The organism is Actinomycetospora straminea, from assembly GCF_028737255.1.
Lineage (GTDB): Bacteria > Actinomycetota > Actinomycetes > Mycobacteriales > Pseudonocardiaceae > Actinomycetospora > Actinomycetospora straminea.
In genome coordinates this window covers 112028-168170 of sequence record NZ_JAQZAN010000008.1, presented here as the reverse complement: position 1 = coordinate 168170, position 56143 = coordinate 112028, and the positions used below count along the sequence as shown (strand labels likewise).

Annotated in this window: 59 protein-coding genes and 3 pseudogenes (2 of these 62 cut by a window edge); 34 read left to right on the top strand and 28 right to left on the bottom strand. The window is 74.8% G+C overall.

All coding sequences use genetic code 11. From position 1 onward, the window contains the following. The 5 genes from PH190_RS13585 to PH190_RS13565 form a co-directional block, all read right to left on the bottom strand. On the bottom strand, positions 1 to 112 hold the 5' portion of the coding sequence (locus PH190_RS13585; protein ID WP_274232049.1) for an NtaA/DmoA family FMN-dependent monooxygenase. Its footprint begins 1271 nt before the window's first position; the window shows 112 of its 1383 coding nt (coding positions 1-112); the start codon lies at positions 110 to 112; its stop codon lies beyond the left edge, outside the window. An 11-nt stretch (positions 113 to 123) separates the two neighbouring features. Then, positions 124 to 1275, bottom strand: a complete 1152-nt coding sequence (locus PH190_RS13580; protein WP_274232048.1) for an LLM class flavin-dependent oxidoreductase — start codon at positions 1273 to 1275, stop codon at positions 124 to 126. Positions 1276 to 1289: 14 nt separating this feature from the next. Then, positions 1290 to 1991 (bottom strand): GNAT family N-acetyltransferase, encoded by a 702-nt coding sequence (locus PH190_RS13575; protein ID WP_274232047.1) that lies wholly within the window; start codon positions 1989 to 1991, stop codon positions 1290 to 1292. A gap of 117 nt (positions 1992 to 2108) precedes the next feature. Then, the gene (locus tag PH190_RS13570) at positions 2109 to 2426 is read right to left on the bottom strand and encodes a hypothetical protein (protein ID WP_274232046.1); all 318 of its coding nucleotides are present in this window, start codon (positions 2424 to 2426) and stop codon (positions 2109 to 2111) included. A gap of 129 nt (positions 2427 to 2555) precedes the next feature. Beyond that, positions 2556 to 2918 carry a cupin domain-containing protein gene (locus tag PH190_RS13565; RefSeq protein WP_274232045.1) on the bottom strand — a complete coding sequence of 121 codons (363 nt, stop codon included), beginning with the start codon at positions 2916 to 2918 and terminating at the stop codon, positions 2556 to 2558. 177 nt (positions 2919 to 3095) lie between these two features. On the opposite strand from PH190_RS13565, the gene PH190_RS13560 reads away from it, so the two are divergent. Then, positions 3096 to 3749, top strand: coding sequence for a nitroreductase family protein (locus tag PH190_RS13560; RefSeq protein WP_274232044.1), 654 nt, complete (start codon positions 3096 to 3098; stop codon positions 3747 to 3749). A gap of 102 nt (positions 3750 to 3851) precedes the next feature. Here PH190_RS13560 and PH190_RS13555 read toward each other — a convergent pair whose 3' ends face one another. After that, positions 3852 to 4448, bottom strand: a complete 597-nt coding sequence (locus PH190_RS13555) for a TetR/AcrR family transcriptional regulator (RefSeq protein ID WP_274232043.1) — start codon at positions 4446 to 4448, stop codon at positions 3852 to 3854. A 103-nt stretch (positions 4449 to 4551) separates the two neighbouring features. On the opposite strand from PH190_RS13555, the gene PH190_RS13550 reads away from it, so the two are divergent. The 4 genes from PH190_RS13550 (at position 4552) to PH190_RS13535 (ending at position 8068) form a co-directional block, all read left to right on the top strand. Further along, positions 4552 to 5742, top strand: coding sequence for a cytochrome P450 (locus tag PH190_RS13550; protein ID WP_274232042.1), 1191 nt, complete (start codon positions 4552 to 4554; stop codon positions 5740 to 5742). Beyond that, positions 5742 to 6686 carry an MBL fold metallo-hydrolase gene (locus tag PH190_RS13545; protein WP_274232041.1) on the top strand — a complete coding sequence of 315 codons (945 nt, stop codon included), beginning with the start codon at positions 5742 to 5744 and terminating at the stop codon, positions 6684 to 6686. Before PH190_RS13550 ends, PH190_RS13545 begins: the two co-directional genes overlap by 1 nt. Then, positions 6683 to 7645, top strand: a complete 963-nt coding sequence (locus tag PH190_RS13540) for a fumarylacetoacetate hydrolase family protein (RefSeq protein ID WP_274232040.1) — start codon at positions 6683 to 6685, stop codon at positions 7643 to 7645. The genes PH190_RS13545 and PH190_RS13540 overlap by 4 nt, the downstream gene beginning before the upstream one ends. A gap of 81 nt (positions 7646 to 7726) precedes the next feature. Next, complete coding sequence (locus PH190_RS13535) at positions 7727 to 8068, top strand: cupin domain-containing protein (protein ID WP_274232039.1); 342 nt, start codon at positions 7727 to 7729, stop codon at positions 8066 to 8068. Positions 8069 to 8105: 37 nt separating this feature from the next. Here PH190_RS13535 and PH190_RS13530 read toward each other — a convergent pair whose 3' ends face one another. The 3 genes from PH190_RS13530 to PH190_RS13520 are packed head-to-tail and all read right to left on the bottom strand — an operon-like array spanning position 8106 to position 11990. Next, positions 8106 to 9302 carry an acyl-CoA dehydrogenase family protein gene (locus tag PH190_RS13530; RefSeq protein ID WP_274232038.1) on the bottom strand — a complete coding sequence of 399 codons (1197 nt, stop codon included), beginning with the start codon at positions 9300 to 9302 and terminating at the stop codon, positions 8106 to 8108. Continuing rightward, a complete protein-coding gene (locus PH190_RS13525; RefSeq protein ID WP_274232037.1) occupies positions 9299 to 10681 on the bottom strand; it encodes an LLM class flavin-dependent oxidoreductase in 1383 nt (460 codons plus the stop codon). Before PH190_RS13525 ends, PH190_RS13530 begins: the two co-directional genes overlap by 4 nt. A 10-nt stretch (positions 10682 to 10691) precedes the next feature. Beyond that, a complete protein-coding gene (locus PH190_RS13520) occupies positions 10692 to 11990 on the bottom strand; it encodes an MFS transporter (protein ID WP_274232036.1) in 1299 nt (432 codons plus the stop codon). A gap of 565 nt (positions 11991 to 12555) precedes the next feature. Between PH190_RS13520 and PH190_RS13515 the strand changes: the two genes are divergently transcribed. Continuing rightward, a complete protein-coding gene (locus PH190_RS13515; RefSeq protein WP_274232035.1) occupies positions 12556 to 13044 on the top strand; it encodes a beta-class carbonic anhydrase in 489 nt (162 codons plus the stop codon). 79 nt (positions 13045 to 13123) lie between these two features. Here the strand turns inward: PH190_RS13515 and PH190_RS13510 are convergent, their stop codons facing one another. The 9 genes from PH190_RS13510 to PH190_RS30780 all read right to left on the bottom strand — a co-directional run bounded on the left by PH190_RS13510 (position 13124) and on the right by PH190_RS30780 (position 20889). Next, positions 13124 to 14398, bottom strand: coding sequence for a sulfate adenylyltransferase subunit 1 (locus tag PH190_RS13510; RefSeq protein WP_274232034.1), 1275 nt, complete (start codon positions 14396 to 14398; stop codon positions 13124 to 13126). Then, positions 14398 to 15357, bottom strand: coding sequence for a sulfate adenylyltransferase subunit CysD (gene cysD, locus PH190_RS13505; protein ID WP_274232033.1), 960 nt, complete (start codon positions 15355 to 15357; stop codon positions 14398 to 14400). The genes PH190_RS13510 and cysD overlap by 1 nt, the downstream gene beginning before the upstream one ends. Continuing rightward, a complete protein-coding gene (locus tag PH190_RS13500; RefSeq protein ID WP_274232032.1) occupies positions 15354 to 16112 on the bottom strand; it encodes a phosphoadenylyl-sulfate reductase in 759 nt (252 codons plus the stop codon). Before PH190_RS13500 ends, cysD begins: the two co-directional genes overlap by 4 nt. Beyond that, complete coding sequence (locus PH190_RS13495; protein ID WP_274232031.1) at positions 16109 to 16249, bottom strand: Insertion element protein; 141 nt, start codon at positions 16247 to 16249, stop codon at positions 16109 to 16111. The genes PH190_RS13500 and PH190_RS13495 overlap by 4 nt, the downstream gene beginning before the upstream one ends. Beyond that, positions 16246 to 18027 (bottom strand): nitrite/sulfite reductase, encoded by a 1782-nt coding sequence (locus tag PH190_RS13490; protein WP_274232030.1) that lies wholly within the window; start codon positions 18025 to 18027, stop codon positions 16246 to 16248. The genes PH190_RS13495 and PH190_RS13490 overlap by 4 nt, the downstream gene beginning before the upstream one ends. 100 nt (positions 18028 to 18127) lie before the next feature. Further along, a complete protein-coding gene (locus PH190_RS30785; RefSeq protein ID WP_420791652.1) occupies positions 18128 to 18208 on the bottom strand; it encodes a putative leader peptide in 81 nt (26 codons plus the stop codon). Positions 18209 to 18306: 98 nt separating this feature from the next. Beyond that, positions 18307 to 19458 carry an LLM class flavin-dependent oxidoreductase gene (locus PH190_RS13485; RefSeq protein WP_274232029.1) on the bottom strand — a complete coding sequence of 384 codons (1152 nt, stop codon included), beginning with the start codon at positions 19456 to 19458 and terminating at the stop codon, positions 18307 to 18309. A 7-nt stretch (positions 19459 to 19465) separates the two neighbouring features. After that, a complete protein-coding gene (locus PH190_RS13480; RefSeq protein WP_274232028.1) occupies positions 19466 to 20770 on the bottom strand; it encodes an MFS transporter in 1305 nt (434 codons plus the stop codon). A gap of 35 nt (positions 20771 to 20805) precedes the next feature. Further along, on the bottom strand, positions 20806 to 20889 hold the full coding sequence (locus PH190_RS30780) for a putative leader peptide (RefSeq protein WP_420791651.1): 84 nt from the start codon (positions 20887 to 20889) through the stop codon (positions 20806 to 20808). Positions 20890 to 21022: 133 nt separating this feature from the next. On the opposite strand from PH190_RS30780, the gene hemW reads away from it, so the two are divergent. Continuing rightward, positions 21023 to 22258, top strand: coding sequence for a radical SAM family heme chaperone HemW (gene hemW, locus PH190_RS13475; protein WP_274232027.1), 1236 nt, complete (start codon positions 21023 to 21025; stop codon positions 22256 to 22258). 257 nt (positions 22259 to 22515) lie between these two features. Here hemW and PH190_RS13470 read toward each other — a convergent pair whose 3' ends face one another. Both PH190_RS13470 and PH190_RS13465 read right to left on the bottom strand, forming a co-directional pair. Then, positions 22516 to 22779 carry a hypothetical protein gene (locus tag PH190_RS13470; protein WP_274232026.1) on the bottom strand — a complete coding sequence of 88 codons (264 nt, stop codon included), beginning with the start codon at positions 22777 to 22779 and terminating at the stop codon, positions 22516 to 22518. Beyond that, positions 22776 to 23651: a hypothetical protein gene (locus PH190_RS13465; RefSeq protein ID WP_274232025.1), complete on the bottom strand. Its 876-nt coding sequence runs from the start codon at positions 23649 to 23651 to the stop codon at positions 22776 to 22778. Before PH190_RS13465 ends, PH190_RS13470 begins: the two co-directional genes overlap by 4 nt. A gap of 184 nt (positions 23652 to 23835) precedes the next feature. Between PH190_RS13465 and PH190_RS13460 the strand changes: the two genes are divergently transcribed. From PH190_RS13460 to era, 13 genes and pseudogenes are all read left to right on the top strand, one after another. After that, entirely contained in the window at positions 23836 to 25380 is a 1545-nt protein-coding gene (locus tag PH190_RS13460) for a dynamin family protein (RefSeq protein WP_274232024.1), read from the top strand. Between the two features lie 110 nt (positions 25381 to 25490). Beyond that, on the top strand, positions 25491 to 26510 hold the full coding sequence (gene hrcA / locus PH190_RS13455; protein ID WP_274232023.1) for a heat-inducible transcriptional repressor HrcA: 1020 nt from the start codon (positions 25491 to 25493) through the stop codon (positions 26508 to 26510). Positions 26511 to 26564: 54 nt separating this feature from the next. Continuing rightward, positions 26565 to 27722, top strand: a complete 1158-nt coding sequence (gene dnaJ / locus PH190_RS13450; protein WP_274232022.1) for a molecular chaperone DnaJ — start codon at positions 26565 to 26567, stop codon at positions 27720 to 27722. After that, a complete protein-coding gene (locus PH190_RS13445) occupies positions 27719 to 28468 on the top strand; it encodes a 16S rRNA (uracil(1498)-N(3))-methyltransferase (protein WP_274232021.1) in 750 nt (249 codons plus the stop codon). The genes dnaJ and PH190_RS13445 overlap by 4 nt, the downstream gene beginning before the upstream one ends. A gap of 16 nt (positions 28469 to 28484) precedes the next feature. Continuing rightward, positions 28485 to 29390 carry an alpha/beta hydrolase gene (locus tag PH190_RS13440; RefSeq protein WP_274232020.1) on the top strand — a complete coding sequence of 302 codons (906 nt, stop codon included), beginning with the start codon at positions 28485 to 28487 and terminating at the stop codon, positions 29388 to 29390. A gap of 78 nt (positions 29391 to 29468) precedes the next feature. Continuing rightward, positions 29469 to 30155, top strand: a pseudogene (locus tag PH190_RS30610) (PhoH family protein); the annotation flags it as partial. Beyond that, a pseudogene (locus PH190_RS13435) lies at positions 30144 to 30959 on the top strand (LAGLIDADG family homing endonuclease); the annotation flags it as partial. The pseudogenes PH190_RS30610 and PH190_RS13435, both read left to right, overlap by 12 nt. Before the next feature lie 273 nt (positions 30960 to 31232). Further along, positions 31233 to 31601, top strand: a pseudogene (locus PH190_RS13430) (PhoH family protein); the annotation flags it as partial. A 23-nt stretch (positions 31602 to 31624) separates the two neighbouring features. After that, positions 31625 to 32203 (top strand): rRNA maturation RNase YbeY, encoded by a 579-nt coding sequence (gene ybeY / locus PH190_RS13425; protein WP_274232019.1) that lies wholly within the window; start codon positions 31625 to 31627, stop codon positions 32201 to 32203. Further along, complete coding sequence (locus PH190_RS13420; RefSeq protein ID WP_274232018.1) at positions 32200 to 33714, top strand: hemolysin family protein; 1515 nt, start codon at positions 32200 to 32202, stop codon at positions 33712 to 33714. Before ybeY ends, PH190_RS13420 begins: the two co-directional genes overlap by 4 nt. Continuing rightward, positions 33707 to 34090, top strand: a complete 384-nt coding sequence (locus PH190_RS13415; RefSeq protein WP_274232017.1) for a cytidine deaminase — start codon at positions 33707 to 33709, stop codon at positions 34088 to 34090. The genes PH190_RS13420 and PH190_RS13415 overlap by 8 nt, the downstream gene beginning before the upstream one ends. After that, a complete protein-coding gene (gene lhgO / locus PH190_RS13410; protein ID WP_274232016.1) occupies positions 34087 to 35370 on the top strand; it encodes an L-2-hydroxyglutarate oxidase in 1284 nt (427 codons plus the stop codon). The genes PH190_RS13415 and lhgO overlap by 4 nt, the downstream gene beginning before the upstream one ends. Further along, on the top strand, positions 35357 to 36274 hold the full coding sequence (gene era, locus PH190_RS13405) for a GTPase Era (RefSeq protein WP_274232015.1): 918 nt from the start codon (positions 35357 to 35359) through the stop codon (positions 36272 to 36274). The genes lhgO and era overlap by 14 nt, the downstream gene beginning before the upstream one ends. 71 nt (positions 36275 to 36345) lie before the next feature. On the opposite strand, the gene PH190_RS13400 is transcribed toward era, so the two are convergent. Beyond that, complete coding sequence (locus tag PH190_RS13400) at positions 36346 to 36708, bottom strand: nuclear transport factor 2 family protein (protein ID WP_274232014.1); 363 nt, start codon at positions 36706 to 36708, stop codon at positions 36346 to 36348. Between the two features lie 144 nt (positions 36709 to 36852). Here PH190_RS13400 and recO point away from each other — a divergent pair, with 144 nt between their 5' ends. The 6 genes from recO to PH190_RS13370 all read left to right on the top strand — a co-directional run bounded on the left by recO (position 36853) and on the right by PH190_RS13370 (position 42992). Beyond that, positions 36853 to 37743, top strand: a complete 891-nt coding sequence (gene recO, locus PH190_RS13395) for a DNA repair protein RecO (protein ID WP_274232013.1) — start codon at positions 36853 to 36855, stop codon at positions 37741 to 37743. 68 nt (positions 37744 to 37811) lie between these two features. Beyond that, a complete protein-coding gene (locus PH190_RS13390; RefSeq protein WP_274232101.1) occupies positions 37812 to 38591 on the top strand; it encodes an isoprenyl transferase in 780 nt (259 codons plus the stop codon). Continuing rightward, positions 38588 to 38998: a hypothetical protein gene (locus PH190_RS13385; protein ID WP_274232012.1), complete on the top strand. Its 411-nt coding sequence runs from the start codon at positions 38588 to 38590 to the stop codon at positions 38996 to 38998. The genes PH190_RS13390 and PH190_RS13385 overlap by 4 nt, the downstream gene beginning before the upstream one ends. 144 nt (positions 38999 to 39142) lie before the next feature. Continuing rightward, positions 39143 to 40150: a permease gene (locus tag PH190_RS13380; protein WP_274232011.1), complete on the top strand. Its 1008-nt coding sequence runs from the start codon at positions 39143 to 39145 to the stop codon at positions 40148 to 40150. Next, entirely contained in the window at positions 40147 to 40926 is a 780-nt protein-coding gene (locus PH190_RS13375) for a TIGR03943 family putative permease subunit (protein WP_274232010.1), read from the top strand. The genes PH190_RS13380 and PH190_RS13375 overlap by 4 nt, the downstream gene beginning before the upstream one ends. A 131-nt stretch (positions 40927 to 41057) precedes the next feature. Continuing rightward, positions 41058 to 42992 carry a BCCT family transporter gene (locus tag PH190_RS13370; RefSeq protein WP_274232009.1) on the top strand — a complete coding sequence of 645 codons (1935 nt, stop codon included), beginning with the start codon at positions 41058 to 41060 and terminating at the stop codon, positions 42990 to 42992. A 431-nt stretch (positions 42993 to 43423) separates the two neighbouring features. Here the strand turns inward: PH190_RS13370 and PH190_RS13365 are convergent, their stop codons facing one another. Genes PH190_RS13365 through PH190_RS13355 form a run of 3 tightly spaced genes read right to left on the bottom strand, consistent with a single transcriptional unit; the run spans position 43424 to position 44528 of the window. Then, a complete protein-coding gene (locus PH190_RS13365; protein ID WP_274232008.1) occupies positions 43424 to 43846 on the bottom strand; it encodes a Fur family transcriptional regulator in 423 nt (140 codons plus the stop codon). Further along, positions 43843 to 44226, bottom strand: coding sequence for an ArsR/SmtB family transcription factor (locus tag PH190_RS13360; RefSeq protein WP_420791646.1), 384 nt, complete (start codon positions 44224 to 44226; stop codon positions 43843 to 43845). Before PH190_RS13360 ends, PH190_RS13365 begins: the two co-directional genes overlap by 4 nt. Then, complete coding sequence (locus tag PH190_RS13355; RefSeq protein ID WP_274232007.1) at positions 44223 to 44528, bottom strand: hypothetical protein; 306 nt, start codon at positions 44526 to 44528, stop codon at positions 44223 to 44225. The genes PH190_RS13360 and PH190_RS13355 overlap by 4 nt, the downstream gene beginning before the upstream one ends. A 100-nt stretch (positions 44529 to 44628) precedes the next feature. Here PH190_RS13355 and PH190_RS13350 point away from each other — a divergent pair, with 100 nt between their 5' ends. The 6 genes from PH190_RS13350 (at position 44629) to PH190_RS13325 (ending at position 50116) form a co-directional block, all read left to right on the top strand. Continuing rightward, a complete protein-coding gene (locus PH190_RS13350) occupies positions 44629 to 44961 on the top strand; it encodes an antibiotic biosynthesis monooxygenase family protein (RefSeq protein WP_274232006.1) in 333 nt (110 codons plus the stop codon). A gap of 130 nt (positions 44962 to 45091) precedes the next feature. Next, complete coding sequence (locus PH190_RS13345) at positions 45092 to 46519, top strand: glycine--tRNA ligase (protein WP_274232005.1); 1428 nt, start codon at positions 45092 to 45094, stop codon at positions 46517 to 46519. Between the two features lie 25 nt (positions 46520 to 46544). Next, positions 46545 to 47540 carry an XdhC family protein gene (locus tag PH190_RS13340; protein ID WP_274232004.1) on the top strand — a complete coding sequence of 332 codons (996 nt, stop codon included), beginning with the start codon at positions 46545 to 46547 and terminating at the stop codon, positions 47538 to 47540. Beyond that, on the top strand, positions 47537 to 48214 hold the full coding sequence (locus PH190_RS13335; protein ID WP_274232003.1) for a YdcF family protein: 678 nt from the start codon (positions 47537 to 47539) through the stop codon (positions 48212 to 48214). Before PH190_RS13340 ends, PH190_RS13335 begins: the two co-directional genes overlap by 4 nt. A gap of 2 nt (positions 48215 to 48216) precedes the next feature. After that, entirely contained in the window at positions 48217 to 49476 is a 1260-nt protein-coding gene (locus tag PH190_RS13330) for a deoxyguanosinetriphosphate triphosphohydrolase (RefSeq protein WP_420791645.1), read from the top strand. A gap of 124 nt (positions 49477 to 49600) precedes the next feature. Continuing rightward, on the top strand, positions 49601 to 50116 hold the full coding sequence (locus PH190_RS13325; RefSeq protein ID WP_274232002.1) for a gamma carbonic anhydrase family protein: 516 nt from the start codon (positions 49601 to 49603) through the stop codon (positions 50114 to 50116). A gap of 12 nt (positions 50117 to 50128) precedes the next feature. Here PH190_RS13325 and PH190_RS13320 read toward each other — a convergent pair whose 3' ends face one another. The 4 genes from PH190_RS13320 to PH190_RS13305 all read right to left on the bottom strand — a co-directional run bounded on the left by PH190_RS13320 (position 50129) and on the right by PH190_RS13305 (position 53633). Beyond that, positions 50129 to 51589, bottom strand: a complete 1461-nt coding sequence (locus tag PH190_RS13320; protein ID WP_274232001.1) for an FAD-dependent monooxygenase — start codon at positions 51587 to 51589, stop codon at positions 50129 to 50131. A 13-nt stretch (positions 51590 to 51602) separates the two neighbouring features. Next, a complete protein-coding gene (locus PH190_RS13315) occupies positions 51603 to 52085 on the bottom strand; it encodes an anthrone oxygenase family protein (RefSeq protein ID WP_274232000.1) in 483 nt (160 codons plus the stop codon). Then, positions 52085 to 52864, bottom strand: coding sequence for a CPBP family intramembrane glutamic endopeptidase (locus PH190_RS13310; protein ID WP_274231999.1), 780 nt, complete (start codon positions 52862 to 52864; stop codon positions 52085 to 52087). Before PH190_RS13310 ends, PH190_RS13315 begins: the two co-directional genes overlap by 1 nt. Before the next feature lie 91 nt (positions 52865 to 52955). Next, positions 52956 to 53633: a GntR family transcriptional regulator gene (locus tag PH190_RS13305; protein ID WP_274231998.1), complete on the bottom strand. Its 678-nt coding sequence runs from the start codon at positions 53631 to 53633 to the stop codon at positions 52956 to 52958. Between the two features lie 287 nt (positions 53634 to 53920). On the opposite strand from PH190_RS13305, the gene PH190_RS13300 reads away from it, so the two are divergent. After that, positions 53921 to 55690 carry a thiamine pyrophosphate-binding protein gene (locus PH190_RS13300; protein ID WP_274231997.1) on the top strand — a complete coding sequence of 590 codons (1770 nt, stop codon included), beginning with the start codon at positions 53921 to 53923 and terminating at the stop codon, positions 55688 to 55690. 5 nt (positions 55691 to 55695) lie between these two features. Beyond that, a protein-coding gene (locus tag PH190_RS13295) for a phenylacetate--CoA ligase family protein (RefSeq protein WP_274232098.1) crosses the window boundary here: on the top strand, positions 55696 to 56143 show its 5' portion. Its footprint extends 941 nt past the window's final position; 448 of the gene's 1389 nt are visible here — the first part of the coding sequence; the start codon lies at positions 55696 to 55698; the stop codon falls past the right edge of the window.

Here is a 56143-nt window from a genome sequence, read left to right as displayed (position 1 = left end):
CGAAGCGGCGGAACGACTCGAACTCGATGTGGCTGCCCGACGCCGGGTCGCTCCAGACCGTCGTGTTGTTGACGCCGGGGAAGTGGGCGGCGAGGTGGATCTGCTTCGGCACGGTGCTCCTCCTCAGGTCCGCGCGTAGCGGTCGGCGGGCCGCGCGAGGCCGAAGTGGCCCCGCAGCGTGTCGGCGTCGTAGGCGGTGCGGAACAGGCCCCGGCGCTGCAGCTCGGGGACCAGCTCGCGGGTGATGCGCGCCAGGTCGTGGGCGGTGACGGCCGGGCGCAGCCGGGCGCCGGCGAGCCCGGTCGCGTGCCACGACTCGAGGACGTCGGCGACGTCGCCGACGGTGCCGGTGAGGATGCGCGCGTCGCTGCGCAGCTCCTCGCCGTCGGCCGCGTCGAGGCGGGCGAGGCGCTCGCGCGCGGCGTCGGCGCTGTCGTCGAGCACGACGAGCAGGTCACCGATGACGTGCAGCGGGTCCCCCTGGCGCCCCACCGACGCCTCCTCCGCACGGACCTGCCGCAGGATCGCCTCCGCGTCACCGGTGGGTCCGGCGCGCCCGACCCCGCCCGGCGTCACGAACACCAGGTCGGCGCCGCGAGCCGCGAGCCGGTACGCGACGTCGACGTGCGCCAGCGCGCTGACCAGCGGCTGGCCCTGCGGGGGGCGCGGGGTGATCGAGGGCCCGCGCACCGAGAAGTGGTCGCCGGCGAAGTCGATGTAGTGCAGCTTGTCGCGGTCGACGAAGCGGCCGGTCGCGGCGTCGCGGATCTCGGCGTCGTCCTCCCACGAGTCCCACAGCCGGCGCTGGACCTCGATGTGGTCGGCGGCCTCGTCGAACAGGCTTTCGTGGCTCTCCGCGCCGTACTCGCGACGCCCGAACAGCGCGTACTCGTCCGCGCGCGACGACACCTTGACCCGCACCCCAGCACGGCCGGTGGTGACGTAGTCGAGCGTCGCGATCTCGGTGGAGACGTGGAACGGCTCGGTGTGCGTGGTGACCACGGTCGGCACCAGCCCGATCCGGCTGGTCACGGGCCCCACCCGCAGGGCGATGAGCTGGGCGTCGAGGCGTCCCTGCGCGCGGTCGGCGCGGTCGCTGTCGAGGGCGAAGGAGTCCTCGATCGTCACGAGGTCGAGCAGGCCCGCCTCGGCCTCCCGGAGCTGGTCGACCCAGAAGCCCGCGGTGAACAACTCGCCCGGGCGGGCGCCGGGCTCACGCCACGAGGCCGGGTGCCAGCCGGTGCCGTCGAGGGCGACCGCCAGGTGCAGGGTCATGGTCCTCCTGTCCGCTACGTCCGCGCGGGGACGTCGCTCGGGACGGTCAGGGCGGTGAAGTCGGGACGGGCGCGCAACCGGAAGCCGAGCGTCTCGTACAACCGGATCGCCCCGGTGTTGTCCGCCGCGGCGTGCAGGAACGGGACCTCGCCCCGCGCCCGCACGCCGGCCGCGACGGCCAGGACGAGCCGGGTCGCGAGCCCGCGGCCGCGGTGCGCCGGGTCGGTGCAGACCGCGCTGATCTCGGTGTACCCGGGCGGGTGCAGGCGCTCACCGGCCATGGCGACCAGCTCACCGTCCTCGACGACACCCAGGTAGGTGCCCATGGCGATGGTGCGCGGACCGAACGGCCCCGGCCGCGTGCGGGCGACGAGGTCACGCATCGCCGGGACGTCGTCCACGTCGAGGCGGACGAGGCCGGGGTCGTGGTGGCCCGCGACGTCGTCGCCGACGAGCTGAACCCCGGGGAGCGTCCGCCCGACGGCGAGCCCGACGGGGTCGAGGTGGCCGAAGGCCGGGACGACCGTGGTGCCGCCGGGGCCGACGAGCGCGGCCACGTCGTCCCACTCGGCGGCGCTGCGGGGCTCGGCGAGGAACGGCGCGGCGTCGGGGTCGTAGCGCAGCGCGTCGCCGTGGCCCTGCGCGAGGTGCGCGTGGGCGCCGAGCAGGGAGCTGCGGACCGGCTCGTCGAGCGGCCCGGGGTGTCCGGGTGCCACTCAGGCCACAACCGCCCGCGTCGCGACACCATTCCGCCGGGTGCGGCTCCGCCGCAGGTGAGCAGAAAGAAGTGCTACAGCACGTCTTTCTGCTCACCTGCGCGACAGCGCACGGGCTCAGGGACGTCGTTCGTCGAGCCAGCGGTTGTGGGTCTCCCACGCGGCCTGCTTGCTCGATCCCAGGGCGCGGCCGATCTCCGTCCACGACGCCCCGGCGCGCCGCGCGCTGCGCACCCCGAGCTGGCGTCCGTAGCCGGCCTTGCGGGCGATCAACTCGCCGAGCGCCAGCATCTCCAGCGCCTCCTCGCCGGTGAGCGCGGCGGCCCCGCCGTCGTCGGGCTCGTCGGACGCCAGCGAGTCCTGCGTGCGGAGCTCGTCGAACCGCGCGACCGCGGTGCGCAACGTGTGCTCGCGCTCGAGCTCGTCCGGGCTCACCGGCCCACTCTGTCGTCAAGCCCGCTTGACGTCAAGACGACCTGACGCCGGGGTGGGCGGAGCGGGTCGGTCGAGCCGTGGGCCGCCGCCCCGAGCTCCCGGCCGCGGCGTGGTCCGCCCGGCGCGACGCTAGGCGCCGTAGATGTCGTTGCCGCGCGAGAACTCCACGAACACGGCCGGCTCGTCGCCCACCGACCAGGCGTCGTGCCCGGGCGGGAGCAGCATGACCTGGTGCGGGCCGAACTCGTCCTCGCTGCCGTCGTCCATGACGACGTGCAGGCGTCCCGACAGCACGAGGGCGACGTGGGGGAGCTCGCAGGACTCGGTGCCGGCGTAGCCCTTGAGGTCCTGCGACCAGCGCGCCCCGACGCCGAACGTCACTTCGGTGACGCTGACGCCGTCCAGCTCGACGGTCTTCTTCGAGATCTTGCCGTGCACGTCCTCGGGGGCGGCGGCGAGGTCGCCCTTCTGCATGGCGGTGGTCGCGGACACGGTTCCTCCTGTGCGCGTCGGGGGGCCCGGAGCACCCCGCGGTCCTCGCGCACCATCGTGCCCTCGTGTCGCCGGCCCGAGGGCGAGCCCGGTGGCCCCGGTCACTCGGCACCTCCCGTCGCTCGGCGGGACGTGCCTACGGTGGACCCGCGAGTGTCGATCAGCGGAGGAGGACCCGTGACCGAGCACGTCGACCTGCTCGAGGGGCTGCGCACCACCCCGGCGCGGCGCTACCTGGCGGACACCCCGATCCCCGACGACGTGCTGTGGGAGCTGCTCGACACCGCCGTCCGCGGCCCGTCCGGCGGCAACCGCCAGACCTGGGGCTGGGTCGTCGTCACCGACCCGGCGGTGAAGGCCCGCATCGCCGAGCACTACCGGCAGGGTTGGGAGAAGATCTACGGCGTGCGGCGCGAGGAGCTGCTCGACCCGGCCCGCGACGGCGCCGCGGACGGCCTGAGTCCCGCCTCCTTCCGTGCCGCCGACCACCTCGCGTACCACCTGGCCGAGGCCCCGGTGTTCGTGGTGCCGGTGCTCCGGAACGGCGCGGACTCGACCGACAAGCGTCTCGGTGGGTCGATCTACGGCGCGGTGCAGCAGCTGCTGCTCGCCGCGCGGGCGCGCGGCATCGGCGGCGTGCTGACGTCGCTGCACCTCATCACCGGCGAGCGGGAGGTCGACGAGCTGCTCGGGCTGCCCGCGGACGCCGCGACGATGGGTCTCGTGCCCCTCGGCTACCCGGTGCGCGGGCGCTGGTCGACGCCGCGACGCCAGCCCGTCGAGCAGGTCGTGCACTGGGAGCGGTGGGGCGAGCACCGGTCCCGCGGCTGAGCGAGGCTCGCGGGCTGCGATCGGGGACCGGGCGGGGAAGGCGAGCGCAGTCGCCACGGCGATGGCCGTGACGACCACTCACGAGGCGGCGGGGAGCGGCGCTCAGCCGGGTGCCCGCACCGCCGAGAGCACCAGCTCGATCCCGCCGTCGGCGACGTCCGGGAACGACCCGAGCGCGTCCGGGTCGCGGACCCACCGGAAGACCACGCCCATGTACACGTCGGACAGGGTGCGCGCGGCCTCGGCGACGTCGACGTCCGCGCGGACCTCCCCGCGCTCCTGGCCCTCGCGCAGCAGGGGTCGCAGGTCGGCCAGGAGTTGGGACTCGTAGCGGATCGGGCCGGTCGCCGCGGTCCAGCCCAGCATCATCTGCCGGGTCAGTTCCGGCTCCGCCTCCACCAGCCGGCTGATCAGCCGGAAGTAGGCGCGGATGCGCTCCGGCGCCGGCTCGTCCGTCGACTCGGTGATCACGTCGACGGCGTCGTCGGCCATCCGGCGGGTCCACAGCATCGGGATGTCGCCCTTGCTGGGGAAGTGGTTGAACGCCGTGCGGCGCGACGTCCCGGCCCGCTCGGCGATGTCGGCCATCGTCGTGTCCTCGTAGCCGCGCTCCACGAACAGCGCGGCCGCCGCCTCGTAGAGGACGTCCCTCGTCGCGGACGCGCGTGCGCCCCCGGCGCCCTGCTCGGCCGCGCTCACCGTCGCTCCCGTCGTTGGTGACGCTTGACACGTCCTGCACTCGGGTGCAACTGTTTCGCACCGCTACCTGCACTCGAGTGCAACCCTCTCACCAGGGAGAAGTATGTCCAACGTAGCTGCGGCGCCGCGGCGCGACGCCATCGACCTCTACCGGCCCGAGGCCTTGCGCGACCCCTACCCCCTCTACGCCGAGCTGCGGGCCCGCGGACCGGTGACCCACGAGCCCGAGCGGGACATCTGGCTCGTGCCCGGCCACGCCGAGGCCGCCGCGGTCCTGCGCGACCACCGCCGGTTCGTCTCCGGCGACGGCGCCACCTACGAGAGCGCGCTCGGCCGCACCGAGCGCTACCCGCTGATCGAGACCGACCCGCCCGAGCACACCCGCATCCGCCGGGCGGTCCAGCCGCCGTTCGCGCGGGCCGAGATCGAGCAGCTGCGACCGGGCATCGAGTCCGCGGCCGCGGCGATCGTCGGGCAGGCGCTCGCACACGGGGAGGTCGACGCCGTGCCGGCGCTGGCCCAGCCGATGCCCGATCGCGCGATGGCCATGCTCACCGGCCTCACCCCGCCCAGCTGCCAGGCACTGGTCGACTGGAGCGACGCCGTCGTCCGCGCCCAGGAGCCGGCGGCGGACCCGCGCCACACGGAGCTCCTGCTCGAGGCCCTGACCTGGCTGGGTGCGGACGGCATCCCCGGCCTGCCCGCCCACTGCCTCGGCCGCCTCATCATGGACGGCGGCAGCACCGGAGGGCTCGACCCGGAGGGCCCGGAGCGGCTGATGACGCTCGCGTCCATCTGGCTGGCCGGCGTCGACTCCACCGGCGCGCTGCTGGGCAACGCGATCGACGCGTTCGTCGAACAACCCGACCAGTGGGAGCTGCTGCGCGCGCGGCCCGACCTCGTGCCGAACGCCGTCGAGGAGCTGCTGCGGTTCGAGGCGCCCTTCCGCGTCTTCTACCGCCGCACCCGCGACGAGGCCGAGGTCGGCGGGGTCGCGATCCCCGCCGGCGCGACGGTCTGCGCGGTCCTGGGGTCGACGGGGCGCGACCCCCGGCAGTTCGCCGACCCGGACCGGCTCGACGTGACGCGGGAGAACGCCCGCACGCACCTCGCGCTCGGCACGTCGATCCACCTCTGCCTCGGTGCCCCGCTGGCGCGGATGGAGGCGACCTCGATGCTCACCGAGCTCACCCGCCGGGTGCAGCGGTTCGAGCGCACCGGCGACGCGGTGCGCAGCCCCAGCGGCACCATGCGCAAGTTCGACGCGCTGCCGGTCCGTCTGGTGGCGGCGTGATGGCGAGCTACGCGAAGGGGCCCCACGACCTGGGCGGTGACTGCCACGCCTGGCTGCTCCCGGAGGGGCGGTGGGGCGAGAGCAACACGGGGCTGGTGCGCGGCGCCGGGGTGTCGCTGCTGGTGGACACGCACTACGACCTGCCGCACACCGCCGAGATGCTCGAGGGGTACGCCCCGCTGACCGCGGGACACCCGATCCGGACCCTGGTCAACACGCACTCCGACGGCGACCACTGGCACGGCAACCAGCTCGTCGCCGGGCCGGAGGTGGAGATCGTCGCCTCGGAGGCCGCCGCGGCGCTGATGACCCCGGCCGCGATCGCCGAGCTGGCGGGCCTGTCGGGACGTGACGACGAGCTGGGCGCCTTCATCCGCGCCATCTCGGCGGACTTCGACCTGAGCGGCATCGTCGCCACCCCGCCCACCCGCACCTTCACCGGCGAGCTCGACCTCGACGTCGGCGGGCGCCAGGTGCGGCTCATCCAGGTCGGGCCGGCGCACACCCCGGGCGACGTCCTGGTCCACGTGCCGGACGCCGGCGTCGTCTACACCGGCGACATCCTGTTCATCGGCGGCGCCCCGCTCGTGTGGACGGGCCCGGTCGCGCGCTGCGTCGCCGCCTGCGAACGGATCCTCGACCTGCCGCTCACCGCGATCGTGCCGGGCCACGGACCCCTCACGGACAAGGACGGCGTCCGGTGGGTCCGCGACTACCTCGTGCTCGTGGAGCAGGAGGCGACCCAGCGGTTCGAGGCCGGTCTGACCGTCGAGGAGGCCGTGGCGTCGATCGACCTCGGCCGGTTCGCCGCGATGTCCGAGCAGGGGCGCATCGCCGCGAACGTCCTGAACGTCTACGAGGAGCTCGACCCGTCCCGCCCCCGCGCCGACCGCCTGGAGCAGTTCGGCCGGATCGCCGCGTTCGAGCGGGGGGAGCCCGCATGAGGATCGCCCGCATCGCGATCGACGGGACGTCCCGGGTGGGCGTCGTCGAGGGGGATGTGGTCCAGCCCCTGACCGTCGGGACGGACGAGCTGCTGGCGTCGGCCGAGCGCGAGGAGCTCGTGGCGCGGACCGCCGACGGCCCGCCCCGCCCGCTGCCCTCCGTGCGGCTGCTCGCGCCGGTGGCGCCACCGACGCTGCGCGACTACATCACCTTCGAGGAGCACCTCCGGGGCAGCCTCACGCTGCTGGGCCGCACGGCGCCACCCCCGGAGTGGTACGAGCAGCCCGTCTTCTACTTCTCCAACACCAACGCCGTGATCGGGCCGGACGAGCCCGTCGCGGTTCCGCCGGGCTGCGAGCGGCTCGACTTCGAGCTCGAGCTGGCCGCGGTGATCGGCCGCCCCGGGAGGGACCTCACGCCCGAGCAGGCGGGCGAGCACATCGCCGGGTACACGCTGTTCAACGACTGGTCCGCGCGCGACCTCATGGCACCGGTGATCCCGGTGGGACTCGGCCCGGTGAAGGGCAAGGACTTCGCCAACACCCTGGGGCCCTGGATCGTCACCGCCGACGAGCTGGCAGCGTTCCGCCGCGACGGGCGCCTGGCGCTGGAGATGCACGCGGAGGTCAACGGCGTCCCGCTGCCCGGGGGCGGGGACACCTCGGCGAGCATGGCGTGGTCGTTCGAGGAGATCGTCGCGTACGCCTCGCGCGGGGCGGAGCTGCGGACCGGCGATGTGCTCGCGTCGGGGACCTGCGGCACGGGCTGCCTGCTCGAGTACTGGGCGCAGGCGGGCGCCGCCGCGCCGCCGCCGCTGCGGCCCGGCGACGTCGTCACGCTGGTCGTCGAGGGCATCGGGTCGGTGTCGAACCGGGTGGTGGCGGGCGCGGCGCCGGTGGCCCTCCCGAGGGCCCGGGTGGGGCACGCGCAGCGGCCGCGGCCGTGGACGAGTGCCTGATCGTGTCGTTCGGCGGTGTCCGCGCCCGGGCCTCGCGCGTGACCATGGTCGTCCACCACCACGGGACCTACGGGGACGACCATGCTCAAGCTCTCGCTCGACGCCTGCGCCCGCCAGCAGCTCACCGCCGCCCGGACCAGCTCCGCCGGCCGCGCCGCCCACACCGTGGTGGGCGGGCACGGCAACGTCATGCGCCAGACCGTGATCGCGCTGACCGGCGGCCGCGAGCTCGGGGAGCACGAGAACCCCGGCGAGGCGACGCTGGTCGTGCTCCAGGGTCGAGTGCGCCTGGTGTCGGACAAGGACTCCTGGGACGGGCGCCGGGGCGACCTGCTCGTCGTCCCCGACGCGCGCCACCGCCTCGAGGCCGTCGAGGACGCGGTGGTCCTGCTGACCGTGGCGAAGCTCAACGGCCGCACGTGAGCGATCTTCACGGCCATCGCCGTGAACATCGCGCACGTCAGAAGTAGCCGTTGACCGGGAGCGGGTCGCCGGAGATGAGGTGCCGCCCGATCGCGGCGGCCTTGTAGCTCGCCGGGTTGTGCAGCGTGATCGTGCGGATGTTGCGCCAGTGCCGGTCGAGGTTGCGGGCGCGGCTCGACGCCGACGCGCCACCGACGTCGAACAGCCCCGTCGCCGCCTCCGGGCCGACCCGGTCCAGGTGCACCTTCACCGACACGTGCGCCAGCGACGCCGCGAGCAGCAGCTCCTCGGTCGGCTCACCCTTCGCCCAGGCCTGCATCACCGCGTCGATCGCGTCCGCCGCGGTGAGCACCGCCGACTCCGCGATCCACGCCGTCGCCGACAGCCGGCCCACCGTCTCCTGCAGGATCGGGTCGTCGACGGCCTGCGGCACCGGGGCGTGCTCGAAGGTGCGGCTCCGGGAGCGGACGACCCCCGCGGCGTCGGTCGCGACCGACCGCAGGATGCCGGCGACCAGCGCGTGCAGGTAGAGCTGCAGGAACGCCACGTCACCGGGCGCGCGCGGCTCGAGGCGCGGCCGCGCGCCGAGCACGTCGCCCGGCTCGACGGCCACGTCGGTGAAGCGCGTGGTCCCCGTGCCCGTGCGGCCCTGGCCCATGCCGTCCCAGTCGTCGACGACGTCGACGCCCGCGCGATCGGCCGGGACCATCACGGTGGCGACCCGGTCCTCGGGGACCCGCGCCGCGACCGCGATCCAGTCCGCGTACAGCGTCCCGGTGCTGTAGTACTTCGTGCCGTTCAGCACGAGGCGCCCGTCGACCTCGTCGAGGCGGGTGTCGAACTCGTGCCCGCCCGCCGCCGACGGCCCGGTCTCGCTGATCGCGTTGCCGAACACCTTGCCCGCACGGATCTCCTCGACCCAGCGCCGGCGCACCTCGGGGTCGGGCTGGCGCAGGAAGCCCAGCACCTGGCTGTAGTGGGTGCGCAGGACGTGGGCGACGATCGGGTCGGCCTCGGCGAGGTCGACGACGAACGCCAGCACCTCGCGCACCGACGCGCCGCGCCCGCCCTCGTCCGCCGGCAGCGACAGCGCGCCGAGCCCGGCCCGCGCCACCGCCGCGACCTGCTCGAACGGCGAGACGTCGTCCCGCTCCCGCTCGGCCGCGCCCGCCGCGATCTCCGCGAGCAGCGCGGCGACCTCCGGCTCGGCGGCGGTCCGCGAGGCCGGGCTCACGAGATCCGGGAGGCCCGCAACGCCCCCGCCGGGTGGCTCGCGTCCGCGCGCGGGCCCTTGCCGCCCAGGACCTCGCGCAGCGTCCCGCCGGGCGGGACCTCCGGCATCCGCCCGCGCCGGCGCAGCTCCGGCACGACGAGCTCCGCGACCTGCTCGAACGTGCCCGGCGTGACCGCATAGGCGAGGTTGAAGCCGTCGGCCCCGGTCTCGTCGATCCAGCGCTCCATCTCGTCGGCGACCTCGGTCGGCGAGCCCACCGCGACCGGGCCGCGCCCGCCGACCGCGAGGTGCGCGGCGATCTCGTCGATCGTCCACTCGCGGTCCGGGTCGTCGGTGGTGAACGACGCGAGGGCGGTCTGCCCGGCCTCGGTGTGCACGTGGCGCAGCGGCTGGTCGGGCGGCACGTCGGACAGGTCGAGTCCGGTCCAGCCGCCGAACAGCGCCATGGCGCCCTCGCGGGACGCGGCGGCGAGGTAGGACTCGTAGAGCTGACGAGCTTCGGCAGACGTCGCGGCCACCACCGGCGCCAGCTGCACGAAGATGGTCACCGACTCCGGGTCACGGCCCGCCTCGGCCACCGCCGCGCGGATGCCCGCCACCGACTTCGCGACGACGCCGGTCGTCGGCCCCGACACGAACACCGCCTCGGCGTGCTTGCCGGCGAACGCCTTGCCGCGCGACGAGGCGCCCGCCTGGAAGATCGCCGGCGTGCGCTGCGGCGAGGGCTCGGAGAGGAACGGCCCGGGCACGTCGAACCAGGTGCCGTGGTGGGCGACGTCGTGCACCTTCGCCGGGTCGGTGTAGACGCCGCGCTCGACGTCGCGGACCACGGCGTCCTCGTCCCAGGAGGTCTCCCAGAGCTTGTAGCAGACCTCGAGGTACTCCTCGGCCATCGCGTAGCGCTCGTCGTGGGGCAGCTGCTCGCCGAGCCCCAGGTTCGCCGCGGCGCTCGACAGGTAGCCGGTGACGACGTTCCACGCCACCCGGCCCTTCGTCAGGTGGTCGAGCGTGGTGAACCGGCGGGCCAGTGCGTACGGGTGCTCGTAGCTCACCGACACCGTCACCCCGAACCCCAGCCGCGAGGTCGCCGCGGCCAGGGCCGGCACGAGCAGCATCGGGTCGCCCAGCGGGACCTGCGTCCCGGCGCGCACGGCGGCGTCGCGCGAGCCGCCGTACACGTCGTAGATCCCGAGCACGTCGGCGAGGAACAGCGCGTCGAACCCCGCGTCCTCGAGCGTGCGGGCGAGCGAGGTCCAGTGCTCGAGGTCGGTGTAGCGGTGGCCCTGGTCGTCGGGGTGGCGCCACAGGCCCGCCGACTGGTGGCCGGCGCAGTTCATGGCGAAGGCGTTGAGGTGGATTCTCCGCTGCTCGCGAGGCACGGTGTCCTCCCTACACCGTGTCGTCGAACGCGGTCTCGCGGGCGAACACCGCGGCGAGGATCGTCAGCACGGAGACGGCGGCGAAGATCACCACGACCGGCCAGAACGAGCCGGTCGCGCCGACGACCGCCGCGGCCACGAGCGGGGCGAACCCGCCGGCGATCACCGAGCCGATGCCGTAGCCCAGCGAGGCGCCGCTGTAGCGCAGCCGCACGGTGAACAGCTCGGCGAACCACGCCGCCTGCGGGCCGTACATGGCGTCGTGGGTGACGTTGACGGCGAGCCCCACGGCGAGGACCACCAGCAACGTCGACCCGGTGCCGACGGCGAGGAAGAACAGCAGCAGCGTCACCGTGCCGCCGACGGCACCGAACAGGTAGGGCTTCCGGCGGCCGATGCGGTCGGACAGGATCGCCCACAGCGGGGTCGTGGCGAGGCCGATGGCCGACGAGATGACCACCGCGAGCAGGCCCGCGCTGGAGCTGCGGCCGATCTCGCTCGCGATGTAGGTCAGGCCGTAGGTCGTGATGAGCACGAACAGCGCGATCTGCGAGAGCCGCAGGCCGGTGGTCAGGAGGACCTCGCGCGGCGCGGCCCGGAACACCTCGACGACGGGCAGGCGCGCGACCTTGCCCTGCGCGCGGAGCTCGGCGAACTCCGGCGCGTCGGAGATCCGTAGGCGGATCACCAGCCCGACGACCACCAGCACCGCGCTGGCGTGGAAGGGCAGGCGCCACCAGAACTCGACGAACGCGGCGTCGCCGACGGCCGTGCGCACGAGGAAGAACAGCCCGGTCGCGAGCAGCATCCCGGCCGGCGAACCGAGCTGGGTGAAGCTGCCGAAGAACCCGCGGCGGCGCGGCGGGGCGTGCTCGACGGCGAGGATCGCCGCGCCGGCCCACTCGCCGCCGACCGCGAGGCCCTGGAGGATCCGCAGCACCACGAGCAGCACGGGGGCCGCGACGCCGATCGTCGCGAACGTCGGCAGGACGCCGATCAGCGTCGTCGCGACACCCATGAGCACGAGCGCGCCGACGAGCACCGTGCGGCGCCCGAGGCGGTCACCGAGGTGCCCCGCGATGACGGCGCCGATCGGTCGCGCACCGAAGCCCGCCGCGTAGGTCGCGAAGGCGGCGAGCGTGCCGGCGGTGGGGCTGATCGAGGGGAAGAACAGCTGGTTGAACACCAGCGCGGTGGCGGTGGCGTAGAGGTAGAAGTCGTACCACTCGATGGTGGTGCCGATGGCGCTGGCGAGGGCGACCCGGCGCGGGGTGCGCGCGGGCGCGACGGGGGACTGGACGGCGGACACACGGGCTCCCGGGAGGCGGGGGGACGGGGTGCGGCGGCGTGTGTCAGCGACAGGTGCCGTGGGCGGTGCGCATGAGGTCGACGTGACGGCGCCGCGTCAGATCCCTCCCCGTGTCCACGCGGTGATCCTCGGCGAGCGCGCCGCGGGCCACAACCGGGGTGTGGCGTGCGGTACGGAAGCCTCGCGAGTGACGCAGCGAGGGACGCCCTCGCTGCGTGCGATGCAGCGGGGGCGTCCCTCGCTCCCGACGACCCCACGCTCCTCGGGTGCACGGGTCGCTGGACGATCCGTGACCGCGGCCTCGACCGAGGGGTCGAGCGGCCGCCGGTCGGCCTCGCGCCCCGGTCGTTGCGGCCGGACCGATGGCTGCGGTGAGATGTCCGCATGAGTCGGTGCGCCCTCGAGCCGTTCTGGCCGAGCCGGCGCGTCGTGGAGTTCGACCAGTGGTGTCGCCGGGCCGCGTGAGCGCGCCGGGTCCGACGACGCACGTCCATCGCCTGTCCCGCTGACCGCTCGCGCGGCCGGATCGTCGTGTCCACGTCCGACCGAAGCCGCGGAGGCTCCCGTGTCCGTCACCGACGACTACCTGAAGAACAACGAGTCCTACGTCGCGCAGTTCCCCGGCGAGCTGCCCCTGCCGCCGGCGCGCAAGACGGCCGTCGTGGCCTGCATGGACGCCCGCGTGAACCCCTACGGCGCGCTGGGCCTGCACGAGGGCGACTCGCACGTCATCCGCAACGCCGGCGGCGTCGTCACCGACGACACGATCCGCTCGCTCGCGATCAGCCAGCACCTCCTCGGCACCGAGGAGATCGTGCTCATCCACCACACCGACTGCGGCATGGTGACCTTCACCGACGAGCAGTTCGCCGACCTCCTCGAGTCCGAGGCCGGCGAGCGCCCGACCTGGCAGGCCCGCGCGTTCCCCGACCTCGAGGCCGACGTCCGCGACTCGATCAAGCGCATCACCGACAGCCCGTTCGTCAAGAACAAGGGCTCGGTGCGCGGGTTCGTCCTCGACGTCGCGACCGGGAAGCTGTCCGAGGTGAGCTGATCGTGCGGCTACTGGCTGGTATCGCTCGCCAGGAGAGCGATACCAGCCAGTAACCGCATCGGGTCACAGGGCGGGCGACCTAGCGCACCTCGAGCGGCCGGGCGACCAGCGGGCGCCCGACGAGCCCGGCGGCGAGGGTGTCGCCGGCCTGCGGGTCGATGAGCAGGAACGACCCGGTGGCCGCGACCTCGTCGTACGGGTCGAGCGGCAGCGGCTCGGACACCGTCAGCGAGACCTGGCCCATGTCGTTGATGCCCAGCTCGCCCGGGTCCTCGACGACCGCGAGGTCCTCGGTGTCGAGGCGGTGGGTCACGGCGCCGACGATCGCCTGCACCGTGCGCGTGCCGTGCTTGAGCAGCAGGCGCGCGCCCGGGCGCAGCGGCTTCTCGTGCAGCCACGCGACGGTGGCGTCGAACTCGGTGACGGGCTCGGGCGCCCCGGGCGCGGCGAGCAGGGTCCCGCGGGCGACGCCGAGGTCGTCGGCCAGGCGCAGGACCACGCTCTGCCCGTCGTGCGCGGCGTCCTGCTCCCCGTCGAAGGTGTCGATGCCCTCGACCCGGGTGCGCTGCCCGTCGGGCAGGACCTCGACCTCGTCGCCGACGCGCACGGTGCCGGCGGCGACCCGCCCCGCGTAGCCGCGGTAGTCGGGGTGGGACTCGGTCCGCGGCCGCACGACGTACTGCACCGGGAACCGGAACGGCGCGGTGTGGTCGGCGCCCTCGACCGGCACCGACTCGAGGTGGTCGAGCAGCGTCGGGCCCTCGTACCAGGGCGTCTGCGCCGAGGCCAGGACGACGTTGTCGCCCTTCTTCGCCGAGAGCGGGATCGCGACGACGGCGTCCTCGGCGTAGCCCAGCGCCTCGGTGAGCCCGAGGAACTCCTTGGCGATGCGCCAGTAGGTGTTCTCGTCGAAGTCGACGAGGTCCATCTTGTTCACCGCCAGCACGAGGCGCGGGACCCGCAGCAGGCCCATGACGGCGACGTGGCGCCGGGTCTGCTCGACGACGCCGTGTCGGGCGTCGACCAGCAGGACCGCCAGCTGCGCGGTCGACGCGCCGGTGACCGTGTTGCGGGTGTACTGCACGTGGCCGGGGGTGTCGGCGAGGACGAACGAGCGCTGCGGCGTGGCGAAGTAGCGGTAGGCCACGTCGATCGTGATGCCCTGCTCGCGCTCCGAGCGCAGGCCGTCGACCAGCAGCGACAGGTCCGGATCGCCACCGCCCTGCGTCGCCCGCTCGACGGCCTCCATCTGGTCGGCGAGCACCGACTTGGTGTCGTAGAGCAGCCGCCCGACGAGGGTCGACTTGCCGTCGTCGACGGACCCCGCGGTCGCGAGCTTGAGCAGGTCAGCCATCAGAAGTAGCCCTCTCGCTTGCGGTCCTCCATGGCGGCCTCGGACAGGCGGTCGTCGGCGCGCGTCGCCCCGCGCTCGGTGAGGCGGCTCTCGCGGACCTCGGCCAGCACCTCGTCGAGCGTCGACGCCGTCGACTCCACCGCGCCGGTGCAGGAGCCGTCGCCGACGGTGCGGTAGCGCACCGACTTCGTGACGACCTCCTCGCCGGCGCGGGGCCCGCCCCACGGCCCGCTGGTCAGCCACATCCCGTCGCGTGAGAAGACGTCGCGGGTGTGCGCGTAGTAGATCGACGGCAGCTCGACGCCCTCCCGGGCGATGTAGCGCCAGACGTCGAGCTCGGTGAAGTTCGACAGCGGGAACACGCGCACGTGCTCGCCGGGCTTGTGGCGACCGTTGTAGAGGTTCCACAGCTCGGGGCGCTGGCGGCTCGGCTCCCAGGCGCCGAAGGCGTTGCGGAGGGAGAAGATCCGCTCCTTGGCCCGCGCCCGCTCCTCGTCGCGGCGCCCGCCGCCGAACACGGCGTCGTGGCGGTGCTCGGCGATGGCGTCGAGCAGCGGCGTGGTCTGCAGCGGGTTGCGGGTGCCGTCGGCGCGCTCGGCGAGGCGCCCGTCGTCGATGTAGTCCTGCACGCGGGCGACCTCGAGGGTCAGCCCGTAGCGCTCGACGACGCGGTCGCGGAAGTCGATGACCTCGTCGAAGTTGTGCCCGGTGTCGACGTGCAGCACCGGGAACGGGATCGGCGCGGGCCAGAACGCCTTCGCGGCGAGGTGCACCAGCAGCATCGAGTCCTTGCCGCCGGAGAAGAGGATCACGGGGCGGTCGAACTCGCCCGCGACCTCGCGGATGACGTGGATCGCCTCGGACTCGAGGGCGTCGAGCTGGTCGGTCCGGGTCCCGGGAGGCGACGCGTCAAGGGGAGCACGCCGATAGGGGAGCTCGACCACCGGATCAGCGCTCATCCGTGCAGCCCGCACTCGGTCTTGGAGAAGCCCGCCCAGCGGCCGCTGCGCGGGTCGGCGCCCGGCGCCGGCTTGGCGGTGCAGGGCGCGCAGCCGATGGACGGGTAGCCCGCGTCCACCAGGGGGTTGACCAGCACCGCGTGCTCGCGGATGTAGTCCTGCATCTGGTCGTCGCTCCAGTGCGCGATCGGGTTGATCTTCACCAGCCCGTGGCGCTCGTCCCAGGTGACCAGCGGCGTGGTCGCCCGCGTCGGGGCCTCGACGCGGCGGACGCCGGTGACCCAGGCGTCGTACTGCGCCAGCGTCTTCTTCAGCGGCTCGACCTTGCGCATCCCGCAGCAGGCGCCGGGGTCGGTGGCGAAGAGGTCCTTGCCGTACGCCGCGTCCTGCTCGGCGACGGTCAGCTCGGGCTCGGCCTGCACGATGCGCACGCCGTAGACCTGCGCGACCGCGTCACGAGTGCCGAGGGTCTCGGCGAAGTGGTAGCCGGTCTCGAGGAACAGCACGTCCACGCCGGGGCGGGCGGCGGCGCCGAGCTCGACCAGGACCGCGTCCTGCATGTTCGAGGCGACGATGAGGTCCGCCCCGAACGTCTCGGCGGCCCAGGCCAGGATCTCGCGGGTGAGCTCCTCGTGACCCACGACTCCCTCGCGGGCGGCGAATCGCTCGCCGGCGGCGAGGGCGGCGGTGCGCAGGTCCTCCCGCGCTCCGGTCCCGGACGGTCCGGTTCCGCGCTGTGTGTCCGTACTGGTCATCGCCGGACCTCCTGCTGGACGGGTGTGACGACGAACGTGCTGCGGCAGTCCGCGCACTCCCAGGCACCCTGGGGGTCCTCGCGGGGGCGCAGGTCCTGCTCGCCGCAGTAGGGGCAGTACTGGAGTGCCAACCTCACGACAGCTGCGCCTCTTCCGCGCGCACGACCCACTGGGCGAAGCGCTCGCCGTCCTCGCGGTGCTCGGCGAAGTTGCGCACCACCCGCTCGACGTAGTCGCCGAGCTCGGCCGAGAGCACCTTGTGGCCGCGCAGCTTGCGCCCGAAGCCGGCGTCGAGGCCGAGCCCGCCGCCGAGGTGCACCTGGAAGCCCGCCGCCGGGTTGCCGTCGGCGTCGTTGATGATCTGGCCCTTGAGCCCGATGTCGGCGACCTGCACCCGCGCGCAGGAGTTCGGGCAGCCGTTGAGGTTGATCGAGATGGGCTGCTCGAGGGTGTCCTGGACGTCGGCGAGGCGACGGTCCAGCTCCTCGACGAGCTCGCCGGCGCGGTTCTTGGTGTCGACGAACGCGAGCTTGCAGAACTCCAGGCCCGTGCACGCCATCGTCGCCCGGCGCCACGGCGTGGGCCGCGCGGGCAGGCCGAGGTGGTCGAGCGCGGTGGTCAGCTCGTCGAGCTTCGCCGGCGGCACGTCCAGGACCAGGATCTTCTGGTACGGCGTGAGCCGCACCCGCGTCGACCCGGCCTCCTCGGCGGCCTTCGCGACGCCGACGAGCGTCGAGCCGCTGGTGCGCCCGGCGGGCGGGGCGACGCCGACGTAGTGGTTGCCGTCGACCTGCTGGTGGATGCCGACGTGGTCGATGATCCCCGCGATCTCCTCGGGCGCGGGGCCGTCGACCAGCTTGCGACCCAGGTACTCGTCCTCGAGGACCTGGCGGAACTTCTCGGGACCCCAGTCGGCGATGAGGAACTTGATGCGCGCGCGGGTGCGCAGCCGCCGGTAGCCGTAGTCGCGGAACACCGAGGTGACGCCGTGCCAGACGTCGGCGACCTCGGCGAGCGGCACCCACGCGCCCAGGCGCACCGCGAGCTTCGGGTTGGTCGACAGGCCGCCGCCGACCTGCAGGTCGAAGCCGGGACCGTGCTCGGGGTGCACGACGCCGACGAAGCTGACGTCGTTGACCTCGTGCGCGACGTCCTGCTGCCCGGAGATCGCCGTCTTGAACTTGCGGGGCAGGTTCGCGAGCGACCGGTCGCCGATGAAGCGCTCGACGATCTCCTCGATGGCCGGGGTGCCGTCGATGATCTCGTCGGCGCTGATGCCGGCCACGGGGGAGCCGAGCACGACGCGCGGGCAGTCGCCGCAGGCCTCGGTGGTGTAGAGGCCGACGGCCTCGAGGCGACGCCAGATCTCCGGGACGTCCTCGACGCGGATCCAGTGCAGCTGCACGTTCTCGCGGTCGGTGACGTCGGCGGTGTCGCGGGCGAAGGTCTGGGAGATCTCGCCGATGACCCGCAGCTGCTCGGTCGTGAGCCCGCCGCCGTCGACGCGCACCCGCATCATGAAGTGCGGCGCGTCGAGCAGCTCCTCGTCGACGTGCCCGGTGTCGGTGCCCGGGAAGCCCTCGGCGCGCTGGGTGTAGAGCCCCATCCAGCGGAACCGCCCGCGCAGGTCGGCGGGGTCGATCGAGTCGAAGCCGCGGTGGGCGTAGATGTTCTCGATGCGCGCCCGCACGTTGAGCGGGTGGTCGTCCTTCTTGGACTGCTCGTTCTTGTTGAGCGGCTCGCGGTAGCCCAGGGCCCACTGCCCCTCGGCCTTGCCCTTGCGCGCCCGCGCGGGCTTGGGCTTCGGGGGCGCGTCCTCGGTCGCCCCGGAGTGCCGCAGCGGGGTGGTCTCCGCGTACGACTCCTCCGAGGTGCGGGCGTTCTCGGACGACGGGGCGTCGGGACGAGCGGCCATGCGGGGCGGTTCCTCCGGGTGGTGCACGGGCACGCACGACCGCGGAGCAGGGCTCGACAGGCGCGCGCGTGCCCGCTCGGGTGGTGGTGGCGGGACGCGGTCAGCGTCGGCAGAGAGCGCTCGCGAGGCGCACGAGGTCGACGTGGAGTCGGCTCACCAGGAGCAGGCCCGTCGCACGCACGATGCCCAGACTGCCACGAGCAGGGGAGGTGCGCGACGCGCATGTGAGCACTTTCGCGTGCCGGGGCCCTCGATAGTGCTCACGAGCGCGGAGCGCACCTACTCGGCGAACGGGACCGCGGCGGGCGTGGCGTCGACCGCCCCGGCGGGGTGGGACCACAGCCCGCGGCGGCCGAGCTCGGGCAGGACGCCCTCGCCGACCCAGTAGGCCTCCTCGAGGTGCGGGTGCCCGGAGAGGACGAACTCGGTGATGCCGAGGTCGTGGTACTCCTGGATGCGGTCGGCGACCTCGGTGTGGCTGCCGACGAGCGCGGTGCCTGCCCCGCCGCGCACCAGGCCGACGCCAGCCCACAGGTTGGGCGCGACCTCGAGGTCGGCGGCGGTCTTCGTGCCGCCCGAGTGCAGGGCGCGCATGCGCTGCTGGCCTTCGGACTCGCTCTTCGACAGGCCCGCCTGGACCCGCTCGATCATCTCGTCGGGGATGCCGGCGAGGTACTGCTCGGCCTGCGCCCACGCCGCGTCCGAGGTGTCGCGGGTGATGACGTGCAGGCGGATGCCGAAGCGGACCTCGCGGCCCTGCGCGGCGGCGAGCCCGCGGATCCACTCGATCTTCTCGCGGACCTGCGCGGGCGGCTCGCCCCAGGTCAGGTACACGTCGACGTGCGCGGCGGCGACCTCGCCGGCCTTCGGCGACGAGCCACCGAAGTAGATCGGTGGCACGGGGTCGGGCAAGCGGGTCAGCGCGGCCTCCTCGACGTGCACCTGCTCGCCGCGGAGCGTGACGGTCTCGCCCGCCCACAGCCGGCGCACGACGTCGAGGAACTCCCCGGTGCGCACGTAGCGGTCGTCCTTGCCGAGGAAGTCGCCGTAGGCGCGCTGCTCGGCGGGCTCGCCGCCGGTCACGACGTTGAGCAGCAGCCGGCCCCGCGAGTGCCGCTGGAAGGTGGCGGCCTGCTGGGCGGCGAGGGTGGGGGAGAGGACGCCGGGCCGGAAGGCCACGAGGAACTTCAGCCGGTCGGACTCGCCGGCCAGCATCGCCGTGGTCAGCCAGGCGTCCTCGCACCAGGCGCCGGTGGGGGTCAGCGCGCCCTCGAAGCCGACGGTCTCGGCGGCGCGCGCGATCTGGGCGAGGTAGCCGAGGTCGGCGGGACGCGCCGCTCCGGCGGCCTCGGTGGTGACGCCGTGGCCGCCGCCGACGAGACCGCGCGAGTCGCCGTAGGTGGGCAGGAACCAGTGGGCGGTGAGGCTCATGGGACTCCTAGAGCGTTTCCAGTGGCCGCGCGCGCAGGGCGGCGACGGTGCTGACGACCCCGGCGAGCGCGAGGTAGCCCGCGGCGAGCCAGGGCGTGCCGCCACCCGCGGCGAGCAGCGAGGTGAGGATCAGCGGCGTCAGCCCGGAGGCGTAGATGCCGCCGCCCTGGAAGGCCAGGGACATGCCGGTGTAGCGGGTGCGGGTGGGGAAGACCTCGGCGAACAGCGTCGACTCCGCGCCGCTGCACAGGCCGTAGGACAGGCCGAGCATGACGATGAGCACGGCGGTGACGGCGACGATCGACCCCGTCCCGAGCAGCGCGAACGCGGGGAACACCCCGACGACGAGCAGCACGCAGCCGGCCGCGAACACCTGGCCGCGCCCGATCCGGTCGCCCCACGCCCCGGCGAGCGGGACGACGAGAGCGCTCACGACGGCGGCGACCGTGACGGCGACCAGCACCTCGGTGCGCGGCATCTTCAGCGTCGCCACCGTGTAGGTCAGGACGAACACGCCCCAGGTGTTGAACGAGGCGCCCTCGGCCCAGCGCGCGAGCAGCGTCCAGCCGAGGTTGCGGCGCGACGGCGGGTCGCGGAGGACGTCGACGGCCGGGACGCGCGAGACCTCGGCCGCGGCCTGCATGCGGCGGAACGCCGGGGTCTCCATGACGGCCAGGCGCACGACGAGGCCGACGGCGACGAGCACGAGGCTCGCGATGAACGCGACCCGCCAGCCCCAGGAGAGGAACGCGGCGTCGTCCATGACCAGCCCGAGCAGCGCGAAGACGCCGGTGCCGAGCGCCAGGCCGAGGCCCAGCCCGATCTGCGGGGTCGCTCCGTAGAGGCCGCGCTTGCCGTCCGGGGCGTACTCGACGGCCATCAGCACCGCGCCGCCCCACTCGCCGCCGATCGCGATGCCCTGGATGACGCGCAGGACGACGAGCAGGATCGGGGCGGCGACCCCGATGGCGGCGTAGGTGGGCAGGAAACCGATCGCGGCGGTGGCGATGCCGGTCAGCGCCATCGTCACGATCAACGTTTCGCGCCGGCCCACACGGTCGCCGATGTGGCCGAAGATCAGCCCGCCGATGGGCCGGGCGACGAAGCCGATCGCGAACGTGGCGAACGACAGCAGCGTCGCCACCGTCGGGTCGCCGTCGCCGTAGAACAGCTGCGGGAAGACGATCCCCGCCGCGGTGGCGAACAGGAAGAAGTCGTACCACTCGATCGTGGTGCCGATGAGGCTCGCGACCAGCACCGTGCGCGGGCTGGTGGCGTCCTGCGGCTCGACCTCGGGCGTGGCGGTGGTCATGCGTGTCCTCTGCGGTGGCGTGCGGGCCGGGGGGCTCAGCACGCCGGGCAGAGGGCGCTCGCCAGCCGGCCGAGATCCACGTGACGACGCGTCACGAGGAGCAGGCGCGGGGCGGGCACGTCACCGACCGTGCCATCCGGACCCGGGCGTCTCCACCCGGAACGCCGCCGAGGTGACCTTCGCCGCAGGGGGCTGGCGCCGGCCGGTGCGGGCGTACTCGGGCGGGTTCCTCGGCGAGCGCAGAATGGGGGCGTGCCCTCCGTTCCCCCCTCCGGCGAGCCCGCGCCCGCGGACGGTGCGCTGCCGCCCGCGTCGCTGGCCGGGCTCGGCACGCGGCCGTTCGGGGTGTACGTGCACGTCCCGTTCTGCGCGACGCGCTGCGGTTACTGCGACTTCAACACCTACACGGCCACCGACCTCGGGCTGACCTCGTCCGACGACCCCGCCTCGCCGGCGTCGTGGCTCGAGGGGCTGCGGCGCGAGCTCGACATGGCCGCGCGCGTGCTCGGGTCGGCACCGCCCGCCGACACCGTGTTCCTGGGCGGCGGGACCCCGTCGCTGTTGGGGGCCGAGGGTCTGGTCGCCGTGTTCGACGCGGTGCGGTCGTCGTTCGGGCTGCGGCCCGGCGCCGAGGTGACGACGGAGGCGAACCCGGAGTCGACGACGCCCGAGCTGCTCGCGGCGATCGCCGACGCCGGCTACACGCGGCTGTCGCTGGGGATGCAGTCGGATGTCGACCACGTGCTCGCGGTGCTCGACCGGCGGCACACACCGGGGGCGGCGGTCTCGGGGGCCCGGGCGGCGCTCGAGGCGGGGCTGCGCCACGTCAACCTCGACCTCATCTACGGCACGCCGACCGAGACCGACGACGACCTGCGCCGCTCGCTCGACGCCGTCCTCGCCTCGGGCGCCGACCACGTCTCGGCGTACTCGCTCATCGTCGAGGAGGGCACGGCGCTGGCCCGGCGGGTCGCGCGCGGCGAGCTGCCGATGCCCGACGACGACGTGCTCGCCGACCGCTACGAGATCGTCGACGACATCCTCACCGCGGCGGGTCTGGGCTGGTACGAGGTGTCGAACTGGGCGCGCTCGACCGAGGCGCGGTGCCGGCACAACCTCGGCTACTGGGGCGGCGGCGACTGGTGGGGCGCCGGGCCCGGGGCGCACTCGCACGTCGGCGGCACGCGCTGGTGGAACGTGCGCCACCCCGCGCGGTACTCGGCGGCGCTGGCGACCGGGCACTCGCCGGCCGAGGCGCGCGAGCTCGTGACGGCGGGCGAGGCCCACCTCGAGCAGGTGCTGCTCGAGCTGCGCACGGTGGACGGGCTCGCGGCGTCGGTGCTGGACGGGGCCGGGCGCGCCGCCGCCGACCAGGCGGCCCGCGAGGGCCTGCTGGCGCCGTCGGACTGGGCGCGCGGGCGGGCGGTGCTCACCCGACGCGGGCGGCTGCTCGCCGACGGCGTCGCGATCTCGCTGGCGGGGGCGTGAGGGGTTCTCGGGGCGGCGAGGGGCACGGTGCGCAGGATCGAGAGGCTCCGGGGCTTGCGGAACGTGCCCGTCGCGCGCGGGTTCGTGGCGTGATCGCTGTGGGTGCTCCGGGAACCCTGTGAGAGCGGGTCGGGGGAGCACCGGGAGCGATCATCGCCCGGACCGGCGGGTGCGGCGGCGCGAGGGGCACGGTGCGCATGATCGAGAGGCTCCGGGGCTTGCGGCACGTGCCCGTCGCGGGCGGGTTCGTGGCGTGATCAGCGGCGTTCGATCGGGAAACGCATGACGAAAGCCCCGATCGCCTCGTCGACCTGCTTCCCGTAGGGGGTCGGCTCCCAGTCGGGTCCGAGTCCATCTTTGCTGGAGAATTCGCGTGCCAGGACGTCCTCGACCTCCTGGCGAAGCGACATCGATGGGTCGTCGGTCGCTTCCAAGGCTTGCAGGGTCTCAGGAGCACGACGCCTCATGACATCGCGGACGGTCGCGGCCACGTCCTCGCGCAGTTCATCCAACGCGCTCACGGATTCCTCCAGCCCTTCGACGACTCGGCCCACGTCGTGACGACTCGTCCATGCTCGTTGAGTACGACAGTCGCGTCCGTGCCCTTGTACCGGTAGGTGTTCCTGTCCGCCCGGTACTCCGGCGGCTCGATCGGGTTGGCCACCGCATCGGCCATGGCTTCGTCCGATACGCCGCGGCCGTCGTCTCGGCTCGACGCTTGTTCATCGGCGTGCCTCGTCAGTCCTGTGATCTCACTCGGTGGATCGAACGGTGCCGTGCTCGTCGCCTCGTCGACCCGGAACGGCTCGACGCGGTCGTCGCCCAGGGCGTGGTGGGTGAGGTCGATGGCGCCCGCGCCGGCGAGCCCGACCCCGGCCGCGACGCCAGCCGCCGAGAGGCCGGCGAGGGGGACGCCCACGGGCGCGCCGACCCCGGTCGCGGTCGCGGCCGTCCCGCCGACCACGCCGACCGCGCTCACGCCCGCGAGGGCGGCGCCGCCGACGACCGCGAGGCCCGAGGCCGGGTGCTGGAGGGCTGCGTTGCCGAGGGACGCGGCGATGTTGCCGACACCCGCCAGCGCGGCGCCCACCCCCGACTCCCCGGACTGAGGTGTCGTGGCCGGCGGCGCACCGGGGAGGGCGTCGGCCGCGGCGTCGACCGCGCGCGCCGCCGCCTCGTTCGCGGCGAGGGCGCGATCGAACGCCCCCGCCACCGACGCCGGACCCTCGGGGGGCGCCGGGATCAGCGCGGCCTGCTGCTCGCCGAGCACGACGTCGCGCTGGGCCGCCCGCAGCTCCTCGGCGTAGGTGCGCAGCGGTTCGACGAGCCCGGCGAGCGCGTCGGCGGCGCGGCCCAGCTCCTGGACGTTCCCGTCGATCCGCGCGAGGGCCATCGGCGCCGCGAGGCCCGACCAGTCCGCGGTGATCGAGCGGCGCCGCCGCGGCGGTCGCGGCCGCGACCGCCGCCCGTGACCTCGACGCGGGCGTGCGCCGCCGGCGCCTGCCCGAGGTGCGCGCCGTGCTGGGGCGTCTCGACGAGCTCGTCGACCGTTGTCGCGTCGGATCGGGGGAGGCCGCATGAGCACCATCACCACCCGCACCCGCGCGGTCCTCGACCGGGCGCTGGCGGTCTACGCCGGCGACCCCGCGGCCGCGGACGTGCTCCGCGCCCACCGCGAGCGCCTCGACGGGCCGCTGCGCGTCGCGCTCGCCGGGACGCTCAAGGCCGGCAAGTCGACGCTGCTCAACGCCCTGGTCGGCGAGCAGATCGCCCCGACCGGCACCGCCGAGTGCACCCGCGTCGTCACCACCTACCGCGACGCCCCGAGCGCCCGGATCGTCGTGACCCACCGCGACGGGACCCCGCCGACCGACCTGCCGGTCGTGCACCGCCGCGGCGCCCTGGTCATCGACCTCGCCGACACCCCCGTCGAGCGCGTGCGCGCCCTGCGCGTCGACTGGCCCTCGGCCAGCCTGCGCGCGGTCACGCTCATCGACACCCCCGGCGCCGACTCCACCCGCCCCGGCGTCGCCGGCCGCGCGCGGGCCTTCCTCGGGGCCGCCGACCCGACCGCGCCGGCCGAGGGCTCCGACGTCACCACCGTCCTCGACGCCGCCCCGGGCGACGGCGCCGACGTCGTGCTGCACCTCGTGCGCCACCTGCACGGCGCCGACGTCGCCTTCGCCGAGACGGTGGGGGAGCGCGCGGTGCGGGGCATCGGTCCGGCCGGCACGGTCGCCGTGCTCTCGCGGGCCGACGAGATCGGCGGCGGGCGGCTCGACGCGCTGGTCACCGCGCAGCAGGTCGCGCGCCGCTACCGCGCCGACCCCGTGCTGCGCGGGCACTGCCGCACGGTGGTGCCGGTCGCCGGGCTGCTCGCCGAGACCGCCCGCACGCTGCGCGGCAGCGAGTTCGCCGCGGTGCGCGACCTCGCCGCCGGCGCGCGGGAGGACGTCGAGGACCTGCTGCTCTCGGCCGACCGCTTCCTCGACGCCCCCGGTCTCGAGCACCTCGACCGCCGCGCCCGGCGGACCCTGCTCGACCGCTTCGGCCTGCACGGGCTGCGGCTCGCGACGACCCTCGTCCGCCGCGGCGCGTCCGACTCCGCGGGCCTGGCTGCCGAGCTGGTCCGCCGCAGCGGGCTGGACGACCTGCGCGCGGTCGTCGGCAGCCAGCTCCTCGCCCACGGCGACGTCTTCCGGGCCCGCGCGGCCCTCGGCGCCCTCGAGCGGGTCCTGCGCGCCGTCCCCCGACCGCGCCAGGGCGGGGAGGACGCGGCCGCGGGCCTCGCCGCCGACGTGGAGCGCGTGCTCACCGGCGCCCACGAGTTCGTCGAGCAGGAGGCCCTCGTCACGCTCCCGGCCCGCGCCGGCGACGAGCTGGCGGAGGCCCGGCGCCTGCTCGGCGGCGACGGCCCCGCCCCGGCCGCGCGCCTCGGGGTGGCCGCCGACGTCCCGGCCGCCGAGGTGCGGGGCCTCGCGCTCGACGCCCTCACCCGCTGGCGCCGGGCGGTCGAGGACCCGCGCAGCGACCGCGCCCGCACCGACCTCGCGCGCGTCGTCGCCCGCAGCGTGGAGGGGATCCTGGCGGGCGTGGCCGCGGAGGCCACCGCGGTCCGGTAGTGGTCGGCGACGCCCCGCGCTCCCCGGACGCCACCGCGGACCTCGCCTACCATGGAGGGTCGGAACTCACGGGATCACGACAACCACCGGGAGACGGGGAGGTGGGCGCGGTGAACGCCGAGGAGCGCCGCGTCGCCGTCCTGCGCGCGATCGTCGCGGACTTCGTGGCCACCAACGAGCCGGTCGGCTCCAAGGCCCTCGTCGAGCGCCACAACCTCGGCGTCTCCAGCGCGACCGTCCGCAACGACATGGCGACGCTGGAGGAGGAGGGCTACATCGCCCAGCCGCACACCAGCGCCGGGCGGATCCCCACCGACAAGGGCTACCGGCTCTTCGTCGACCGCCTCCACCAGGTCAAGCCGCTCTCGGCCGCCGAGCGCCGGGCCATCACCACGTTCCTCGAGGGCGCGGTCGACCTCGACGACGTCCTGCGGCGCAGCGTGCGCCTGCTCGCGCAGCTCACGCGCCAGGTCGCCGTCGTCCAGTACCCGACGCTGACCCGCTCGACGGTGCGCCACCTCGAGGTCGTGCGCCTGACCCCGGCCCGGCTGATGCTGGTGCTGATCACCGACACCGGCCGCGTCGACCAGCGCGTCGTCGACCTCGGCGACGTCCTCGACGAGGAGGACGTGTCGCGGCTGCGGGCGCTGCTGAACAACGCGCTGGTCGGGCAGCCGCTGGCGACGGCGTCGCAGCGCATGTCCGAGCTGCCCGACGACGCCCCGGACGGCCTGCGCTCGCCGCTGCTGAGCGTGGCCGCGGTGCTCATCGAGGCCCTGCTGGAGCGGCCCGAGGAGCGCCTGGTGCTGGGCGGCACCGCCAACCTCACCCGGGCGGGCACCGACGCCGCGGCGCTGCACGGCATGCTGGAGGCGCTCGAGGAGCAGGTGGTCGTGCTGCGGCTGCTGACCTCCGCGAGCGACGCGGGCACGGTGACGGTGCGCATCGGTGAGGAGAACGAGTCCGAGGACCTGTGGAGCGCCTCCACGGTGTCGATCGGCTACGGAGGGGGCACCACGGCCCTGGGCGGCATGGGCGTCGTGGGGCCGACCCGCATGGACTACCCCAGCGCGATCGCGGCGGTGCGTGCGGTGGCGCGCTACGTCGGTGAGATCGTCGGGGGACGCTGAGCGCCCGCGACTGCGGGCGGCGGCTCGGATGAGACAGGACGGACGAGGACCAGCGTGGCGAAGGACTACTACGGAATCCTGGGCGTGTCCCGGGAGGCGGACGACGGCGAGATCAAGCGGGCGTACCGCAAGCTCGCCCGCGAGCTGCACCCCGACGTCAACCCCGACGCCGAGACCCAGGCGCGGTTCCAGGACGTCAAGAACGCCTACGAGGTCCTGACCGACCCGCAGAAGCGCCGCATCGTCGACCTCGGCGGTGACCCCCTGGACACCAGCCGCGGCGGCGGGGGCGGCGCCGGCGGGTTCTCCTCGGCCGGCTTCGGCGGCCTGGGCGACATCATGGACGCCTTCTTCGGCGCCGCCGGGGCCACCGGCGGACGGGGCCCGCGCAGCCGCGTGCAGCCGGGCGAGGACGCCCTCATCCGCATCGACCTCACGCTCGAGGAGTGCGCGACCGGCGTCGCCCGCGACCTCACCGTCGACACCGCGGTGCTCTGCGAGAAGTGCCACGGCGGCGGCGCCGAGCCGGGCACCCGCACCGAGACCTGCGACACCTGCGACGGCCGCGGCGAGATCCAGAACGTGCAGCGCTCGTTCATCGGCCAGGTCGTCACCGCGCGCGCCTGCCCGGTCTGCCGTGGCACCGGCGAGATCATCCCCAGCCCCTGCTCGCAGTGCGGCGGCGACGGTCGCGTGCGGTCCCGGCGCACCGTCACCGTCCAGGTGCCCGCGGGCGTCGGCGACGGCATGCGCATCCGGATGGCCAACCAGGGCGAGGTCGGCCCCGGCGGCGGCCCGGCCGGTGACCTCTACATCGAGGTCTCCGAGGAGCGCCACGACTACTTCACCCGCGACGGCGTCGACCTGCACTGCCACGTCAGCCTGCCGATGACCGCCGCGGCGCTGGGCACGACGCTCCCGCAGCGCACCCTCGAGGGCGAGGAGGAGCTGACGATCGAGCCGGGCACCCAGCCCAACACCACGCTGACCCTGCGCGGTCGCGGCATGCCCCGCCTGCGCTCCACGGGACGCACCGACGGGCGGGGTGACCTGCTGGTCCACCTGGACGTCCAGGTCCCCGACCGGCTCGACTCCCGCCAGACCGAGCTGCTGCGCGAGCTCGCCGAGCTGCGCGGCGAGGAGCGCCCCGAGCTCGCGGCCCACCGCAACGGGCTCTTCGGGCGCCGGCGCTCGGGCGGCCGCACGCGGTGACGCAGGCCGAGGCCTGGTCCCGCCCGGCCCTGTTCTGGGTCGACGCGGTGCCCGCGGGCGGCGAGGTCGTGCTCGAGGGCGCCGAGGGCCGCCACGCCGCCGACGTGCGCCGGGTGCGCCCCGGCGAGGTCGTGCTGCTCGGCGACGGGGCGGGCACGCGGGCGCGGGCGACGGTCACCGAGGTGGCCAAGGGCCGCGTGGCGACGTCGGTGCTCGAGCGGCGCGTGGAGGACGAGCCGGCGCTGCGCATCACGCTCGCCCAGGCCCTGGTCAAGGGCGATCGCGCCGAGCTCGCCGTCGAGCTCGCGACCGAGGCGGGCGTCGACGCGATCCTGCCGTGGCGCGCCGAGCGCTGCGTCGCGCGCTGGGACGACGGCACCCGCGGCGAGAAGGCGCTCGCGCGCTGGCGCTCCACCGCCCGCGAGGCCGCCAAGCAGGCCCGCCGGGCCCGGGTCCCCGACGTCGCCCCGCCCGCCACCACCGGCGACCTCGCGAAGCGCGACGCCGACGCCGTGCTGGTCCTCGAGGCGACGGCGACCGAGACGCTCGCCGACGTCGCCCTGCCCGATCGCGGCGAGCTGGTGCTCGTCGTCGGGCCCGAGGGCGGGGTGACCGACGACGAGCGCGCGCTGCTCGCCGGCGCGGGCGCGCGCGAGGTGCGGATGGGCCCGGGCGTGCTGCGGACCTCGAGCGCCGCGGCCGTCGCGCTGGGGGCGCTGGGCGCGCGGACCGGGCGATGGGGGTGACGGGGTGGGGGTCAGGATGGCGCGCCGATCGCTCCTGGGCGCGCTGGCGGGCGTGACCGGTGTGGCCGGTGTGGCCGCCCTCGCCGCCTGCGGCCGGGTGAGCACCCCGACCGGGGACGTCGTCATCCCGCCGACCCAGCCCGGCACCCCGGCGCCGCGCACGCTGGTCTACGGCAAGGACCCCGCGCAGTACGGCGTGCTGCACCTGCCGCCCGGGTCGGGCCCGGTGCCCGTGGTGGTCGTCGTGCACGGCGGCTACTGGCGCGCCGCGTACGGCCTCGAGCTGGGCACGCCACTCGCCGTCGACCTCACCAACCGCGGCATCGCGGCCTGGAACGTCGAGTACCGCCGGGTCGGGGCGGGCGGGGGCTGGCCTGCCACGTTCACCGACGTCGCCGACGCCGTCGACCTGCTCGCCGGCCCGGTCCAGCAGGCCGCGGGCGGGCGCCTCGACCTCGACCGCGTCGTGCTGCTCGGGCACTCGGCGGGCGGGCAGCTCGTCACCTGGGCCGCGAGCCGGGAGCGCCTGGACCCCGGCCGCCCGGGCGCGGACCCGCGGGTGCGGCCCGCCGGCACCGTGAGCCAGGCCGGCGTGCTCGACCTCGTCGCCGGGGCCGCGGCGAACCTCGGTGGCGGCGCCGTGGTCGACCTGCTCGGCGGGCGCCCCGACACCGTCGCCGACCGCTACGCCCTCACCTCGCCGGCGGCCCTCGTGCCCGCACCGGCGCCCGTGGTGTGCGTCCACGGGGACGCGGACACGGTGGTGCCGGTGGACCAGTCGCAGCGCTACGTGGCGGCGGCGGCCGCGGCGCGCGGGGACGCCCGCCTGCGCGTCCTGCCCGGTGTCGACCACTTCGCGGTGATCGACCCCGACCAGCCCGCGTGGGCGGTGGTGCGCGAGGAGGTCGAGGGGCTGCTGTGAGCGGCACCCCGGCGACCCCCGCGGTGGCGCTACGATCGTGTCAAGGACCGACGGCGAGGAAGCAGGACTGTTCAGCACGTGACCGGTGAAGGAACCTCCCGGATCGTGGTGCCCGAGGCGGCGCTCCTGGCGCTCCTGGGCAAGCGCGACGAGAACCTGCGCGAGGCCGAGAGCCTGCTGGCCGCCGACGTCCACGTCCGCGGCAACGAGCTGACCCTGTCCGGCGAGCCCTCCGACGTGGCCTTCGCCGAGCGGGTGTTCGCCGAGCTCGTGGTGCTCGCGAGCCGCGGCCAGCAGATCGATCCCGACGGGGTGCGGCGCGCGGTGCGCATGCTGCGCGACGAGGACGACGGGGGCGACGGCGCGCCGTCACCCGCCGAGGTGCTCAGCCTCGACATCGTCTCCCGCCGCGGGCGCACCGTCCGGCCCAAGACGCTCAACCAGAAGCGCTACGTCGACGCCATCGACGTCAACACGATCGTCTTCGGCATCGGCCCGGCGGGCACGGGCAAGACCTACCTGGCGATGGCGAAGGCCGTGCAGGCGCTGCAGGCCAAGCAGGTCAACCGGATCATCCTGACCCGTCCCGCGGTCGAGGCCGGCGAGCGGCTGGGGTTCCTGCCCGGCACGCTCTCGGAGAAGATCGACCCGTACCTGCGGCCGCTCTACGACGCGCTGCACGACATGCTCGACACGGACGCCGTCCCCAAGCTGATGGCGGCCGGGACGATCGAGATCGCGCCGCTGGCCTACATGCGCGGCCGCGCGCAACCGGTCGACACCCCCGTCCTCACGCCCGACGGCTTCCGACCCATCGGCGAGCTCCGGGTCGGGGACCTCGTCACCGGTCGTGACGGCACGCCGACTGCCGTGGTCGGCGTCCACCCGCAGGGCCGCAAGCAGGTCTACCGGGTGTGGACGCAGGACGGCGCCTCGACGCGCGCCTGCGGCGAGCACCTCTGGTTCGTCACCACGCCCGACGACCGTCGGCACGGCAAGGCGGGGCGAGTCCTCCAGACGCAGGAGATGATGGGCAACCTGCGTTGGTCGCACGCCCATCGCTACGAGCTCCCTGTCGTGTCGCCGGTCGCGATCCCGGAGCGACCGGTCCCGATGGACCCGTACGCCCTGGGCCTGCTCCTCGGCGACGGGTGCATCACCGGCCGCACCACGCCGAGCTTCTCGACCAAGGACCCCGAGCTCGCGGAGGCGCTGGACGAGGCGCTGCCCGAGGCCGAGGTGACGCGCACAGACGACATGGACTATGTCCTGCGGCGCCGGGGCGGCGGTGGCCGGGGCGGCGTGATCACGGCGAACCCGGTGACCGCGGTCCTCCGCGAGCTGGGCCTGTGCGGCACGAGCTCGAGCACCAAGTTCGTGCCCCAGGCCTACCTCCACAACAGCGTCGAGGTCCGGCTGGGAGTGCTGCAGGGCCTCCTGGACACCGATGGCGGGCCGGTCCGCCAGGGCGGCAGGACATGCCGAGTCCAGTACACGACGTGCTCGTCCCGCCTCCGGGACGACGTGGTCTACCTGGTCCGGTCTCTCGGCGGCGTCGTGACCGTGCGCACGCGCTACGCCTCGGGACGGGCGCCGGGTCGTGCGGCCGGGCGGCCGGTGCACTACCGCTCGGACGCCTACGTCCTCGAGATCCGGCTGCCGGCCGAGATCGCGCCGTTCCGCCTCTCTCGCAAGCGCGATGCGTACGAGGCGACCGGCGGCGGGCGGCCGCGCCGTTACGTCGACAGCATCCTGCCGGACGGCGAGGCCGACTGCGTCTGCATCTCGGTGGCGTCGCAGGACTCCCTCTACGTCACCGACGACTTCATCGTCACCCACAACACCCTGAACGACGCCTTCATCATCCTCGACGAGGCCCAGAACACGACGCCGGAACAGATGAAGATGTTCCTGACGCGGCTGGGCTACAACTCGAAGATGGTCGTCACCGGTGATGTCACCCAGGTCGACCTGCCCGGAGGCGCGCCGTCCGGCCTGCGGGTCGTGCGCGACATCCTCGACGGCGTCGAGGATGTCGTGTTCGCCGAGCTGACCAGCCACGACGTCGTGCGCCACCGCCTGGTCGCCGACATCATCGACGCCTACGGCCGGTACGACGAGGCCCAGCAGCGGCGTCCCCAGGCGGTCTCCAGCGCCCCGCGCACCGGGCCGCCGGTCGGACCGCGCAACCGCGAGCGCCGAGGACGATGACCCACCCCACCGACGAGGCCCCCATGAGCATCGAGATCGCCAACGAGTCCGGCGTCGAGGTGGCGGAGGGCCCGATCGTCGAGGTCGCGCGCTACGCCCTCGACCGCATGGGGGTGAGCCCGCTCGCCGAGCTGTCGATCATGCTGATCGAGCTGGAGCCCATGGCCGAGCTCCACGAGCGCTGGCTCGACGAGCCCGGGCCCACCGACGTCATGTCGTTCCCCATGGACGAGTACGACTCGGCGCGCCGCCCCGACGCGCCGTCGTCGGGCCCGGCGCTGCTCGGCGACATCGTGCTCTGCCCCGCGTTCGCCGCCGACCAGGCCGCCGCCGCCGGGCACGGCCTCGACGACGAGCTGCACCTGCTGACCGTCCACGGGGTGCTGCACCTGCTCGGCTACGACCACGCCGAGCCCGACGAGGAGCGCCAGATGTTCGGCCTGCAGGCCGAGCTGCTCGCCGACTGGCGCGCCGCCCGCGCCGAGGCGGAGCGCGCCGCCCGGGAGCGCGCGGCCGCCGCGGCCCGCACGGCGCGGGAGCGCGCGAAGGACGACCGCCTGCTCGGCACCGTCGGCCTGGACGAGCCGGGCGCCTCGTCGTGACCCCTGAGCTGATCGGTCAGCTCGTCGCCGCGATCCTCCTGGTCCCGCTCGCCGGGGTCTTCGCGGCCGCGGACGCGGCGATCTCGACGGTGTCGCGGGCGCGGGTGGACGGGCTCGTGCGCGAGGGCGCCGCCGGGGCCCGCTCGCTGGCCGTGATCGTCGCCGACCGTCCCCGCCACCTCAACCTGCTCATGCTGCTGCGCCTGACGTGCGAGGCGGCCGCGACCGTGCTCGGGGCGTTCGTCGCGCTGCAGCTCATCGGGCCGGACTGGCTGGCGCTGCTGGTCGCGGGCCTGGTCGTCGTGCTCGTGTCGTACGTGCTCATCGGGGTCGGGCCCCGCACGCTGGGCCGCCAGCACCCCTACGGCATGGCGCTGGGCGTGGCGGGGCCGGTGCGGCTGCTCGCGCGCCTGCTGGGCCCGCTGGCGTCGCTGCTCATCGTCGTCGGCAACGCGCTCACGCCCGGTGTCGGCTTCCGCGAGGGACCGTTCTCCTCGGAGGTCGAGCTGCGCGAGATGGTCGACATGGCCGAGCGCGGGGGCCTGGTCGACGACGACGAGCGCGCGATGATCCAGTCGGTGTTCGACCTCGGCGACACCCGGGTCCGTGAGGTCATGGTGCCGCGCACCGAGGTGGTGTGGATCGAGCGCGAGAAGACCGTGCGCCAGGCCCTGGCCCTCGCGCTGCGCAGCGGGTACTCGCGCATCCCCGTGATCGGCGAGAACGTCGACGACACCGTCGGCGTCGTCTACCTCAAGGACCTGGTGCGGCGGACGGTCGACCACGGGGACACCCAGCGCACGAAGGAGCACGTCGACCGGGAGGCCGACGCCCCGGGCGCCGTCGGCGAGGTCATGCGGCCCGCCAACTTCGTGCCCGACTCCAAGCGCGCCGACGCCCTGCTCCGCGACATGCAGCGCGACCGCAACCACATGGCCCTCGTCGTCGACGAGTACGGCGGCACCGCGGGCCTGGTGACCATCGAGGACCTGCTCGAGGAGATCGTCGGGGAGATCACCGACGAGTACGACGCCGCCGAGCACCGCCCCCTCGACCACGTGGACGACAACACCTGGCGGGTCGCCGCCCGGCTGCCGGTGGAGGACCTCGAGGAGGCCACCGGCACCGAGTTCGACGTCGAGGACGTCGACACCGTGGGCGGGCTGCTCGCCCAGCGGCTCGGCCGTGTCCCGCTGCCCGGCGCCGAGGCCGAGATTTCCGGGCTGCGCCTGCGAGCGGAGGGCGGCGAGGACGCCCGGGGCCGCGTGCGCATCCGCAGCCTGCTGGTGTGGCGGGTGCCGGGCGAGGAGGCGGGCTCCTCGGGCTCCTCGGGGTCCGCGGGTTCCTCGGGCTCGTCGGGCTCCGTGAGCGATGAGGCCCCGGCCGACGGGGCGGCGGCCTCGACCGGCGACGATGCGGAGGGCACCGACCGTGCCGACCGCGCCGAGGGCGACCTCGCCCAGGCCGGCGCCCCGACCGGCGCCCGCAACGGAAAGGACGACCGTGGCTGACGCTGCCACCCTCACCGACCCGGTGGCCCCCGACGCGCTCGACGCCGAGGACGCCAAGATCGTGACCCTCGCCCGGTCGGCGCGCGCCCGCACCGGCGCGGCCCACGGCGCGGCGGTGCGCGACAGCGACGGCCGCACCTACGCCGCGTGCACCGTCGCGCTGCCCTCGCTGTCGCTGACCGCGCTGCAGGCGGCGGTCGCGGCGGCCGTGGCCGCGGGTGCGCCGGGGCTGGAGGCGGCGGCCGTCGTCGGCGTCACCGACCTCGACGCCGGCTTCGACGACCCGGGCCTGGCCGCCGTCGCCGATGTGACCGCGGGCGCGTCGGTGCTGGTCGCGGGCCCGGACGCCGCGGCGGTGCACCGGGTGGCGTCGTGAGCACCCCCGGTCGGGCGCGTCCGGTGGCGCCGAGCCCGCACCACGACGTCGTCGTCGTGGGCGGCGGGATCGTCGGGTTCGCGGTGCTGCACGAGCTGCTCGCCGCGGGGCACACGTCGGTGGCCCTCGTCGAGCGCGAGCACACCCCCGGCACCCACCAGACCGGCCGCAACTCCAACGTCATCCACTCCGGGCTGTACTACGCGCCGGGCTCGCTGAAGGCGCGGCTGGCCGTCGCCGGGTGCGCGGAGACCAAGGAGTTCTGCGCCGAGCACGCGCTGCCCTACCAGGAGTGCGGCAAGGTCGTCGTCGCCACCGACGGCGCCGAGCTGCCGCGGATGGCCGAGCTGGTCCGCCGCGGACGCGCCAACGGCGTCGAGGTGCACGAGATCGACGAGGCCGGGGTCCGCGAGCGCGAGCCCGCGGTGGCCGCGATCGCCGGGCTCTGGGTGCCGTCGACGGGGATCTGCGACTACGGGGCGATCACGCAGAAGCTCGCCGACCTCGCCGTCGCGCGCGGCGCGGTCCTGCACACCGGGCGGACCGTGCGGTCGGTCCAGCGGCGGCGCCACGACACCGTCGTGCACACCGACCGGGGCGACCTGCTCGCCGGCCAGGTCGTCGTGTGCGCGGGCCTGCGCTCCGACGAGATCGCCCGCGCCTCGGGCTTCGACCCGGGCGTGCGGATCGTGCCGTTCCGCGGCGAGTACTCCGACCTGGTCGGGCCGATCGGCGAGGCCGTGCGCGGGCTCGTCTACCCCGTGCCCGACCCCGCGTTCCCGTTCCTCGGCGTGCACGCGACCCGCGGCGTCGACGGGTCGGTGCACGTCGGCCCGAACGCCGTGCTCGCGCTGGCCCGCGAGGGCTACGACTGGGGCACGCTGCGGGTGCGCGAGCTCGCGGGCACGCTCACCGACCCCGGCTTCCTCGCGCTCGCGGGCAAGCAGTGGCGCTACGGGCTGGGGGAGATGTACCGGTCGCTGTCGCGGCGGGCGATGGCCGCGGCCGTCGCGCGGATGCTGCCCGGGGTGACCGCCGACGAGCTGCAGCCGCCGCACGACGTCGCCCGGCGCGCCGGGGTGCGGGCGCAGGCGGTCCGGCCGGACGGGTCGCTGGTCGACGACTTCCTGTTCGTGCAGGACGAGTCCCTCGACTCGGGCTCCGGAGGCGGGCCGAGCGTGCTGCACGTGCTCAACGCGCCCTCGCCCGCGGCGACCGCGGCGCTGCCGATCGGCCGCGAGATCGTGGCGCGGCTGGAGGGCAAGAGTGTCGACGCCTGACGTCGCCGAGGGCTTCCGCTCGGGGTTCGCCTGCTTCGTCGGCCGACCGAACGTCGGGAAGTCGACGCTGACGAACGCGCTGGTCGGGCAGAAGGTCGCGATCACGTCGTCGCGCCCGCAGACGACGCGGCACGCGATCCGGGGCGTCGTGCACCGGGAGGACGGGCAGCTGGTGCTCGTCGACACCCCCGGCCTGCACCGCCCGCGCACGCTGCTGGGGGAGCGGCTCAACGACGTGGTGCACACGACGTGGGCCGAGGTCGACGTCATCGGCTTCTGCGTGCCCGCGGACCAGGAGGTCGGGCCGGGCGACCGGTTCATCGCCAGCGAGCTGGCGAAGGTCACCGCGACGACCCCGGTGATCGGCATCCTGACCAAGACCGACCTCGTTCGGCCCGAGGTGATCGCGGAGCGGCTGCTGGCGCTGCAGGGCCTGGGCGCGACGCTCGGGCACGAGTTCGCCGAGATCGTCCCGGTGTCCGCGTCGTCGGGCCACCAGGTCTCGCTGCTGGCGGACCTCCTGCTCGCGCGCATGCCCCCCGGCCCGCCCCTCTACCCCGAGGGCGAGCTCTCCGACGAGCCCGAGACCACCCTGATCGCGGAGTTCGTCCGCGAGGCCGCGCTCGAGGGCGTGCGCGACGAGCTGCCGCACTCGCTGGCGGTGGTCGTCGAGGAGATGACGCCGGGCAAGGTCCTCACCGTGCGCGCCGAGATCTTCGTCGAGCGCGACAGCCAGAAGTCGATCGTGATCGGCAAGGGCGGCTCGCGCCTCAAGCACGTCGGCACCGAGGCCCGCCGGCAGATCGAGGCGCTGCTGGGCGAGAAGGTCCACCTCGACCTGTTCGTCAAGGTCGCCAAGGACTGGCAGCGCGACCCCCGCCAGCTCCGCCGCCTCGGCTTCTAGCCTGTCGCGCCGAGCGAGGTGTGTCAGCGTGGCGTCCACGCTGGCGCTCAACGTGAGGAAAGCCCCCACGATCACCCGAGCAGCGCGAAGAGCGGTGTCAGCTGGCCGGTGTCGACGTACTCCTCGATCCGCGTGACGAGCCCGTCCGAGACGTGGATCGCGAGGGCCGCCGGCGCGCGGAGCGTCTGCCCGCCCGGCAGGGTCCCGGTGACGACGTACTGCGCGAAGCCCTCGCCCGTGCGCACCTCGGTCATCGTGAAGTCCGGGACCTGACCGCGGATCGCGCGCAGCGTCGCGAACGTGTCGGGGACGGTCGGGGCCTCGACCTCGTCGAACGAGTGCCAGGTGACCGCGCCGGGGGCGAACAGCCCCTCGGGCACCTCGGACGACGTGTCGGCCAGGGCGTCGACGACCCGGCGCTCGATTCCGCTCATCGCCGGATCGTCCTCCGTCCCACCCGGAGCGCGAAACCGCGAGCGACGGGCCTCGTCGTCGACGGCGGCCGGGAGCCCACGGACGACCCCGATCCGCGCCCCGTGGTGCACGCCCCGCCGCCGTCGGGGTGCGACGATGAGCGTGTGGGCTTCTATCGCGACACCGGGGTGGTGCTGCGGCTGCAGAAGCTCGGCGAGGCCGACCGCATCGTCACGGTCCTGACCCACCGGCACGGCAAGGTGCGCGCCGTCGCGAAGGGTGTGCGGCGCACGAGCTCGCGGTTCGGGGCGCGGCTGGAGCCGTTCGGCCACGTGGACCTGCAGCTGCACACCGGGCGCAGCCTCGACATCGTCACCCAGGTGCAGACCATCGACGCCTTCGGCGGCGACCTCACCGGCGACTACCCGCGCTACACCGCCGGCTGCGCCCTGCTCGAGACCGCCGACCGGCTCACCTCCGAGGAGGGCGAGCCGGCCCGCGAGCTGTTCCTGCTGCTCGTGGGCGCGCTGCGCGGGCTCGCCGGCGGCACCCGCGACCCCTACCTGGTGCTCGACGCCTTCCTGCTGCGCGCCATGGTCATCGCGGGCTGGGCGCCGGCGATCACCGAGTGCGCCCGCTGCGGCACCGAGGGCGCGCCGTACCACCGCCGCTTCTCGGTGCCCGCCGGCGGCGCGGTCTGCGAGCCGTGCCGGCCGTCGGGCGCCGTCGTGCCGTCCGAGCCGACCTGGCGGCTCCTCGAGGCCCTGCGCGACGGCGACTGGGCCACCGCCGAGGGCACCGACGGCGCCGCCCGCCGCGACACCGCGGGCCTCGTCGCCGCCCACCTGCAGTGGCACCTCGAGCGCACCCTGCGCTCGCTGCCCCTGGTCGACCGCCGCGGCGGCGTCCCGCGCGTCGACCTCGCGGCGGGGACGGGGCTGGAGGTCGACGAGCCGAGCGACGGGCCCCCTCGCGCGGGAGAGCCGGCCGAAGGCGCCCCTCGCCGGGCGGTCCCGACCGACGGGCCCCTCCGCTCGGAACGGGTCGCCCGGTGAGCCCCCGCATGCGCCCCGAGCGCGGTCGCTCGCACCGCCCGCTGCGCGGCCGCGACGACCCGACGGTGATGGCGCCGACCCCGCACCCCAGCGGCGCCACCCCGCCCGCCATCCCGTCCGAGCTGGTGCCGAACCACGTCGCGCTGGTCATGGACGGCAACGGGCGCTGGGCCAACCAGCGCGGGCTGCCGCGCATCGAGGGCCACCGGCAGGGCGAGGGCCAGCTGCTCGACGTCGTGCGCGGCTGCATCGACATCGGCGTCAAGTGGATCTCGGCCTACGCCTTCTCGACGGAGAACTGGCGCCGCAGCCCCGACGAGGTGCGCTTCCTGCTCGGCTTCAACCGCGACGTCATCCGCCGCCGCCGCGACGAGATGCACGCGATGGGGGTGCGCGTGCGCTGGTCGGGCCAGCGGCCGCGCCTCTGGCGCAGCGTCATCAGGGAGCTCGAGACGGCCGAGGAGATGACCCGCGACAACGACGTCGTCACCCTCACCATGTGCGTCAACTACGGCGGCCGCGCGGAGATCGTCGGCGCCGCGAAGGAGCTGGCGCGGCGGGCGGCGCGCGGCGAGATCGACCCTGAGCGCATCGACGAGAAGGCCCTCGCCCGCCACCTCGACGAGCCCGACATGCCCGACGTCGACCTGTTCCTGCGCAGCTCGGGGGAGCAGCGGACGTCGAACTTCCTGCTCTGGCAGTCGGCGTACGCCGAGATGGTCTTCCTCGACACCCTCTTCCCCGACTTCGACCGGCGCCACCTCTGGCAGGCGTGCGAGATCTACGCCCGGCGCGACCGTCGCTACGGCGGCGCCATGGACCGAGCCGAAGGGACCGGCACCTCGTGAGCCGTGAGGCCGCCACCACCGCGAGCCTGCTCATCACCGCCCGCGAGGCGATGGAGCAGTTCGTCGACGTGCACGTGGACGACGACGGCGCGCTGTCGTTCCGCAGCGGCGCCGTGCCGTGCGCGATCCAGGGCGTCGAGCTGGTCGAGGGGCTCGCGGTGCTGAGCCTGACCTGCGTCGTCGCCTGGGACCTCACCGACGCGCAGACCCCGCGGGTCGTCGCCGAACGCGCTGGTCAGGGGCTGTTCGGCACGCTCGGCGCCGTCGCGACCGACCGGGGCTGGGACGTGACCCTGCGCTACGCCTTCCCGGCCGAGGGGCTCGCGGTCGGGCCGCTCGGCACGCTGCTGCGGCTCGTGGTGTCGACCGCCGAGCAGGTCCGGCAGGACCTCGTCGCCGGCGAGTGAGCGCCGACCGGCTGTCGCGACTGCGGCGTCCGGCCCAGGCTCGGGCTCGGCGTCGCGCGCGTCCGTCCCCACCCCGCTGACCCGTCCCCAGGGCCGGGGCCGGGCCTGCGGGCGCGCGGTGATCGGCTGGGAGCATCACGGCTCGTGAGCTCCCCGCGACCGACCGACGCGCCCCGGGCGACGTGGCGCGGCTCCGGTTCGCTCGTGGTGCTCTGCGGGGCCCTCCTCGCGGCGACGGCGCTGCAGGGCCCGCTCGTGGGGCTGTTCGACGTCGGTGTGGTGCGCACGGCCGCGACGGTCTTCGTCGCGGTGTGCGTGCAGGCGCTGCCGTTCCTGGTGCTGGGGACGCTGCTCTCGGGGGCGATCGCGGCGTGGGTGTCGCCCGCGGCGCTGCGCCGGGTGCTGCCCGCGCGCCCGGCCCTCGCCGTGCCCGTGGCGGGCGCGGCCGGGCTGGTGCTGCCCGGGTGCGAGTGCGCGTCCGTGCCGGTGGCGCGCCGGCTGGTCGCCCAGGGCGTGCCCGAGGCCGCGGCGCTGGCGTTCCTCCTCGCCGCGCCGGCGATCAACCCGGTCGTGCTGGTCGCGACGGCCGTCGCGTTCCCCGACCACCCCGAGATGGTCCTCGCGCGCCTGCTCGGCTCGGCGGCCACCGCGGTCGGCTTGGGCTGGCTCTGGAGCCGGTTCGGGCGCGCGGAGTGGATCGCCGCCCGCGTGCGCCGCCCGCCGCCGGAGGACGGGACGCCACGGTGGGCGGTGTTCGCCGAGACCGTGCGCCACGACGTCGTCGACGCCGGCGGCTTCCTCGTGCTCGGCGGGCTCGCGGCGGCGGTGATGACGGTCGTCGTCCCGCAGAGCTGGCTCGACGGCCTCGCCGGGCACCTCGTGCTCGCGGTCGCCGTCATGGCGGTGCTCGCGGTGCTGCTCGCCCTGTGCAGCGAGGCCGACGCCTTCGTCGCGGCGTCGCTCTCGGCGCTGCCGCTGCTGCCGCGCCTGGTGTTCCTCGTCGTCGGGCCGGCGGTGGACGTGAAGCTCGTCGCCCTGCAGGCCGGTGCGTTCGGGCGGGCGTTCGCGGCCCGGTTCGCGCCGCTGACGTTCGTGGTCGCCGTGACGTCCGCCCTGGTCGCGGGCCTGCTCGTGCTCGGCGGCCCACGGTGAGCCGCGACACGCAGCACGTGCTGCTGGTGCTCGTGGGCGGGGTGCTGGTCAAGATCGTGCTCGACGGGTCGTACCTGCGCTACGTGCGGCCGTGGTCGGCGACGCCGGTGCTGCTCGCGGGCGTGGTGCTCGTCGTGGTGGCGGTGGTGGGGCTCGTGCGCGACCTGCGGGGGCTGCCGGTCGGGGACGGCGAGGACCACGCGGATCACGGCCACCACCACGGCGGGCCCGCCGCGTGGATGCTCGTGCTGCCGGTGCTCGCGCTGCTGCTCGTGGTGCCGCCGGCGCTGGGGTCGGCGGCGGTCGGCGGACCGGGAGCGCGCGCCGCGCCGGTGGCCGCCGCGCCCGACGACCCGCTGCCGCCGGGCGACGCGCCGCCGCTGGGGCTGCTGGAGGTGGTCTCGCGCACCGCCGCCGACCCGTACGGGTTGATCACCACGCGTGACGTCACGCTCACGGGTTTCCTCGTGCCGGCCCGCGCACCGCGGCCCGGGGGCACCGCGCCGGTCGACCTGGCACGCTTGGTGATCACCTGCTGCGCGGCCGACGCCTCCGCCGTACGGGTCCACCTCGCCGACCCCGCGGGCCTGCTGGAGGGCATCGGACCGGGCGCCGGCGACGGCGGTCCGGGCGGTGATCCGGGCGCTGATCGGTGGGTCGCCGTGCGCGGTCGCGTCGTGCCCGGGACGGGCACCGCGTCCGACGGCCACGTCCCGACACTCACGGTGACATCGTCGTCGCTGGTTGCCACACCCGAACCGGTGTACGAATACTGACCCGGAACGCGGCGTCGCGACACCGAGCGTCGGAAAGCGGATGAACCGTAGGAACCACCCGTAGACTCCGGCGTCCGTCCACCATGCGGAGAGGAGGGGCGTCTCTCGAGGGCCAGGGAGGCGCGACCGCGATGACACAGGATCTCTCGTCACCACCGGGTCCGTCCGGTGCGCCGGGCGGCGAGCCGGACGTCCCGGCCGAGAGCGCGGCCGACCGCAAGCACGGCACGGACTGGGTGGTCTTCGGGGTCGGCGCGGCGCTGGCCGTCGTCTTCGTCGGCTGGGGTGTGCTCGGGACCGAGAGCCTCAGCACGGTCTCCAGCGCGATGCTCAGCGGCGTCATCCGCGCCGGCGGCTGGGGCTTCATTCTCGCCGCCACCGGCTTCGTCGCCTTCGCGCTGTGGCTGGCCTTCAGCCGCTTCGGACGCATCCGCCTCGGTCGGGACGACGAGCAGCCCGAGTTCCGCACGGTCTCGTGGATCGCGATGATGTTCAGCGCCGGCATGGGCATCGGCCTCATGTTCTACGGCGTCGCCGAGCCGCTGTCGTTCTTCACCGAGCCGCCGCCGGGCTCCGTGGTGCCCGGCGACCAGGTCGGCGCCCTGCGCACGGCGATGGCCACCTCGCTGTTCCACTGGACGCTGCACCCGTGGGCCATCTACGCGGTGGTCGGCCTCGCGATCGCCTACTCGACGTTCCGCAAGGGCCGTCGCCAGCTGATCAGCTCCGCCTTCATCCCGCTCATCGGCGAGAAGGCGGCGAACGGCGCGGTCGGCCGCGTCATCGACATCATCGCCATCTTCGCGACGATCTTCGGCTCCGCGGCGTCGCTGGGTCTCGGCGCCCTGCAGATCGGCGGCGGCCTCGACGTCACCGGGTTCCTGCCCGGCGCCGGCAACGAGGTGCTCGTCCCGCTGATCGTCGTGCTCACCGCGGCGTTCGTGCTCTCCGCGGTGTCCGGCATCGCCAAGGGCATCCAGTGGCTGTCGAACATCAACATGGTGCTCGCCGGCGTGCTGGCGCTGTTCCTGTTCGTCGTCGGCCCGACGGTGATCATCCTCGACCTCATCCCGACCGCGGTCGGCGCCTACATCGGCGACTGGGCCGAGATGGTCGGGCGCACCGAGGCCACGGGCGGCTCGGCCATGCTCGAGTGGCTGAGCTCCTGGACGGTCTTCTACTGGGCGTGGTGGATCTCCTGGACCCCCTTCGTCGGCATGTTCCTGGCGAAGATCAGCCGGGGGCGCACCATCCGCCAGTTCGTCGGCGGCGTGATCCTCGTGCCCAGCCTCGTGAGCCTCGTGTGGTTCGCGATCTTCGGCGGCACCGCGATCAGCCAGCAGCAGGCGGGCCTCAACCCGGCCGCGGCCGACACGCAGGACCAGCTGTTCGCCGTCCTCGGCGCCTACCCGTGGGCGACGTTCACCGGCCTGCTCGTGATGGTGCTGGTCGCGATCTTCTTCGTGTCCGGCGCCGACGCGGCGTCCATCGTCACCGGGACGCTCTCGCAGCGCGGCACCGACGAGCCCTCCCGCTGGGTCGTCATCTTCTGGGGCTGCGTGATGGGCGCGGTGGCGATCATCATGCTGCTCGTCGGCGGCGAGGACGCGCTGTCCGGCCTGCAGAGCCTGACCATCCTGGTGGCGGCGCCGTTCGTCGTGATCATGGTGTTCCTCTGCGTCGCCTTCATGCGCGACCTCAACCACGACCCGGTGATCCTGCGCGAGCGCAAGGGCCTCGAGGTCATGGAGCAGGCCGTCGACCACGGCACCGACAAGCACGGCGAGGACTTCTACCTCCACGTGCAGGCGTTCCCGACGCCGAAGTCGCGGCAGCGCTCCGGTGAGGGCGGCGGTCCGACGTACGCCGACGTCTACGGCGTCCAGGACCCGTTCACGACGGGGGGGACCCCGGTCGTGCCCGCGGACCCGCAGGAGGCCCGCGCCCAGGCCGCACGGCACCGGGCGACGCCGAAGGACGACGACCCGGCGGGCACCGAGGTCGTCGACACCGGTCCCGGTCCGCGCACCGAGGCCGCCGGGCGGCCCTCGGCCGACCGCGAGTAGTCAGCACCACCGTCCGAGAGCCGGGTCCCCGCGCGGGGCCCGGCTCTCGGCGTGCCCGGGGGCGTGCTCTCCACAGGGCGTGCTCTTCGCGGGCGTGCTCTCCGCGGGCGTGCTCTCCGCGTGCGTGCTCTCCGCGTGCGTGCTCTCCGCGGGCGCGCTCTCCGCGGGCGTGTGTCACCCGGGTCGGAGCGAGGGACTCCCCGGCTGCGTCCTGCGCAGCGAACGTGACCCTCGCTGCCCGGCACCCCCGAGCAGCCCGGTGGAGCGAGGGACTCCTCGGCTGCCTCCAGCGCAGCGAACGTGACCTTCGCTGCCCGGCACCCCGAGCAGCATGGTGGAGCGAGGGACTCCTCGGCTGCGTCCTGCGCAGCGAACATGACCTTCGCTGCCACCACCAGCCGCACCAGCCGCCGCCGCACCCCGGCGCGCGCTCAGCCCCCGGCGCGGCAGGCGGCGCAGACGCCGAGGATCTCGACGGTGTGGGAGATCTCGGCGAAGCCGTGCTCGGCGGCGACGCGGTCGGCCCAGTGCTCGACGGCCGGGCCCTCGACCTCGACGGTCCGGCCGCACACGCGGCAGACGAGGTGGTGGTGGTGGTGCTCGGAGCAGCGGCGGTAGGACGCCTCGCCGGTGCCGGTGCGCAGGACGTCGATCTCGCCGGCGTCGGCGAGCGCCTGCAGGGTGCGGTACACCGTGGTCAGGCCGATGCCCTCGCCGCGGCGCCGGAGCTCCTCGTGGATCTCCTGGGCGGACCGGAAGTCGCGCAGCTCGTCGAGCAGCCCGGCGATCGCCGCGCGTTGACGGGTGGCCCGCAGGCCCGGCACCGACGGCGCGCGGGGTCCGGAGGTCGTCACGACTCCTCCTCCACGTGCGCGACGGCGTCGACGACGATGTGGGCGAGGTGGTCGTCGACGAGGCGGTAGACGACCTCGCGCCCCCGCCGGTCGCCGCGCACCACGCCGGCGGCCTTGAGCACCCGCAGGTGCTGGCTGATGAGCGGCTGGGTCACCTCGAGCGCGTCGACCAGCTCGTGGACGCAGCGCGGCGAGGTGCGCAGCTGCAGGACGATCGCGATCCGGACCGGCGCGGCGAGGGCGCGCAGCAGGTCGCCGGCCGCGACGAGGGCCGCCGAGCCCGGCGTCTCGGGGCCGGAGAGATCGGGGTCGGGGAGAAAGGGCGCCTCGTGCAGCGCGTCGGCCGCACCGGCCACCGGGGGCCGCGACGGCGCGGTCACCGCAGCACCAGCCCGAGCGCGATGGCGACGAGCACGGCGAGGACGAGCACGCGCACCAGCCGCTCGCCGGGACGCAGCCGCGGCCAGGTCGTCGCCAGCAGCACCGCGACGCCGACGGCGAGGAGCCCCAGCAGGATCGCGCCGGGCACCCCGCCGACGATCACACCGACGGCGAACACGACCACCACGACGGCGAACACCGCGACCGCCGGCACCCGCGCCAGCGGCCCCTCGCCGGGCAGCATCCGGCCGCGCCGCCCGACGAAGGGCGTCCGTGGCCGTCCCGGTCCGCGAGAGCTCACCGCTGCCTCCCGGCCATCGCCTCCGCCGACGGGGTCCGCACCCCGTCGCTGTCCCTCCCGATAATGGCATCCGTTGTCGACCTGCGGGGGAGGACTCCGGATGCTGCTGGTCTGCCGGTTCGCGCCGGACGCGGGGGAGGCCCCGGCGTTCCTGGAGCGCGCGCGGCGCGCCGTCGCCCTGCTCGCCGCCCAGCCGGGGTGCGAGGGCGTCGACCTCGGCCGGGCGATCGAGGAGCCGGGGCGCTGGGTGCTCGTCGCCCGCTTCGCCACCGTCACCGCGTACCGCCGCGCCCTGCAGCCCTTCGACGTGCGCGAGCACGTGGTGCCGCTGCTCTCCGAGGCGCTCACCGACGAGCCGGCCGCGCACGAGCGCGCCCTCGTCGCGGGGCCCGACGGCGTCACCGAGTACCCGAGCCTGCTCAGCGACCGGTAGCCACGCCGCCGCCCGACGGCCGCCGCTGGTGCGCTCGCTACGCTGGGTGCACCCGCACGACAGCGCCACGACGACGGCGCGACCACGACAGCGCCAGGCAGCGACACCTCACGATTCCCGGAGTACCACCGTGCCCACCCCCACCGGCAGCGCCCGCATCGAGACCGTGGTCAACCTCTGCAAGCGCCGCGGCTTCGTCTTCCCGTCCGGGGAGATCTACGGCGGGACGCGGTCGGCCTGGGACTACGGCCCGCTGGGCGTGGAGCTCAAGGACAACATCAAGCGCCAGTGGTGGAAGTCGATGGTCACCGGGCGCGAGGACGTCGTCGGCCTCGACTCGAGCGTCATCCTGCCGCGCCAGGTGTGGGTGGCCTCGGGCCACGTCGACGTGTTCACCGACCCGCTGGTCGAGTGCACCAACTGCCACCGGCGCTTCCGCGCCGACCAGCTCGCCGAGGACTTCAGCGAGCGCACCGGCGGCCCGTCGCTGGAGACCGTCGACGCCGAGGGCACGGTCGGCTACGACCTGTCGACGGTGCCGTGCCCGAACTGCGGCGTGCGCGGGGAGTACACCGAGCCGCGCGAGTTCAACATGATGCTCAAGACCTACCTCGGCCCCGTGGAGTCCGAGGAAGGCCTGCACTACCTGCGGCCCGAGACCGCGCAGGGCATCTTCGTCAACTTCGCCAACGTCATGTCGGCCGCGCGCAAGAAGCCGCCGTTCGGCATCGGCCAGATCGGCAAGAGCTTCCGCAACGAGATCACGCCGGGCAACTTCATCTTCCGCACGCGCGAGTTCGAGCAGATGGAGATGGAGTTCTTCGTCGAGCCGGGCTCCGACGAGCAGTGGCACCAGTACTGGATCGACGAGCGCACCCGCTGGTACACCGACCTCGGGATCGCCGCGGACAACCTGCGGCACTACGAGCACCCCAAGGAGAAGCTCTCCCACTACTCCAAGCGCACCGTCGACGTGGAGTACCGGTTCCAGTTCAACGCCGGGCAGGAGTGGGGCGAGCTCGAGGGCATCGCGAACCGCACCGACTTCGACCTCACGACCCACACCAACCACAGCGGCGTCGACCTGAGCTACTACGACCAGGCCACCGACTCCCGCTACCGGCCCTACGTCATCGAGCCCGCCGCGGGCGTCGGCCGCCCGATGATGGCGTTCCTGCTCGAGGCCTACACCGAGGACGAGGCGCCCAACGCCAAGGGCGGCGTCGACAAGCGCACGGTGCTGCGCCTCGACCCGCGCCTCGCGCCAGTCAAGGCCGCGGTGCTGCCGCTCTCCCGCAACGCCGACCTCTCGCCGGTGGCGCGTGACCTCGCGACGACCCTGCGCAAGCACTGGAACGTCGAGTTCGACGACGCCGGCGCCATCGGCCGCCGCTACCGCCGCCAGGACGAGATCGGGACGCCGTTCTGCGTGACGGTCGACTTCGACTCGCTGAACGACCAGGCCGCGACGGTCCGGCACCGCGACGCCATGACCCAGGAGCGCGTGTCCCTCGACCAGCTCGAGTCCTACCTCGCGGCCCGGCTGATCGGCTGCTGAACCGCGCTCGCCTACGCTGGGACGGGTGAGCGACCTGAGCGAGGTGGCCGCGGTCCTGGCGCGGGGCGACGAGGCGCGGGCGGTGGTCCGCGTGCTCGACCGGCACGGGTTCGGCACCGTCGAGCCCGGCCAGCTGCTCGTCGCGGGCGCGGACGGCGCGCTCGGCGGGGAGCTGCTGCGCGGCGCGCTGGACGACCGGGCGACGACGCTGGCGACGGAGGCGCGCGACCGGCCCGAGGTCGTCGAGGCCCACGTCGCCGAGGACGCCGCCGTCGCCGCCGGGCTCGCCTGCGCGGGCGGGGCGACGCTGCTCGGCCACCCCCTCGACGCCGCGCCGGCCCGCGCGCTCGCCGAGGCCTTCGTGGCCGGGGTGCCGGCGGCGCTGGTCACGCGCGCGGACGGGTCGGCGTCGCTGGCGATCACCGGTGGGGACCTCGACGTGATCGAGGGCTCGCTGGGCTTCGCCGCCGTCGACGCGGCCGCCGCCCACGTGCGGGGCCTGCTGCGCCGGGGCGCCACGGTCACCGAGCGGGTGGTGCTCGAGGACGGCGCCGACGTGCTCGTCGACCTGTGGGTGCCGGTGCCGACGGTGGTCGTGGTCGGTGGCGGCGCGATCGCCGACGCCCTGGCGGCCCAGAGCGCGCTGCTCGGGTGGACCGCGCGGCGCGCCGACACCGTCGCCGAGGCCGACGCCGCCGTCGCCGCGTTCACCGACGCCGACGTGCTCGTCCTGCTCGACCACGACCCCGCGTTCGACGCCGTCCTGCGCACCGGCATCGCCGGGCGCGGCTTCCTCGGCGCCTTGGGCTCGCGGCGCACCCAGGCGGCGCGGCGCGAGCGCCTGCTCGCCGCCGGCGTCACCTCCGAGCAGCTCGCGCGCATCCACGGCCCCGTCGGGCTCGACCTCGGCGCCCGTACCCCGGCCGAGACCGCGGTCTCGATCGTCGGCGAGGTGCTCGCCGTGCGCAGCGGCCGTGACCCGTCGGCCCTGGGCCGGGCGGCCGGACCGATCGGCGCATGAACCGCGCCGGCCCCCGTCCCACCACCGACGACACCGGCGGCACCGCCCGCGCCGCGCTGGCCTGGGCGCCGCGGGTGGTGGTCGGCGCGATCGTCGTCGCCCTGCTGCTGGTTGGCGGCACCGCGGTGCGCGTCTGGCAGCTGGGCCGGGTGGACGAGCGCCAGCCGGTCGACATGATCGTCGTGCTCGGCGCCGCGCAGTACGACGGGCGCCCGTCGCCGGTGTTCCGCGCGCGCCTGCAGCACGCCCTCGAGCTCTACGAGGAGGGCGTCGCGCCGCGGATCGTCACCGTCGGCGGGGCCGCCGCGGGCGACGCGTTCACCGAGGCGCAGGCCGGCGAGCAGTGGCTCGTCGAGAACGGGGTGCCGGGGCAGGCGCTGCTGCCCGTCGACGAGGGCCGCGACACCTACGAGAGCTTCGAGGCGGTCGCCGCGGTCGCGGAGGCGCGCGGGTGGCGCTCGGCGGTGCTGGTCAGCGACCCGTGGCACTCGCTGCGCTCGCGCACCATGGCCGACGACGTCGGGCTCGAGGCGACGACGTCGCCGACGAAGCGCGGCCCGGTGGTGCAGACGCGCGAGACCCAGTTCCGCTACATCGTCCGCGAGACCGGGGCGTTGATCTACTACCACCTCACGCACGGGTCGCCGGACTTCTCCGACCCCGGGCTGGGCTAGCCGTGGACGCGGGGCACCGCGCGGCGCGCCTGTTCGACGAGGCGCCGAAGCCGGGCCGCGACCGCCGCTCGCCGTTCGCCCGCGACCGCGGCCGGGTGCTGCACTCCGCCGCGCTGCGCCGCCTCGCCGGCAAGACGCAGGTCGTCGGTCCCGACGAGGACGCCGCGGTCACCGGCGTGCCGCGCACCCGGCTGACGCACTCGCTCGAGGTCGCGCAGATCGGGCGCGGGATGGCCGAGGACCTCGGCGCCGACCCCGACGTCGTCGACACCGCCGGCCTCGCCCACGACATCGGCCACCCGCCCTACGGGCACAACGGCGAGCGGGCGCTGCACGCGCTGGCGGACGACTGCGGCGGTTTCGAGGGCAACGCCCAGACGCTGCGGATCCTCACGCGGCTCGAGCCGAAGGTGCTCGACGACGACCGCTGCCGCGGGCTCAACCTCACGCGCGCCGTGCTCGACGCCTGCCTGAAGTACCCGTGGGAGCGCCGGCCCGGGGTGCGCAAGTTCGGTGTCTACCCCGACGACGTCGACGTCTTCACCTGGGTCCGCGCGGGCGTGGCCGGCGACCGGCGCTGCGTCGAGGCGCAGATCATGGACTGGGCCGACGACGTCGCCTACTCGGTCCACGACCTCGAGGACGGCATCCTCGCCGGGCGCATCGTGCTCGCGTGGCTGGGCCGCGCGGCCGAGCGCGCCGAGCTCGCGGCGCTGGCCGCCGAGGCGTTCTCCACCGCCGCGCCCGCCGACCTCGAGCACGCCGCCGGGGTGCTCGCGGAACTGCCCGTGGTGCGCGCGGCCGCCGCCCACGGCGCGCACGACGGCTCGCTGGCCGCCACCGCCGCGCTCAAGCGCCTGACCAGCGAGCTCGTCGGGCGCTTCGTCACCCGCACCGTCGAGGCCACCCGGGAGGCGATCGGCGACGACGTCGTGCCGGCCGGGCACGGCGCGGACCTCGTGGTGCCCGCGGGCGTCGGCGCCGAGGTCGCGGTGCTCAAGGCGGCCGCGCTGCGCTGGGTGATGCGCGACCCCGCCCGGCTCGCGGTGCAGACGCAGCAGCGCGCGCTGGTCACCGAGCTCGTCGAGCGCCTCGCGGCCGGCGCGCCCCACGCGCTGGACCCGGCGTTCGTCCCGGCGTGGGAGGCGGCCGGCGACGACCCCGCGCGCCTGCGGGTGGTCGTCGACCAGGTCGCGGTGCTCACCGACGCCGCCGTCCCGCGGTGGTGCGCGCGCCTGCGCGAGGCGCGCTCGGTGGGCTGAGGACGCAGCGCACGGCTGAGGACGCAGCGCACGGCTGAGGACGCAGCGAACGGCGCGTTCGCTGCTCAGAGGCGCGCGAACTCCCCGTTCGCGCACCCGCCGGTCGGTCCGCGAGGATGCCCCCGTGCAGCTGATCACCGTGGACGGTCACACCCCGTCGGTCGACGCGGCGGCGTGGGTCGCGCCGGGCGCGGTCGTCGCGGGCCGCGTGACGATCGGGAAGGACACCGGCGTCTGGTACACGGCGGTGGTCCGCGCCGACACCGAGGCGGTGACGGTGGGGGAGGGGACCTCGGTGCAGGACGGCACCGTGATCCACGCCGATCCCGGGTTCCCGGCGTCGATCGGCAGCAACGTCACCGTCGGGCACCGGGCGGTCGTCCACGGGTGCACCGTCGAGGACGACTGCCTGGTCGGGATGGGCGCGGTCATCCTCAACGGGACGACCATCGGGCGCGGGTCGATCGTCGCCGCCGGTGCGGTGGTGTCGCAGGGCGTGGTGATCCCGCCGAACTCGCTGGTCGCCGGCGTGCCGGGCAAGGTGCGCCGCGAGACCACCGACGACGAGCGCTCGATGATCGCGATGAGCGCCGCGGCCTACCGCCACCTGCTGGGCCTGCACCGCGACGCCACCGGCTGAGCCACCGACCGGTCACGCCACCCGCATCTCCGTCCCGCACCACCGCGCCACGGCCGCGCGGGCCTGGTCGGCGAGCTCCGGGGTGTCCTCGCCCGCCCACGCGACGTACCCGTCGGGGCGCACCAGCAGGACGTCGGGGCGGCGCGTCGTGGGCGTCGCCCGGGTCGTGCGGACGACGGCGGCGTCGGCCACCGCCTCGGCGGCCAGCCCCAGCGCGCTCGCGTCGACGAGCACGAAGCGCCCGTCACGCAGCAGCTCGTAGAGCCGCCGGCTCCCGCACACGACGTCGGGCGCGCGCCGGCCCGTCCACGGGTGGGAGCCGCGGGCGGCGGGGTAGGCGATGCCGATGCCGGTCAGCCGTCCGAGGAGCGCGCGCCGCGCCGGCGGGACCCGCACGATCGTCCGCACCGCCGCCGACTGCAGCACCTTGCGGACCCGCGAGTAGCCGAGCACCAGGTTGGTGAACGCGTCGGTGAGCGCCAGGACCTGCGCGCCGACCCGGTGACGCTCGGTCGCGTAGCTCTCGAGCAGCCACGCCGGCGCCCACCCGTGCACCATCGCCCCGAGCTTCCACCCGAGGTTCACCGCGTCGCCGATCCCGGTGTTCATGCCCTGCCCGCCGAGCGGGGAGTGCACGTGCGCCGCGTCGCCGGCGAGCAGCACCCGCCCGACCCGGTACTGCGCGGCCTGCCGGCGCTCGCTGAGGAACCGCGTGCTCCACCGCTGCTCCAGCATCCCGAAGTCGGTCCCGGCGACGCGGACGAACGCGTCGCGCACCTCGTCCATCGGCAGCGGCTCGGTCAGCGGCACCTGCTCGCGCTGCCGGTCCCACGCGATCGCGCGGAACCAGCCGTCGCCGAACGGGATGACGATCACCGCGCCGGCCGCGCTCGTCTCGGCGAACATCGCCTCCGGCGGCGGCGCGTCGAGGCGGACGTCGGCGAGCAGGATGTGGGTCGCGTACTCGGTGCCGGTGAACGGGACGCCGAGCAGGTCACGGACCCGGCTGTGGGCGCCGTCGCAGCCCACCGCGTAGCGCGCGGTCTCCTCGGTGCCGTCGGCGAGCTGGAGGACGACGTGGAGGATGTCCTGGCGCAGACCGGTCACCTCGGCCCCGCGAACGATCACCACGCCGGCCTCGCGGGCGCGCCGTTCGAGCACCTGCTCGGTCCCGCTCTGCGGCACGATCAGCAGCATCGGGTAGCGCGAGTCGATCTCGCCGAGGTCGATCGTCGCCCCGGGCGTCGGCGAGATCGCGCGGACCGGCACGCCCCGGGGGAGCAGCTCGTCGGCCATCCCGCGGGCGTCGAGGAGCTCCAGCGTGCGCGCGTGGACGGCGAAGGCGCGGGTGGTGTTGGGCGTCTCCGTCCGCCGTTCCAGCACCCGGCAGCGCACGCCCGCCAGGGCCAGCTCGGTCGCGAGCATCAGGCCGGTCGGCCCGGCGCCGACCACGGCCACGTCGGTGGTCTCCACGGTGCTCCTCCGGTCAGGGGACGAGGTACAGCCAGGTCGCGACGACGAACAGCGCGAGCGCCGTCCACGTCGCCGCGCCGCGCAGCCAGTTGACGCGCAGCCACCGCGCGCGGGCCTCGCGCCAGTCGGCCGGGGGCTCGGCGGCGTCCCACGCGAGGATCACCGCGTAGTTGGGTTCGGCGGCGAACCGCGAGGTCAGCACGGGCCCGGCCAGGACGACGGCGAGACCGACCGCCGTGAGCACGAACGGCGCCCCGCCCGGCTCGGCCCGCAGGCCGACCAGGGCGACCACCGGCGTGAGGACCATCGCGGCGAGCAGCCCGTAGTTGGTGGGGGAACGCCGGGCGATCGGCAGGAAGCGCTGCAGCCCGTCCGCGAAGCCGGCCGCGTCCAGCCCGCCGTACACGGGGTGCAGCACCGTCGTGAGCATCAGCAGCAGCCCCGACCACAGGGCGGTGGCGACGACGGCGGCGAAGAGCCCGAGCGTGGCGAGCATCAGGCCTCCAGCACGCGGCGGGGCACGGCGAGCGCGAGCAGCGGCACCAGGAGCGAGACGGCGACGAGCAGCAGCGAGAAGGTCGCCACCGCGCCCGCCGGGACGACGACGAGCTTGAAGGAGTCGATCGCGGTGTGGACCAGGGCCGGCGCCCAGACCGTGCCGCGCCCGGTCTCGAAGAGGTACGCCAGCGGGATCGACGTCGCCGCGGCCACGGCCATCGCCCCGAGGCCCACCGCCGCGCCCGCGGTGACGAGGATCGGCAGGTGCGTCGCGGCGAGCAGCGGCATCGTCCAGGCGACGGCGGCGGCGAACGAGCGGTCCCGGCGCAGCCGGCGGAACGCGTAGCCCCGCCAGACGACCTCCTCGGCCACCCCGTGCAGGGCGAACACGCCGAGGAGCAGCCACGGCCAGCCGGGCCGCAGCGTGACCGTCGCGCCCGTGACGGCCTCGGTCAGCGGGTACACGAGCAGGACGGCCGCCGAGACCGCCGCGGCGACGCCGAGCACCCGGGCCCGCGACCGGCCGAGTCCGAGTCGGCGCAGCGCCACGCCGGCCGGGACGTCGTGGTCCACCCGCTCGACCACCACCGCCGCGACGAGGACCGCCGCGAGCAGCAGGACACCCCACCGCGCGGTCGGGTCGAGGGTCGCGACGGTCTGGAGCACACCCCAGAGCACGAGGAACCCGACCAGGAAGCGGCCCCACGCCCGGCCGCTGCGCACGACGGTGTCGGGTGCCGCCCCGTCGGGGGTCGGCGGCGCGCTCGCCGTGACCATGGCAGGACCTCCCCGCCCACTGCCGGAGGCGGCACGGTGACCCCCGGCGGCGCGGGCCGCACCACCCGCGCGGGGTGAAACCGGGCGGGCCCTACAGCGCCGCGTCGTCCTCCGCGGCGGGGTCCATGGCGTCGAGGATCAGCTGCTCGCCGTGCGCGGCGTGGCGCCGGGCCAGCTCCTCGGCGTGCGGCGCGTCGCCGCGGGCGATCGCGTCGAGGATCGCCGCGTGGTCCTCCCACACCCAGGCCGGCGAGCCGCCCTGGAGCAGGACCTCGCCCATCACCCGCTGGACGTTGCGCCACATCACCGCGGTGCTCTCGACCAGCAGCGGATTGCCCGACGCCTCGACGACGCCGCGGTGGAACGCGACGTCCGCGGAGATCATGCGGGCGAAGGCGCGCTCGGCGAAGGCCTGCTCGCCCCTCCGCACGATCCCGGTGATCTCCTCCAGCCAGGCGTCGGTGCGCCGCTCGGCGGCGAGGCGGGCGGCGTAGCCGTCGAGCAGTTCGCGCAGGTCGTAGAGGTGGCTGACGAAGTCGCGGTCCAGCGGCGCGACCTCGAGCCCGCGCCGCCCGAGCTCGCGCACGAGGCCCTGGTTGCGCAGGAGCAGCAGCGCCTGCTGCACCGGCTGGCGGGACACGTCGAAGCGCTCGGCCAGCTGCTCCTGGCGCAGCGGGGTGCCCGGCGAGAGCCGACCGGTGCAGATGTCGTCGACGATCGCCTCGAACACCTGCTCCGTGCGCGACGGAGGGGTGGGGAGCGCGGTCATGAACAGGCCCTCCCGAGCGGCTTCCGGACCGGCTCCGGGCCCGACTCCGCGAGCGGCACAGACGGCCTCCTCGGCGATCTGCCAGCAGGGACTCTCGGCCGCACAGCGTAGCGCCTCGCCGGACGGGATCGTCCCGTGACCATTGACTTCTGAATTCAGAATGCGTCACGGTGGGCGTGGGCCGCGTCACGTGGTGTGGATCACTCGAGGTGACAGGGGAGTGCCCCGCCCGGCGCGTCGTCCGCAACCGGTCCGACTCCGGACCGACTCGACGAGGAGGAGGACGGATGGCGGACTCCGCGGTGCAGGGCCCGGTGGTCGTCGCGGACCTGGTCGCGCGCTTCTTCCGCGACCACGGCGTCGACCGGGTCTTCGGCCTGCAGGGCGGTCACATCCAGCCCGTCTGGGACCGGCTCGCCCGGCTCGGCGTGCGCATCGTCGACGTCCGCGACGAGGGCTCGGCGGTGCACATGGCCCACGCCCACGCGGAGCTGACCGGCGAGACGGCGGTCGCGCTCGTGACCGCCGGGCCGGGCGTCACCAACACCGTCACCGCCGTCGCCAACGCCTCGATCAGCCGCATCCCGCTGCTCGTGCTCGGCGGCTGCCCCCCGCGCCCGCAGGCGAACATGGGCCCGCTGCAGGACATCCCGCACACCGAGATCCTCGCGCCGGTCACCCGCCTGTCGCGCACGCTGCGCCAGCACGACCAGGTGCTGCGCGAGCTCGACGAGGCCTGGGCCCGCGCGGCCGGCGACCGCGGCGAGCCCGGCCCGGTCTACGTCGAGATCCCCACCGACGTGCTGCGCCAGGAGGTCCCCCCGGCGCTGGTCACGGCCGAGCACCTGCGACCCAAGCCCCGCCGGCGCCCCCAGCCGCACCCCGACGACGTCGCCGCCGTCGCCGACCTGGTGCGGGGCGCGCAGAAGCCCGCCGTGATCTCCGGGCGGGGCGCGAGGGTCACCGACGGTCGCGAACTCGTGCGCTTCCTCGACGCCAGCGGCGCGGCCTACCTCGACACCCAGGAGTCGCGCGGCCTCGTGCCCGCCGACCACCCCGCCGGCGTCGGCTCGGCGCGCTCCGCGGTGATGCGCGACTGCGACCTGCTGATCACGGTCGGGCGCCAGCTCGACTACCAACTGGGTTTCGGCTCGCCGGCGGTGTTCCGCCACGCGAGGGTCGTGCGCATCGCCGACACGGCGAGCGAGCTGATCGACAACCGGCGCGGCGAGGTCGAGATCCTCGCCGACCCGGCCGCCGCGCTCGCCGCCGTCACGAGCGCGCTCGAGGGCCACACGCCCGACACCAGCTGGCGCGACGAGCTGCGCGCCAAGCACGAGAAGCGCTCGGCGGAGTACAAGGCGGCGATGACCGAGGCCCCGGCGGGCGCCGACGGGCGGATGCACCCCAACCGCATCTTCGCCGCCCTCGACTCTCTCGACGGAACAGCTCTCGACGGAACAGCTCTCGACGGCTCGGTGCTCGACCTCGGCGAGACGATCATGATCGCCGACGGCGGCGACCTGCTCTCGTTCGCCCGCCTCGGCATCACCCGCTGCGCCCGTTACCTCGACCCCGGTGCGTTCGGCTGCCTCGGCGTCGGGACCCCCTTCGCGATCGCGGCGTCGCTGGCGTTCCCGGACCGGCCCGTCGTCGCCGTCACCGGGGACGGGGCGTTCGGCATCACCGCGACCGACATCGACACCGCGGTCCGGCACGACGCGAAGATCGTCGTGATCGTCTCGAACAACGGCGCCTGGAACATCGAGCGCTACGACCAGCAGGAGAACTACGGGCTGGTCGTCGGCACCGAGCTCGCCTTCTCCGACTACGCGGCGCTGGGCCGCAGCCTCGGCGCCCACGGCGAGCGGGTCACCGATCCCGCCGACCTGCCCGACGTCCTGCGGCGCGCGCTGGCGAACGCGCCGGCCGTCGTCGACGTCGTCACCAGCCGCGACGCGCCCTCGCCCGACGCCGACAAGGGCCTCGGTTTCGTGCCCGACTACCAGGCCCTCACGCCGTGGAACGACGCCGAGATCGAGCGGAGGCAGCAGTGACGCGCATGGAGGACTGGCACTTCCCGGCCGCCTACGACCAGAGCTACCTGCCCGACCCGTTGTCGCCGTACTGGTTCCCGCACCGCGAGACGATGGACCCCGAGGAGCGCAACGCCGCGGTGCTCGAGCGGCTGCGCGAGGTCATGGAGTACGCCTACGCCACGTCGCCGTTCTACCGGCGCACGTGGGACGCGGTGGACCTCGAGCCTGCGGACATCACGTCGTTCGAGGCGTTCGAGCAGGTCCCGGTGGTGACCAAGGACGAGATGCGGGCGTCGCAGCACGACCACCCGCCGTTCGGCGACTACCTCTGCGTCGACGAGTCGGAGATCCACCACATCCACGGCACGTCGGGCACCACCGGCATGCCGACCGCCTTCGCCATCGGCCGGCGCGACTGGCAGGTCATCGCCGACAACCACGCCCGCATCCTGTGGGGGATGGGCGTGCGCC

Bases quoted from the DNA above. Each gene is read 5' to 3' on its own strand.
- PH190_RS13580 (WP_274232048.1), bottom strand. From the start codon at position 1,275: ATGACCCTGCACCTGGCGGTCGCCCTCGACGGCACCGGCTGGCACCCG.
- PH190_RS13550 (WP_274232042.1), top strand. From the start codon at position 4,552: ATGTCCAACGTAGCTGCGGCGCCGCGGCGCGACGCCATCGACCTCTAC.
- PH190_RS13545 (WP_274232041.1), top strand. From the start codon at position 5,742: ATGGCGAGCTACGCGAAGGGGCCCCACGACCTGGGCGGTGACTGCCAC.
- PH190_RS13540 (WP_274232040.1), top strand. From the start codon at position 6,683: ATGAGGATCGCCCGCATCGCGATCGACGGGACGTCCCGGGTGGGCGTC.
- PH190_RS13535 (WP_274232039.1), top strand. From the start codon at position 7,727: ATGCTCAAGCTCTCGCTCGACGCCTGCGCCCGCCAGCAGCTCACCGCC.
- PH190_RS13510 (WP_274232034.1), bottom strand. From the start codon at position 14,398: ATGGCTGACCTGCTCAAGCTCGCGACCGCGGGGTCCGTCGACGACGGC.
- cysD (WP_274232033.1), bottom strand. From the start codon at position 15,357: ATGAGCGCTGATCCGGTGGTCGAGCTCCCCTATCGGCGTGCTCCCCTT.
- PH190_RS13500 (WP_274232032.1), bottom strand. From the start codon at position 16,112: ATGACCAGTACGGACACACAGCGCGGAACCGGACCGTCCGGGACCGGA.
- PH190_RS13490 (WP_274232030.1), bottom strand. From the start codon at position 18,027: ATGGCCGCTCGTCCCGACGCCCCGTCGTCCGAGAACGCCCGCACCTCG.
- PH190_RS13485 (WP_274232029.1), bottom strand. From the start codon at position 19,458: ATGAGCCTCACCGCCCACTGGTTCCTGCCCACCTACGGCGACTCGCGC.
- PH190_RS13480 (WP_274232028.1), bottom strand. From the start codon at position 20,770: ATGACCACCGCCACGCCCGAGGTCGAGCCGCAGGACGCCACCAGCCCG.
- PH190_RS13465 (WP_274232025.1), bottom strand. From the start codon at position 23,651: ATGGCCCTCGCGCGGATCGACGGGAACGTCCAGGAGCTGGGCCGCGCC.
- PH190_RS13460 (WP_274232024.1), top strand. From the start codon at position 23,836: ATGAGCACCATCACCACCCGCACCCGCGCGGTCCTCGACCGGGCGCTG.
- PH190_RS13440 (WP_274232020.1), top strand. From the start codon at position 28,485: ATGGCGCGCCGATCGCTCCTGGGCGCGCTGGCGGGCGTGACCGGTGTG.
- ybeY (WP_274232019.1), top strand. From the start codon at position 31,625: ATGAGCATCGAGATCGCCAACGAGTCCGGCGTCGAGGTGGCGGAGGGC.
- PH190_RS13400 (WP_274232014.1), bottom strand. From the start codon at position 36,708: ATGAGCGGAATCGAGCGCCGGGTCGTCGACGCCCTGGCCGACACGTCG.
- PH190_RS13390 (WP_274232101.1), top strand. From the start codon at position 37,812: ATGGCGCCGACCCCGCACCCCAGCGGCGCCACCCCGCCCGCCATCCCG.
- PH190_RS13370 (WP_274232009.1), top strand. From the start codon at position 41,058: ATGACACAGGATCTCTCGTCACCACCGGGTCCGTCCGGTGCGCCGGGC.
- PH190_RS13350 (WP_274232006.1), top strand. From the start codon at position 44,629: ATGCTGCTGGTCTGCCGGTTCGCGCCGGACGCGGGGGAGGCCCCGGCG.
- PH190_RS13335 (WP_274232003.1), top strand. From the start codon at position 47,537: ATGAACCGCGCCGGCCCCCGTCCCACCACCGACGACACCGGCGGCACC.
- PH190_RS13315 (WP_274232000.1), bottom strand. From the start codon at position 52,085: ATGCTCGCCACGCTCGGGCTCTTCGCCGCCGTCGTCGCCACCGCCCTG.
- PH190_RS13310 (WP_274231999.1), bottom strand. From the start codon at position 52,864: ATGGTCACGGCGAGCGCGCCGCCGACCCCCGACGGGGCGGCACCCGAC.
- PH190_RS13305 (WP_274231998.1), bottom strand. From the start codon at position 53,633: ATGACCGCGCTCCCCACCCCTCCGTCGCGCACGGAGCAGGTGTTCGAG.
- PH190_RS13300 (WP_274231997.1), top strand. From the start codon at position 53,921: ATGGCGGACTCCGCGGTGCAGGGCCCGGTGGTCGTCGCGGACCTGGTC.